Source organism: Sphaerisporangium sp. NPDC051017 (assembly GCF_040683095.1).
Taxonomy (GTDB): domain Bacteria; phylum Actinomycetota; class Actinomycetes; order Streptosporangiales; family Streptosporangiaceae; genus Sphaerisporangium.
Map to the genome: position 1 here is coordinate 1 of NZ_JBFBCI010000029.1, position 55,912 is coordinate 55,912.

General features: G+C 69.8%; 55 protein-coding genes and 1 riboswitch (1 of these 56 cut by a window edge). Of the genes, 10 read left to right on the forward strand and 45 right to left on the reverse strand.

Annotated elements, in window-relative coordinates; translation table 11 throughout:
- Positions 1-169: 169 nt before the first annotated feature.
- The 7 genes from AB0M95_RS22600 to queC all read right to left on the reverse strand — a co-directional run bounded on the left by AB0M95_RS22600 (position 170) and on the right by queC (position 4,539).
- A complete protein-coding gene (locus AB0M95_RS22600) occupies positions 170-667 on the reverse strand; it encodes a galactosyltransferase-related protein (RefSeq protein ID WP_363767806.1) in 498 nt (165 codons plus the stop codon).
- Positions 660-1,442, reverse strand: a complete 783-nt coding sequence (locus AB0M95_RS22605) for a reverse transcriptase domain-containing protein (RefSeq protein ID WP_363767809.1) — start codon at positions 1,440-1,442, stop codon at positions 660-662. The genes AB0M95_RS22600 and AB0M95_RS22605 overlap by 8 nt, the downstream gene beginning before the upstream one ends.
- 151 nt (positions 1,443-1,593) lie before the next feature.
- Positions 1,594-1,764: a hypothetical protein gene (locus AB0M95_RS22610; protein ID WP_363767812.1), complete on the reverse strand. Its 171-nt coding sequence runs from the start codon at positions 1,762-1,764 to the stop codon at positions 1,594-1,596.
- A complete protein-coding gene (gene folE / locus AB0M95_RS22615) occupies positions 1,761-2,375 on the reverse strand; it encodes a GTP cyclohydrolase I FolE (protein ID WP_363767815.1) in 615 nt (204 codons plus the stop codon). The genes AB0M95_RS22610 and folE overlap by 4 nt, the downstream gene beginning before the upstream one ends.
- A gap of 45 nt (positions 2,376-2,420) precedes the next feature.
- A complete protein-coding gene (locus AB0M95_RS22620) occupies positions 2,421-3,146 on the reverse strand; it encodes a 7-carboxy-7-deazaguanine synthase QueE (protein WP_363767818.1) in 726 nt (241 codons plus the stop codon).
- Complete coding sequence (locus tag AB0M95_RS22625; RefSeq protein WP_363767821.1) at positions 3,143-3,835, reverse strand: 6-carboxytetrahydropterin synthase; 693 nt, start codon at positions 3,833-3,835, stop codon at positions 3,143-3,145. The genes AB0M95_RS22620 and AB0M95_RS22625 overlap by 4 nt, the downstream gene beginning before the upstream one ends.
- Positions 3,835-4,539, reverse strand: coding sequence for a 7-cyano-7-deazaguanine synthase QueC (queC, locus tag AB0M95_RS22630; RefSeq protein WP_363767824.1), 705 nt, complete (start codon positions 4,537-4,539; stop codon positions 3,835-3,837). Before queC ends, AB0M95_RS22625 begins: the two co-directional genes overlap by 1 nt.
- 1,074 nt (positions 4,540-5,613) lie before the next feature.
- Here queC and AB0M95_RS22635 point away from each other — a divergent pair.
- Both AB0M95_RS22635 and AB0M95_RS22640 read left to right on the forward strand, forming a co-directional pair.
- Entirely contained in the window at positions 5,614-6,201 is a 588-nt protein-coding gene (locus AB0M95_RS22635; RefSeq protein ID WP_363767827.1) for a hypothetical protein, read from the forward strand.
- Between the two features lie 160 nt (positions 6,202-6,361).
- Complete coding sequence (locus tag AB0M95_RS22640; RefSeq protein ID WP_363767830.1) at positions 6,362-7,150, forward strand: methyltransferase domain-containing protein; 789 nt, start codon at positions 6,362-6,364, stop codon at positions 7,148-7,150.
- Here AB0M95_RS22640 and mftF read toward each other — a convergent pair.
- The 6 genes from mftF to mftA are packed head-to-tail and all read right to left on the reverse strand — an operon-like array spanning position 7,105 to position 12,962.
- On the reverse strand, positions 7,105-8,583 hold the full coding sequence (mftF, locus tag AB0M95_RS22645) for a mycofactocin biosynthesis glycosyltransferase MftF (protein WP_363767833.1): 1,479 nt from the start codon (positions 8,581-8,583) through the stop codon (positions 7,105-7,107). The two genes, AB0M95_RS22640 and mftF, sit on opposite strands and share 46 nt — an antisense overlap.
- Entirely contained in the window at positions 8,580-9,395 is an 816-nt protein-coding gene (locus tag AB0M95_RS22650; RefSeq protein ID WP_363767836.1) for a mycofactocin-coupled SDR family oxidoreductase, read from the reverse strand. The genes mftF and AB0M95_RS22650 overlap by 4 nt, the downstream gene beginning before the upstream one ends.
- Entirely contained in the window at positions 9,392-10,147 is a 756-nt protein-coding gene (gene mftE, locus AB0M95_RS22655) for a mycofactocin biosynthesis peptidyl-dipeptidase MftE (protein WP_363767839.1), read from the reverse strand. The genes AB0M95_RS22650 and mftE overlap by 4 nt, the downstream gene beginning before the upstream one ends.
- Complete coding sequence (mftD, locus tag AB0M95_RS22660; protein WP_358525183.1) at positions 10,140-11,327, reverse strand: pre-mycofactocin synthase MftD; 1,188 nt, start codon at positions 11,325-11,327, stop codon at positions 10,140-10,142. Before mftD ends, mftE begins: the two co-directional genes overlap by 8 nt.
- A gap of 16 nt (positions 11,328-11,343) precedes the next feature.
- Entirely contained in the window at positions 11,344-12,864 is a 1,521-nt protein-coding gene (mftC, locus tag AB0M95_RS22665; protein WP_363767843.1) for a mycofactocin radical SAM maturase, read from the reverse strand.
- A complete protein-coding gene (gene mftA, locus AB0M95_RS22670) occupies positions 12,864-12,962 on the reverse strand; it encodes a mycofactocin precursor MftA (RefSeq protein WP_358525178.1) in 99 nt (32 codons plus the stop codon). The genes mftC and mftA overlap by 1 nt, the downstream gene beginning before the upstream one ends.
- A 111-nt stretch (positions 12,963-13,073) precedes the next feature.
- Between mftA and mftR the strand changes: the two genes are divergently transcribed.
- Complete coding sequence (gene mftR / locus AB0M95_RS22675; RefSeq protein WP_363767848.1) at positions 13,074-13,664, forward strand: mycofactocin system transcriptional regulator; 591 nt, start codon at positions 13,074-13,076, stop codon at positions 13,662-13,664.
- A gap of 66 nt (positions 13,665-13,730) precedes the next feature.
- Here mftR and AB0M95_RS22680 read toward each other — a convergent pair whose 3' ends face one another.
- The 11 genes from AB0M95_RS22680 to AB0M95_RS22730 all read right to left on the reverse strand — a co-directional run bounded on the left by AB0M95_RS22680 (position 13,731) and on the right by AB0M95_RS22730 (position 24,746).
- The gene (locus AB0M95_RS22680; RefSeq protein ID WP_363767851.1) at positions 13,731-14,330 is read right to left on the reverse strand and encodes a cupin domain-containing protein; all 600 of its coding nucleotides are present in this window, start codon (positions 14,328-14,330) and stop codon (positions 13,731-13,733) included.
- 207 nt (positions 14,331-14,537) lie between these two features.
- Entirely contained in the window at positions 14,538-15,743 is a 1,206-nt protein-coding gene (locus AB0M95_RS22685) for an ABC transporter substrate-binding protein (protein WP_363767854.1), read from the reverse strand.
- Positions 15,744-16,116: 373 nt separating this feature from the next.
- Positions 16,117-17,037 carry an ABC transporter permease gene (locus tag AB0M95_RS22690; protein WP_363767857.1) on the reverse strand — a complete coding sequence of 307 codons (921 nt, stop codon included), beginning with the start codon at positions 17,035-17,037 and terminating at the stop codon, positions 16,117-16,119.
- Positions 17,030-17,938, reverse strand: coding sequence for an ABC transporter permease (locus AB0M95_RS22695; RefSeq protein ID WP_358525165.1), 909 nt, complete (start codon positions 17,936-17,938; stop codon positions 17,030-17,032). The genes AB0M95_RS22690 and AB0M95_RS22695 overlap by 8 nt, the downstream gene beginning before the upstream one ends.
- Entirely contained in the window at positions 17,935-19,047 is a 1,113-nt protein-coding gene (locus AB0M95_RS22700) for an ABC transporter ATP-binding protein (RefSeq protein ID WP_358525162.1), read from the reverse strand. The genes AB0M95_RS22695 and AB0M95_RS22700 overlap by 4 nt, the downstream gene beginning before the upstream one ends.
- An 89-nt stretch (positions 19,048-19,136) precedes the next feature.
- On the reverse strand, positions 19,137-19,448 hold the full coding sequence (locus tag AB0M95_RS22705) for a Dabb family protein (protein ID WP_363767861.1): 312 nt from the start codon (positions 19,446-19,448) through the stop codon (positions 19,137-19,139).
- Between the two features lie 10 nt (positions 19,449-19,458).
- A complete protein-coding gene (locus AB0M95_RS22710; protein WP_363767864.1) occupies positions 19,459-20,289 on the reverse strand; it encodes a mycofactocin-coupled SDR family oxidoreductase in 831 nt (276 codons plus the stop codon).
- Between the two features lie 105 nt (positions 20,290-20,394).
- Positions 20,395-21,252 (reverse strand): creatininase family protein, encoded by an 858-nt coding sequence (locus tag AB0M95_RS22715; RefSeq protein WP_358525156.1) that lies wholly within the window; start codon positions 21,250-21,252, stop codon positions 20,395-20,397.
- Between the two features lie 88 nt (positions 21,253-21,340).
- Positions 21,341-22,504, reverse strand: a complete 1,164-nt coding sequence (gene iolM, locus AB0M95_RS22720) for a scyllo-inosose 3-dehydrogenase (protein WP_358525154.1) — start codon at positions 22,502-22,504, stop codon at positions 21,341-21,343.
- 33 nt (positions 22,505-22,537) lie between these two features.
- Positions 22,538-23,392 (reverse strand): hypothetical protein, encoded by an 855-nt coding sequence (locus tag AB0M95_RS22725; protein WP_358525153.1) that lies wholly within the window; start codon positions 23,390-23,392, stop codon positions 22,538-22,540.
- 31 nt (positions 23,393-23,423) lie between these two features.
- Positions 23,424-24,746: a Tm-1-like ATP-binding domain-containing protein gene (locus tag AB0M95_RS22730; protein ID WP_363767868.1), complete on the reverse strand. Its 1,323-nt coding sequence runs from the start codon at positions 24,744-24,746 to the stop codon at positions 23,424-23,426.
- A 516-nt stretch (positions 24,747-25,262) separates the two neighbouring features.
- Positions 25,263-25,371: riboswitch (glycine riboswitch) on the forward strand.
- A gap of 39 nt (positions 25,372-25,410) precedes the next feature.
- On the opposite strand from AB0M95_RS22730, the gene gcvP reads away from it, so the two are divergent.
- The 3 genes from gcvP to glyA all read left to right on the forward strand — a co-directional run bounded on the left by gcvP (position 25,411) and on the right by glyA (position 30,045).
- The gene (gene gcvP / locus AB0M95_RS22735) at positions 25,411-28,275 is read left to right on the forward strand and encodes an aminomethyl-transferring glycine dehydrogenase (protein ID WP_363767871.1); all 2,865 of its coding nucleotides are present in this window, start codon (positions 25,411-25,413) and stop codon (positions 28,273-28,275) included.
- 104 nt (positions 28,276-28,379) lie between these two features.
- Positions 28,380-28,760, forward strand: a complete 381-nt coding sequence (gene gcvH, locus AB0M95_RS22740) for a glycine cleavage system protein GcvH (RefSeq protein ID WP_363767874.1) — start codon at positions 28,380-28,382, stop codon at positions 28,758-28,760.
- Between the two features lies 1 nt (position 28,761).
- Positions 28,762-30,045, forward strand: coding sequence for a serine hydroxymethyltransferase (glyA, locus tag AB0M95_RS22745; RefSeq protein ID WP_363767877.1), 1,284 nt, complete (start codon positions 28,762-28,764; stop codon positions 30,043-30,045).
- A 6-nt stretch (positions 30,046-30,051) separates the two neighbouring features.
- Here glyA and AB0M95_RS22750 read toward each other — a convergent pair whose 3' ends face one another.
- Together AB0M95_RS22750 and tkt are read right to left on the reverse strand one after the other, a co-directional pair.
- On the reverse strand, positions 30,052-30,978 hold the full coding sequence (locus AB0M95_RS22750) for a phosphoribulokinase (RefSeq protein ID WP_358525142.1): 927 nt from the start codon (positions 30,976-30,978) through the stop codon (positions 30,052-30,054).
- Positions 30,979-30,983: 5 nt separating this feature from the next.
- Positions 30,984-33,062 carry a transketolase gene (tkt, locus tag AB0M95_RS22755; protein ID WP_363767880.1) on the reverse strand — a complete coding sequence of 693 codons (2,079 nt, stop codon included), beginning with the start codon at positions 33,060-33,062 and terminating at the stop codon, positions 30,984-30,986.
- Positions 33,063-33,275: 213 nt separating this feature from the next.
- Between tkt and AB0M95_RS22760 the strand changes: the two genes are divergently transcribed.
- Together AB0M95_RS22760 and AB0M95_RS22765 are read left to right on the forward strand one after the other, a co-directional pair.
- The gene (locus AB0M95_RS22760; protein ID WP_363767883.1) at positions 33,276-33,938 is read left to right on the forward strand and encodes a response regulator transcription factor; all 663 of its coding nucleotides are present in this window, start codon (positions 33,276-33,278) and stop codon (positions 33,936-33,938) included.
- On the forward strand, positions 33,935-35,140 hold the full coding sequence (locus AB0M95_RS22765; RefSeq protein ID WP_363767886.1) for a GAF domain-containing sensor histidine kinase: 1,206 nt from the start codon (positions 33,935-33,937) through the stop codon (positions 35,138-35,140). The genes AB0M95_RS22760 and AB0M95_RS22765 overlap by 4 nt, the downstream gene beginning before the upstream one ends.
- Before the next feature lie 3 nt (positions 35,141-35,143).
- Here the strand turns inward: AB0M95_RS22765 and AB0M95_RS22770 are convergent, their stop codons facing one another.
- Genes AB0M95_RS22770 through glpX form a run of 3 tightly spaced genes read right to left on the reverse strand, consistent with a single transcriptional unit; the run spans position 35,144 to position 37,948 of the window.
- Positions 35,144-35,860 carry an HAD-IA family hydrolase gene (locus AB0M95_RS22770; protein ID WP_363767888.1) on the reverse strand — a complete coding sequence of 239 codons (717 nt, stop codon included), beginning with the start codon at positions 35,858-35,860 and terminating at the stop codon, positions 35,144-35,146.
- Positions 35,832-36,857: a class I fructose-bisphosphate aldolase gene (locus AB0M95_RS22775; RefSeq protein ID WP_363767891.1), complete on the reverse strand. Its 1,026-nt coding sequence runs from the start codon at positions 36,855-36,857 to the stop codon at positions 35,832-35,834. Before AB0M95_RS22775 ends, AB0M95_RS22770 begins: the two co-directional genes overlap by 29 nt.
- Positions 36,858-36,895: 38 nt before the next feature.
- A complete protein-coding gene (glpX, locus tag AB0M95_RS22780) occupies positions 36,896-37,948 on the reverse strand; it encodes a class II fructose-bisphosphatase (RefSeq protein ID WP_363767894.1) in 1,053 nt (350 codons plus the stop codon).
- A gap of 395 nt (positions 37,949-38,343) precedes the next feature.
- Between glpX and AB0M95_RS22785 the strand changes: the two genes are divergently transcribed.
- Both AB0M95_RS22785 and AB0M95_RS22790 read left to right on the forward strand, forming a co-directional pair.
- On the forward strand, positions 38,344-40,371 hold the full coding sequence (locus AB0M95_RS22785; protein ID WP_363767897.1) for a phosphocholine-specific phospholipase C: 2,028 nt from the start codon (positions 38,344-38,346) through the stop codon (positions 40,369-40,371).
- A complete protein-coding gene (locus tag AB0M95_RS22790) occupies positions 40,368-40,538 on the forward strand; it encodes a hypothetical protein (RefSeq protein WP_363767900.1) in 171 nt (56 codons plus the stop codon). Before AB0M95_RS22785 ends, AB0M95_RS22790 begins: the two co-directional genes overlap by 4 nt.
- A gap of 255 nt (positions 40,539-40,793) precedes the next feature.
- Here AB0M95_RS22790 and AB0M95_RS22795 read toward each other — a convergent pair whose 3' ends face one another.
- From AB0M95_RS22795 to AB0M95_RS22870, 16 genes are all read right to left on the reverse strand, one after another.
- The gene (locus AB0M95_RS22795) at positions 40,794-41,570 is read right to left on the reverse strand and encodes a DUF6390 family protein (protein WP_363767903.1); all 777 of its coding nucleotides are present in this window, start codon (positions 41,568-41,570) and stop codon (positions 40,794-40,796) included.
- Entirely contained in the window at positions 41,567-42,700 is a 1,134-nt protein-coding gene (gene hypD, locus AB0M95_RS22800) for a hydrogenase formation protein HypD (protein ID WP_363767906.1), read from the reverse strand. The genes AB0M95_RS22795 and hypD overlap by 4 nt, the downstream gene beginning before the upstream one ends.
- 34 nt (positions 42,701-42,734) lie before the next feature.
- On the reverse strand, positions 42,735-43,007 hold the full coding sequence (gene hypC, locus AB0M95_RS22805; RefSeq protein ID WP_363767909.1) for a HypC/HybG/HupF family hydrogenase formation chaperone: 273 nt from the start codon (positions 43,005-43,007) through the stop codon (positions 42,735-42,737).
- Positions 43,008-43,060: 53 nt separating this feature from the next.
- The gene (hypE, locus tag AB0M95_RS22810; RefSeq protein WP_363767912.1) at positions 43,061-44,212 is read right to left on the reverse strand and encodes a hydrogenase expression/formation protein HypE; all 1,152 of its coding nucleotides are present in this window, start codon (positions 44,210-44,212) and stop codon (positions 43,061-43,063) included.
- Positions 44,209-44,871 carry an SIS domain-containing protein gene (locus AB0M95_RS22815; protein WP_363768038.1) on the reverse strand — a complete coding sequence of 221 codons (663 nt, stop codon included), beginning with the start codon at positions 44,869-44,871 and terminating at the stop codon, positions 44,209-44,211. The genes hypE and AB0M95_RS22815 overlap by 4 nt, the downstream gene beginning before the upstream one ends.
- Positions 44,871-45,614 carry a HypC/HybG/HupF family hydrogenase formation chaperone gene (locus AB0M95_RS22820; protein WP_363767915.1) on the reverse strand — a complete coding sequence of 248 codons (744 nt, stop codon included), beginning with the start codon at positions 45,612-45,614 and terminating at the stop codon, positions 44,871-44,873. The genes AB0M95_RS22815 and AB0M95_RS22820 overlap by 1 nt, the downstream gene beginning before the upstream one ends.
- Positions 45,611-45,877 carry a HypC/HybG/HupF family hydrogenase formation chaperone gene (locus AB0M95_RS22825; RefSeq protein WP_358525308.1) on the reverse strand — a complete coding sequence of 89 codons (267 nt, stop codon included), beginning with the start codon at positions 45,875-45,877 and terminating at the stop codon, positions 45,611-45,613. Before AB0M95_RS22825 ends, AB0M95_RS22820 begins: the two co-directional genes overlap by 4 nt.
- 2 nt (positions 45,878-45,879) lie before the next feature.
- Positions 45,880-48,267, reverse strand: coding sequence for a carbamoyltransferase HypF (gene hypF / locus AB0M95_RS22830; protein WP_363767919.1), 2,388 nt, complete (start codon positions 48,265-48,267; stop codon positions 45,880-45,882).
- Entirely contained in the window at positions 48,264-49,403 is a 1,140-nt protein-coding gene (locus AB0M95_RS22835; RefSeq protein ID WP_363767922.1) for an NHL repeat-containing protein, read from the reverse strand. Before AB0M95_RS22835 ends, hypF begins: the two co-directional genes overlap by 4 nt.
- A complete protein-coding gene (locus AB0M95_RS22840) occupies positions 49,400-50,308 on the reverse strand; it encodes a NifU family protein (protein WP_363767924.1) in 909 nt (302 codons plus the stop codon). Before AB0M95_RS22840 ends, AB0M95_RS22835 begins: the two co-directional genes overlap by 4 nt.
- Before the next feature lie 10 nt (positions 50,309-50,318).
- Positions 50,319-50,678, reverse strand: a complete 360-nt coding sequence (locus AB0M95_RS22845; protein ID WP_363767927.1) for a hypothetical protein — start codon at positions 50,676-50,678, stop codon at positions 50,319-50,321.
- A gap of 5 nt (positions 50,679-50,683) precedes the next feature.
- Positions 50,684-51,937, reverse strand: coding sequence for a tetratricopeptide repeat protein (locus tag AB0M95_RS22850; RefSeq protein WP_363767930.1), 1,254 nt, complete (start codon positions 51,935-51,937; stop codon positions 50,684-50,686).
- A 26-nt stretch (positions 51,938-51,963) separates the two neighbouring features.
- Positions 51,964-52,794 carry a hydrogenase maturation protease gene (locus AB0M95_RS22855; protein WP_363767933.1) on the reverse strand — a complete coding sequence of 277 codons (831 nt, stop codon included), beginning with the start codon at positions 52,792-52,794 and terminating at the stop codon, positions 51,964-51,966.
- A gap of 125 nt (positions 52,795-52,919) precedes the next feature.
- Complete coding sequence (locus tag AB0M95_RS22860) at positions 52,920-54,527, reverse strand: nickel-dependent hydrogenase large subunit (RefSeq protein WP_363767936.1); 1,608 nt, start codon at positions 54,525-54,527, stop codon at positions 52,920-52,922.
- Between the two features lie 54 nt (positions 54,528-54,581).
- Positions 54,582-55,553 (reverse strand): hydrogenase, encoded by a 972-nt coding sequence (locus AB0M95_RS22865; protein ID WP_358525089.1) that lies wholly within the window; start codon positions 55,551-55,553, stop codon positions 54,582-54,584.
- 79 nt (positions 55,554-55,632) lie between these two features.
- Positions 55,633-55,912, reverse strand: the 3' portion of a protein-coding gene (locus AB0M95_RS22870; RefSeq protein ID WP_358525087.1) for a DUF1641 domain-containing protein. Its footprint extends 257 nt past the window's final position; 280 of the gene's 537 nt are visible here — the last part of the coding sequence; its start codon lies off the right edge, out of view — the gene reads right to left on this strand; it ends in the stop codon at positions 55,633-55,635.

Genomic DNA, 55,912 nt, shown 5'->3' on the forward strand with positions numbered 1-55,912 from the left:
CACGCACGCCCTGAACAGGGTCAATTACGTGATCGGCATGCTCAATTACGTGATTGCAACCGCCTCACCGCTGCGCAATTCCGTGATCGTCGACAGTGGGTGAGTTCGGTGGCCGGGTCGTATACCAGGGGCGTGTCGCCGAACGTGGCGGAGGCGAAGATCCGTAGCGTCATCGGGTGATCACCTCGGCGTCGGCCAGGAGCCGCTCGGCGTGGGCGTGGAACGCGTCGGCGTGGCCCGACGGGGCGGGGCCATCGAGCAGCATCCGGTAGTAGGCCAGCGTGTCCGGCCAGCCGGCGAGCTTGGTCTGCCACTGAGCGTCGGCGTCCGGGGAGTCGAGATGGAAGCCGATGCACTGCCGCAGCGGGATGACCATGCAGCCGGAGGCGATCAGGGCCGCGCCGAGATGGGTGTCCTCCATGCCCCACCCGATACGGCCGAAGGCCGGGTCGAAGCCGCCGACGTCGACGACCTTCTCGCGCGGCACGGCCAGCAGCGCGGTGACCACCGTGCGCGGCAGGTCCCAGTCCAGATAGGTGGCCCCGTGGCCGAGCTTCTGGAAGTCGTCGGTCTCATCCAGGGGCCGGCCGGTGGTCGGTCCGTCCAGTACGACGCCGGTGTACAGCTGCTTGCCGCCGTGGAATACAGGGACATGAGGCTCACCCACTGATCAGGAACAGGTCCTCGGCGTGCGCCGAGGAACGGATACGGCTCTTGTCCGGGTGCGCCTTCAGGCCCACCGTGGCGAGCGCCGCTGTCAGCGCGTCGTACGCCTCGACGGCCTCATAGCGGCTGGAGGCGAACAGGCAGTAGTTGTCCGCGAAGCGGACCGCGGCGAAGCCCTGGATCTGGGCGTCGACCCGGGACAGGCGCAGATTGATGAGCATCGGGCTCAACCCGCACCCCGGCGCGATCGGGTCGGGCAGGACGTCGAGAGCCGTGCGGACCCGGCCCAGGAACGTGCCGTCGTAGACGTGGTCGGCCAGCCAGCCGATGACCTCTTCCGTTGTGGCACCGGCCGATGCACGCTGAACGTCGACGTCGACGACCCAGGTCCGGCCCTGGTCCAGTTGCGCAGCGGCCTGCCTGACGGAGGTGAGCCGGTTACGGCCTCTCCTGAACCCCGAGACCCACGGCGCCAGTGCACTGGCGTCCAGGACAGGTTCGACGGCCCGGCGCATCGCTCGGTGGACCACGCGGTCGCGGACCGTGGGGATCACCGTGTCGATGCGCTTGCCGGTGTACGCGACGACATGCGATGCCCGCAGCGGCCCGGGCCGCCACGTCCCGTCGCGCAGCTGCCCGCCCAACTCCTCCAGCCGCTCGCGCAGCCCAGCGCGGAACCCCGCCCAGCTGAGCCCGTCGGCGCCCGGAGACGAGGCCCGCCGCATGCACTCTCGGGCCGCGCGCTTGAGATGGATTGGCTGGATCAGGAACGGCATCAGCGAATGCGCCGCCACAAATGGCAAGCCGGGCGCTACAGTGGAACCAGCCTGGGTGGCTGGAACGATCCCGCCCTCCTTCAACGGGCCGCTTCCCAACACGCGCGGTCTTGGAGAGTCGGAACGACGGCCCCACCCAGGCGTCGTCATGTCAGAGGCCATGTTCGTCTCCCGACCGCAGCTCCTGACGCCGTGACGCTTCCAGGCCCGTGGCGCGCGCCGGAGCGGTGAACGTCAGCAGACCTTGCGGCATCGGGCCGACGGGGGTGGCCTGGGGTATCACCCACGCCTCGGCACCGTGTGCGCGTTCAGTACCGGTCACGGAGCGACTCCTTTCAGCGCGACCCGGCGGAACGCATGGGCCAAGGGCTCGCTGATGGTGAAGCGACCGCGAGTGGTGACGGAGGTGGTGACCGCGCCGGCCGCGCGGACACCGCGCATGCTCATGCACGCGTGCGTGCCGGTCGCCGCCACCGCGACGTCCGGGACGCCGGTGGCCTTGGCGAGGTCCTCGGCGATGCCGTTGACGATTCGTTCCTGGAGCTGCAGGCGGTGGCCGTGGGCCTGGGCGATCCTGGCGATCTTCGACAGGCCAAGGACCTGGCCGGCCGGGCGGTAGGCGGCGGTGACGTTGAGCGTCATCGGCAGCAGATGGTGCTCGCACAGCGATGCCACGACAATGCCGGAGACGATCACGATCTCCTCGCCGTCCGCGCTGGCCTGCTCGTGGGTGAAGAGCGTGTCCGTGCTGCCCGGGTCATGTTCAAGGAACTCCGACCACCAGCGGGCCACCCGCCTGGGGGTGTCCTTCAGCCCGTCCCGGTCGGGGTCCTCTCCGAGGGCCCGCAGCAACTGCCGGTACAGGTCGGCGACTTGCTCCTGGTCGATCACGGGTCGGTCGGGCACGGCCTCGGGTGCGAGGTCGGTGGTCATGCCGCGCTCACCGCCGTTCGCTGATCGGCGGCGCGGGATCGGGGCTCACCGGCCACGTTCATCACCCCACAGAAGAACGTGCAGACGGGTCCCGAGCCGCCAGCCCCGCTCGACGACCGGCGTCACCAAGGTCCGCATCCCTTCCAGGACGGCCTCCGGGGTCGTGCCCTCCGGCATGACGGATATGGGGGCGAGCCCGTACGCCGCCTCAAGCGCGGCGATCTCGGCCAACTCGCCGGGATCCTGCACGACGAACTTCCAGCGCGCCCGGCCGCTGGAGGCGAGGGCCCGCAGCGCGGCCGGAACGATACGTTTCTCCTCCCGCATGCCGCAGCCGAAACCGGACAGCTTGGGCGAGACGTTGAACCACGGCCCGGCCGAGACGAGCTCAGGCACCGGGGCTATGGTGCCGTTGGTCTCGATCTCCACATCCCGGCCGGCAGCACGCAGGTCCTGGACCAACGGCAGCACGCCCGGTTGCAGGAGCGGCTCGCCGCCTGTGACGACCACCAGTTTCTCCGGACGCTTCACGGCCCACTCGACAAGGTCGTCGACCTCGCGCCAGGACGACTCGGCACGAAGGTCGAATCTGCCGGTGTCCCAGGTGTAGGGGCTGTCGCAGCCGCCGCAGGTGAGGTTGCAGAGCGAGAAGCGGATGAAGACCGCAGGAACGCCGGTACTGATCCCTTCGCCCTGGACGGTATGGGCGAACGTCTCCGCGATCCTCAGCGTGCGGCGCCCGCGCGGCACACCGACAAGCGCAGCCGTCATTCCGGCCTCCCCTGGTACTCCCCCCAGGTGCTCTCCGTCTCGGACACCCGCACCATGACGGGATGCCCGTCGGAGTCGATGACGTCCCGCTCGTACAGCCAGCGTGCGAAGTACTCGGCCAGGTGCTCGCAGGTGGGGTTGAACCCGAAGAGGTCATTGAGCAGGCGGCCGTCGAGCTCGCCGGCGATGTAGTCCGCGAGGAACGGCGGCATGCTGGCGGGAGCGGGCCACGCCGGCTCCTCGGCCGGGAGGATGACCCGGTAGGAGTGCCCGTGGAGCCGGCCGCACTGATGCCCCGGGGGCAGGCCGTCGAGGCGGTGGGAGGCGTCGAAGTCCACCGCCGTGCGCGCAGCCAGCGATGTCGGCCTGCCCGTCTGAATGCGGACGTGCTGGAGGACCGAGGAGGCCTCAGGCGGAAGATGATCCCGGGCCCATATGGTCAGATGCTGCGCGAGGCCGTCGTCGCTGGGGTCGGGCACGACCTCGTTGAGCAGCTGATGGTCAAGCACGGCGCCGATGTGCTTCTTCACCGGCGCCAGCACACCGAAGTCGACGACGAGCCCTGGGCTGGACAATGTCGCGGAGGCCAGCACGACCTCCGCGGTGAAGGTACGACCGTCGAGCCGACCGGCCACCTCGCGGGTGGCTTCGAAGCGGAACGTCTTCCCGATGCGCCACAGGCCGCTCATCAGCGCTCCCCTACGGCCGCGGTCGCGTAACGGGTGGGGTCCGCAACGCCTGCCATCTGGAACGCCTCCCTGCGTTCCCAGCAGGTCCCGCACGTACCGCAGTGCAGGTCGCCTCCCTTGTAACACGACCACGTCAGCTCGAACGGCACGCCCAGTTCCGCCCCCGCCGCCACGATGTCGGCCTTCGTGACGGTCAGGAACGGCGCCAAGAGCTGGAAGTCTTCAGCGAGGAAGCCCTCGTTGCCGACGCGGATCGTCGCGGCGAGCTGTTCCAGGAACGCCGGCCGGCAGTCGGGGTAGATGGCGTGGTCCCCGGCATGGGCGCCGAACGCGACGACATCCGCCTTCGACGCGACAGCGACTCCCGCCGCCACAGACAGCATGATCGCGTTGCGGTTGGGGACGACCGTGATTCGCATACTCTCATCGCTGTAGTGCCCGTCCGGGACGACCACCGTCGTGTCGGTCAGCGCCGACCCTCCCAGGAGGCGTCCAAGCCCGCTCAACTCGACCACTTCGTGTGGCGCCCCAAGCTGCTCGGCGATAAGGGCGGCGTACTGCAGCTCCTTGCGGTGACGCTGGCCGTAGTCGAAGGACAGCAAGTTCACCCTGGCACCTTGGGACGCCAGCAAGTACGCCACAGCGGAGCTGTCCAACCCGCCGGAAGCGATCACGACCGCATGACGCGGCACATGTCCAGTCATCTCCCGTAAAACCCTTCGAGATCCCCCGGGGCCGCTCGGCACCGGAGCAGTGGAGTGAGTCCGCCCACACGGAAGCGGCGCGCGCTGGGGCGATGCTCCAACGCAGCCGACTGGTGGCGGTCCGTGCCAACGTTGACGCAGGCGAGGATCGGCGGAAAGGCCCTTTGCGTTGCTGTGCGCTGCGCCTGCCCGCAACAGGTAGCAACAGCTCTTGCTCGGCGGCAGGCGAAGCTGCATCGTTACACTGCCAATACCGCACGTGTTCAGTTAGCGCCTACCGGAGGCGTAGATGCACGTCAGCTCTCAGCCGAAAGGTGCCCGTGAAAGCCGCGGCTATCTGCTCGAACGCGCCCGCGAGGTCCGCGGCTGGTCCCAGACGGAGATGGCACGTCGCCTGCGCGAACTCGGCAAGGACCGCCGGCACCCGCTGGGCACCGGACGCGACGGCGTCTGGTACTGGGAGCATGGCCGGACACCGGACCGGCAGACGCAGGTCCTCATCGCCGAGTTGCTCGGTATTCCATCCGCGGCCCTTGATGAGCGACCATGGCCTGAGTGGCTGTCCGAGGACCCCGCCCAGCGGCCCATACAACGGCCCTGGACGACCCTCGGGAGCGCCCAGTCGCTCAACGATGTCGCAGGGGGTGTGGGTGTAGTGGACGCCACACGAAGGGAACTTGGCGTAATTGCCGGTGCAACGCTTACCGCCTCGCTGCTCGCCTGGATGACAGCCGATCCAGCAGCGGCCGGACAGATCACCCGAGGACGTCGCATCGGCGAAACAGCCATCTCGCGCCTGGAGGGGCGAGCACAGGTGCTGCGCAGGATGGACGACGCCGACGGTGGCGGAACCATCCTCGCCGAAACCGCCGCCGCGCTCGCCCTGGCAACAGGGCTCCTCCACGACCGGTCGTACACCCACGAACACGGATCCCGCCTATACGCAGTCGCATCTGACCTCGCCCGGCAGCGGGCCGCAGCCCTTCTCGACGTCCAAGGCAAATCGCCGACAGTCTCTTCGAAACCGCTCTGCGCGCCGCACACAGCTCCGGAGACACCGCGCTGGGCGCGAACGTGCTCGCGTTCTGGACGGTGTCCGCCTACAACACCGGCCGCCTACGCGACGCAGAGGCGATGGCGTCCGCCGGCCTCGCAGCCGCTCGCGGCCGTACCACTCCCCGTGTCGAGGCGATGCTCACCTCCCGACGCGGACGGGCACGCGCCCACCTCGCCGATGCGCGGTGCTGGGCGGACTTCGATCGCGCAGAAGAGCTCCTGGACAAGGCCGGAGATTACAACGACCCCGACTGGGTGTACTGGTTCGACCATGCCGAGATCCTGGGGGCACGGGCATCCAGCCTGCGCGACATGAACCAGCCGGGCCTGGCCGAAGCCGCCTTCGCCCAAGCCCACGCACTTTTCGACCCGTCGTGTGTCCGCACTCGCGCTCCGTACCTGACCCGCCAGGCAGACGTGCAGTTCGAACAGGGACACATCGAGCTGGCCTGCGCGACAGCAGGCGACGCCCTGGACCTGACAGAAGCGATCAGTTCCCATCGCACCACGGCGCCATTGCTCGAACTGGCGACCCGGCTCGCCGACCACTCCGTCCCTGCGGCTCGCGACTTCCGCGAGCGCGCCCGCACCGTTCTGGCGGCGTAGTAGCGTTAAACCGGCCCTGACGGACTGCGACGGTTGCCAAACGGGACCGGCCCCATCCGTACGCCCCCGTCGATCCACGCCGGACGACCGCGTGCCTCAGCACAGAACGGCCGAGGATTGTCGGAGAGTCCGGCCGACACACCATCGAAGGATCCTCCACGTGAACCGCGCCATACCGACCAACCGCTCCATCCGTTCCATGGACGACGTCATGGACCTGATGGACCGGTTCTTCGCCTCCGACGCGGACCGCTGGACGGCCAACGCCTCGACCTGGTGGGACGACTTCTACACCGACCGCTCCAGGCCGGTCCCCTTCTTCGCCACCAAGCCCGACGAGAACCTCGCGTCCTACATGAACCGCGGACTCCTCACCCCCGGACACATGGACGAACGCGGACTCCCCGCCCCCAGGCGCGCGCTGGACCTCGGCTGCGGGCCGGGCCGCAACGCCATCTACCTGGCGTCCGCCGGTTTCGAGGTGGACGCCGTCGACCTCTCCGCCACCGCCGTCGCCTGGGCCGGCCAACGCGCCCGCGAGGCCGGCGCCGACGTCCGCTTCCTCCGCGGCGACGCCTTCACCCCCGGCCTGCTCGCCGGCCCCTACGACCTGGTCTACGACTCCGGCTGCCTGCACCACCTGCCCCCGCACCGCCGGGTCACCTACCGCGCCCTCCTGGACCGCGTACTCGCCCCCGGCGGCCACTTCGCGCTCACCTGCTTCGCCGCCGGAGCGGCCGTGGGCTCCGAACTCCCCGACGACGCCCTCTACCGCGACGGCCACCTGCACGGAGGACTCGCCTTCACCCCGGACGACCTCCGCTGGCTCTTCCACGACCTCACCGAGGTAGAACTCCGCCCCATGACCGAACACCCCGAAACCGCCGACGTCTTCGGCCTCCCCTACCTCCTGACCGCCCTCTTCCACCGCCCGATCACCACCTCATAGCGCGCCAGGTTGAAACGAGCCCCTTGAATGTCGGGGAGCAGGGCTCTTGGTGAGCGGCCGCGGATCGCGCCGTACCACACGCCGCAGCCGTACGCGGCGTCGTCCAGGCGGCGGGCGAGGGCGTACCGGAACGGGTCGAGGTGGGCCCTGGTACGCCGGAGGTCGACCACGGTGTCGAGCACGGTGGCCGCGATCATTGCCCGGCGTAGTCTCCTGGAGAACAGGCAGCCGACGGCGGCGAGTGGCCACCAGTGGCGCAGGAGGAGCGCGGCGGTCTGCCACGCGGCGGCGACGGCTCCGTCGGTGGTCAGGCGCAGGGCGAGCCGAGTCGGGTGGTCGCTGCCCTTGACCTTGGCCGAGATCCGTGCGGTGGCCACAGCGAAGATCATGCCGGCGACCGGGAGTGACCAGCGCCGCTGGGCGAGCAGCGCGAGGGCGAAGCCCGCGCTCCAGGGGGCCAGTACGGCCGGTGCGACGTTGGAACCGTGGCGCTGGGCGAGCAGATGTGCGCCTGTGCCGTAGAAGGCCTTGCGCCGTAGCCAGTCGCGGACGGCCGTGCGGTGCTCGTGCCGGACGACGGAGGAGGGCTCGTAGCGGATGCGCCACCCGTGGTTCGCGAGGAGCCAGACCAGGTCGACGTCCTCGCCGACGCGCATCTCGGCAGTGAACCCGTGGCCCAGCGCGTCCACCCTGGCCAGGAGGCAGGCGCTGGGAACCCAGGAGACCGGCGCGCGAGGGCGGACGATCCCGGGTTCCGTGCCGAGGTCGAGGGAGGAACGCGCGTCCTCGTAGCGGCGGATCCACGGGTCCCGGCCCGGCAGTCGCAGCCCCAGCACGCGCGGGGCGGCCATGGCCACGCGGGGGTCGGTGAAGTGCCGGAGCAGGATCGGCAGCGCGTCGGTTTCGAGGACGACATCGGAGTCGACGAAGGCGACGTAGGGGGTGGTGACCCGGCGCAGGCCCGCATTGCGTGCGGCAGCGGGCCCAGCGTTCTGGGCCAGTGGTACGAGCTCGGCGTGATGCGCGGACGCTACCTCGGCGATGGCAGCGAGGTCCTCCGAGGCGTCGTCGACGACGATCACGCGGTGCCGGTCGGCGATGCAGACCAGCAGCCTGTTCAGCGCGGCGGGGCGGTCGCGAACCGGTACGACGACCGTCACCTGGGACAGATCGAGGTCGGGTAGCTCCTCGACGACGGGGTCGGCCATTCCGGTCTCCAGCAGCCGGTCGGCGAGCGTGGCGGAGGCGTGGTCGCGCACCCGTACCGTGCGGTCGACGATCAGTTCCCTTGCCCGGTCGGCGAGGTGGGCGACACGCGTTGGCGTGCCACCGACCAGGGTGCGACCGCTGTCGCGAACGCGGACGTGACGGTTCAGCCGGACGGCGAAGCCCTTCGGCAGCGAGTGGGACGCGGGGTGATCGGCACCGCTCATGGGGTGAATCCTCCGTCCGCCGACACCACCGACCCGTTGACGACGCCTCCCTCACGAGAGCAGCAGAATGCGATGGTCTCGGCGATCTCAGCAGGGTCGATCAGGCGGCGCAGCAGCTGAGACCGCGCGAAATCGTCCACGCCGTCCAGGCCGTACACCTCGGCGGTGGCGGTGAGCATAGGCGTACGGGTCGAGCCGGGGGATACGGCCGCCGCCGTTACCCCGGTGCCCACCAGGTCGGCCGCGAGCCCGCGCACCAGCCCGACCACAGCGTGCTTCGCCATCGTGTACGCCGCCAGGCGGAACAACCCATGCGAGCCGGCGGCCGAGGCCACCGCGACGAAGCGGCATCCGCCCGGCTCGGGCCCGGCCAGCATATGCGGGACGCACACCGCGGCCGTGTTCCATACTCCCAGCACATCGGTCTCCCAGAGCGTGCTTACATGTGCCGCCGGGGTCTCCCACAGTGGCAGGCCGCCGAGCATGACGGCCGCGGCGGCCACGGCCGCGTCCATTCGGCCGAAGCGGTCCATCGCCATTGCCGCGGCTCCCGCCAAGGCTTCGCGGTCGCGTACGTCCGCGATGTACGGCACTACCGCGTCGGGGTGGTCGCTCACCAGCGACTCCAGGTCGCCCATTGCCGCGAGCGGGTAGGTCACTCCGGCAGGCCGGTCCGGTCCGTCCGCCGCGCAGGAGTCGACCGCGACCACGCGATAGCCCCTGGCGCACAGTGCCCGGACGACGGCGGCTCCGATCCCGCGGGCCGCCCCGGTCACCAGGGCGACTCGGAACCCGGTGCTCTGGTCGCTCACGTCCGGCATGTCGTCGCGTCCAAAGGCTGGAGGCGACCAGTGCGGTCCACCCGCCGGTGTCGGATGCGGGTGGCCACATCGTCGGCCATCTGATCGAGTATGCAGTGGCCCTTTTCGGCGGAGGCGGTGGTGGGATCGCCGAGTATGCCGGAGGGTGATACGGCGGCGACGCCCTTGGTGGTGAGCTCGGGCATGAGCTCGGCGAGCGGGGTGAGGTTGCCCGGCTCGGCCCGGGTCATGTCCACCAGGTGCGGGGCCAGGTGCAGCATGAGCGAGGTCTCGGTGTGGCCGGCGTGGGCATCGGTGTCGCCGGCCGTGCAGGGCGCCCAGACCGCGTCGTGTCCTTCGTGCCGCATCTGTACCACTGCGGCGGCGAGGCCGTCCAGGTTTCCGCCGTGCCCGTTGACGAACACGACCTGCCCGGCCCAACGGGACAGGGACCGGATGAGCTCGACCAGCAGGAGTTGGAGGGCGTCGTGACCGATGGACATCGTGCCGGGGAAGTCCTGGTGCTCGCCGCTGGCACCGTACGCGATGGCGGGCGCCACAAGGACGGGGGCAGGTGGCCTCGCCGTGTGAAGGCGAGCGGCGGCGGCTCGCGCCACCGCCGTCGCGATCGCCGTGTCGGTGTGAAGGGGCAGGTGCGGGCCGTGCTGCTCGGTGGATCCGAGTGGCACCAGAACGGTCGGCGAGGGCGGCAGCGCGGACCACGACAGGTCCGCCAGGCCGCCTTCGTCCCCCCTCTCACTCATCGTGCGGGGAGCCGATCTCACGGGTGAAACCGGGCGGGATCACCACGTCGCCGCGTTCCAGGTCCTGGATGGACGCCCGGCCGAGTCCTAGCAGCGCCGAGTCGATCCCGCCGCGCAGGATGTCCAGCACGTTTTCCACGCCCGCCTGGCCGTTCGCCGCCAAGCCCCACAGGTAGGCGCGTCCGATCATCACGGCCCGCGCGCCGAGCGCGAGGGCCTTGACCACGTCGCCTCCCCGGCGGACACCGCCGTCGAGCAGGACCTCGACCTGGTCGCCGACCGCGTCGGCGATGGCCGGCAGGAGCCGGATGGTGGCGGGTGTGCCGTCCAGGTTGTTCCCGCCATGGTTCGACACCGAGATCGCCGTGACCCCGATGTCCACCGCACGGCGGGCGTCGTCGAGCCGGGATATGCCCTTGAGCATGAACGGGCCGTCCCACTGCTCGCGCATCCAGCGCACGTCCTGCCAGCTCGGTGGGGGCGTCTGCATCCACTCACCGTACGCCCCGAAGAACGTCGGCACCGGTTGGCCGGGCTCGGCCACGTTGGGGACGGTCAGGTCGGGCAGGTGGCCGGTCCTGGCGAAGTCGAGCAGCCACCGTGGCCGCGACAGTACCTGCGGCGCGAAGCGCGCCATCGCCTTGAGGTCGAGTCGTTCCGGGATCCACGGACTGCCCCAGTCCCTGCCATGGGAGAAGGTCCAGTCCAGGGTCACGATGAGTCCCTTGACTCCGGCCGCGCGGGCCCGCTGCATGTGAGCGGTCATGGAGTCCTTGGTGCCCATCCAGTACATCTGGAAGAAGGTCTGCGGGTTGGCGGCCACGACCTCCTCGACCGGCTTGCTGGCGAAGTTGCTCAACCCAATGATCGTTCCGCGTGCCGCCGCCGCGCGCGCCACCGCCACCTCCCCCTCCGGGTGCACGGCCTGCACCCCCGTGGGCGAGATGAGCACCGGTAGTGCGATCTGCTGGCCCATCACGGTGGTGGCCATGTCGCGCTTGGCCGGTAGATCCGCGACGTGCGGCGCGAATCCGAGTTCGGCGAACGCGGCCATGTTGTCGCGGTACGTCCGGCCCCGCTCCGACCCCGCGAGCAGCGCCGAGTGCACCGACTTCGGCAGGCGGCGCCGCGCTCTGCGCTGCGCCTCCGCCACCGTCTCGAACCATGCGTTCGCAGCCATAGGATCTCTTTCTTTGCTACACGTCGTGTGAGGGAGTGAATCCGGCCAGCGGGCTCTCCACGCATGCATGCACGGGTGGGCCGGCGGGGCGGCGTCCGATGCGCACCGGAACCGGCCGGCTCTTAGTGTGGTGTGAGTGGTCCTGGCTGGGCTTGGGCACCGTACGGCCCGCCGCCGCGAGAGCGTCGGTCGCGTGGCCCTGCACGCATTCGGGATCGGGACCGTCCAGCGGCAGCCCGGTGAAGAACTTGGCCGCCATGCACCCGCCACGGCAGGAGTCGAAGAAGCGGCATCCGGTGCAGGTGCCGGAGGTCTGCGGCGATCGCAGCTCCCGGAAGAGCTCCGAGTCGCGCCAGACGGCGGCGAACCCGCCGTCGGAGAGCACGTTGCCGGCGCGGAAGCGGTCATGGATCGCGAACGGGCACGCGTACACGTCGCCGAGGGGGTCGATGAGGCAGACGACCCGGCCCGCCCCGCACAGGTTCAGCCCCGGCAGCGATTCGCCGTAGCCCGCCAGGTGGAAGAACGAGTCGCCGGTGAGCACGTTCTCGCCCGCACGCAGCAGCCACTCGTACAGCTCGCGCTGCTGGGCCGCCGTGGGATGCAGCTCGTGCCACACGTCGGCGCCCCGTCCCGACGGGCGCAGCCGGGTGAGCCGGAGCGTCGCCCCGCGCTCGTCCGCGATGGCCTTGAACTCGTCCAGTTGGCCCACGTTCTCCCGGGTCACCACTACCGACAGCTTCGCGTTGGCGAACCCGGCCGCGGCCAGGTTGTCCAGCGCCCGCATCGCCGTCGCGTACGAGCCTGGCCCGCGCACGCGATCGTTGACCTCGGGCGTGGCACCGTCAAGTGAGACCTGCACGTCGACGTAGTCGGTAGCTGCCAGGTACCGTGCACGCTCAGGTGTCAAGCGCACCCCGTTGGTCGAGAACTTCACCCCGACCTGGTGGCTCACGGCGTACTCCAGCAGGTGCCAGAAGTCGGGCCGCACCGTCGGCTCCCCGCCGCCGATGTTGACGTAGAAGACCTGCATGGCCTGCAACGCGTCGATCACCGCCTCGCACTGCTCGGTGCTGAGCTCACGCGGGTCACGCCGCCCCGAGGACGACAGGCAGTGCACACATGACAGGTTGCAGGCGTACGTGAGCTCCCAGGTCAGGCAGATGGGAGCATCCAGGCCGTGCTCGAACCGCTCGACCAGCGATCCGCTCGCCGCCCCGGACCGCGCCGGAGCGGCCGCCGCCGGCTCTTCCCGCGGCCCCCTTCCCCCCGTGCGCGGTCTGATCATGTCGGCGGACGCCAGGCCCCGCAACGCCTCGGCGTACGCCGGCCACCGATCGGTGGGAACTCCGACGTGGGCCAGCGCTGTACGGGCGTCGGGGTGGCCGGCGAGAGCGCGGACGACCGAGAGGAGTTCGGTGCGCTTGAGGAAGGTCAGACGTCGGTTGCCGAAGTGGTAGGCCAATGCCCCGAACGGCTCTGGCCGCAGGGCCAAACTGGGAGAAAGCTCCCAGGCCTCATCCAGATGATCGGTCATCAGTAGACGCCGCACATGCCGTCGATCGACACCTCTTCGATCAGCGTCTCCGCCGTGAGCTCCTCAGTCGCCTCGGCTGGGGTGACCGTGTCTTCCATGACTGCTCCTTCGTCGGGGGCGCCGCAGTTACGGCACCAAGTGCAACAAATATTTAATGCACCGAGGGCAAAAAAGGAAGACCCCGTGTGAAACTGCTACCTTCAGGGCTTGTGAACAGCCGATCAAGGCAGATGACGCCGGGGCGCCGCCCCGCGACCGACCATGCCGCGATCGAGCGGGTGGCGTTCCGCCTGTTCGCCGAGCGAGGGTTCGAGGAGACGACGGTGGACGCGATCGCCGAGGCCGTCGGCATCGCGCGACGGACACTGTTCAGGTACTACCCGTCCAAGAACGACATCCCGTGGGGGCAGTTCGACGCCGGCCTCGTGCACCTGCGCGAGTTTCTGGAGGCCACGCCCCTCGACGTCCCCGTGTATCAGGCGGTGCACCGGGCCGTACTCGACTTCAATCACCTGGATGAGGCCGCGATCCCGCAGCATCGCCAGCGCATGAGGCTGCTGCTCACCACCCCTGCGCTGCAGGCGCACTCAGTGCTCAAATACGCCGCGTGGCGCCGGGTCATCGCCGAGTACGTCGCCGGCAGGTATGGCCTGTCCGCCAACGACCTGCTGCCGAGGACGGCGGGGTACGTGAGCCTGGGGATGGCGCTGTCGGCGTACGAGCAGTGGCTCGACAGCGAGGACGCCTCCCTCCCCCAACTCCTGGACTCCGCACTCGCCGGCCTTCGCCGGTACCTCTGAGGCAGAGATCCCGCCGGCCTGCGTCAGAACCAAGGCGGCGGCGAAAGGTGATCGCCGTTGGAGCGGTCAGAAGGACTTCGGCGTGTTCATCCAGATGTACTCGCTGACCCCGTCGGCGACGTTGGTGATCCGGTGCGGGATGTTGCTCTTGAACCAGATCGAGTCGCCAGGGTCGAGGAAGTACACCTCGTCGCCGAGAGTGATCTTGAAACGACCGGCGAGCACCATCGCCCACTCCTCGCCATCATGCGTGTACATCTCCTCGCCGGTACTGGCGTCCTTCTCGTAGCGCCCGTACAGCGCCTCGAGCACTTCGGAGGCATCAGGGCTGGCCAACTCGAAACGGATCCCCTTGGCCTCGATCGACGAGCGCCCGTCGCCGGTCGAGGGCTGCGATGCGATGATGGTCTTGCGGTCGTCGGCCCGAATGACGTGCCCGTTGCTCTGCGCCGGCGAGGTGAAGAAGTAGGTGATGCTGGTGCCGAGCGCGGTCGCAAGGTGCTTCAGCGTGGAGATCGACGGCTCGGTCTTGCCCCGCTCGACCTCGCTGATCACCGAGGTCGAGACCTTGGCACGCTCGGACAGGGCGCGGATGGAGAGGCCGTGCGCGGACCGGAGTTCCCGGAGTCGCTCACCGATCGACGGCTCGTTGACCTCGTCGGTCACCTGCGCTCGCTCCCCTCTCTGCCGGTACCGGTCGCACCGGTGTTCCGCCCCGACGAGCCTTGATCGTGAGTTCGGGGGGCGTATAGGTCTATACCTTTGTGACAAGCATACTCGGACACCCTCACCTCCGGGTCGTGGCTGGGGCGCGTCGTTCGGTTCTCTGAATGCCGGCATCTCGCCGCGGCGCGTTCGGGCATCTCTCCTCCATCAGCCGAGACCCAACTTGAACTCGTTCCAGAGGTTGAGCCTGGCCTGCTGGTTCTCCGTCGTCTGGAAGAACTTCATCTTGCTGAAGAAGGCGTCGCCCGCCGCCGTCGCGGGAATCTGGGTGGCGGCAAGTCTCTCCGGCGTGAGGCCGGCCCGCTGCGCCTCGGCCGAGCCGGCCTGTTGGCCGTCCAGCACCCCCGCGTTCCCGCTGGCAGCGACGAAACGGGCCTGCCACGGCACCGTCAAGGTGTAGGCGATGAACTGGTAGACCGCGTCCAGTCGTTCGGCCCCGGCCTTGGTGATGGCGTAGCTGTCGGTCCAGGCGGGCACGCCGGCACCCGGCGTGTTGTTGACGTTGAGCTTCTTGCCCTGGCCGGCGAGCGAGGAGACGCTGGTGATGTTGTTGAGGTATCCCAGCCGGGCCTCACCGTTGGCGAACTGGGTGGTCTGGTCGTTGAACCCGCTGGTCAGCCGCCGGATCTGCGGACGCAGCGCCATCAGCTTGTCCTTCATCCGCGCGAAGTCGGCGTCGGAGAGGTGGTAGGGGTCGGCGATGCCGAGAGAGAGCGGGATCATCGGCAGGACCGAGACGGGGTCGTCGAACACCGAGACCTTTCGAGCGAACGCCGGGTCCCAGAGGATGTTCCAGTCACCGACCACGCCGTCGGAATTCTTGTACTTGGAGGCAGCCGGCGAGTTCGCAACCGAGTCGTCGTATACGAGTGGTTGGTTGCCCCAGTTGTAGAGGATCCCGTACCGCTTGCCGTCGACGGTCGCGGCGCCTCGCCAGTCGAAACTCAGTCGGATCTTGTCGGACAGGCCGGGAACCCGGGCCTCGTCCACCGGCACGAGCAGGTCGGATGCGGTGTAATCGCGGTAGACACCGGCGGTGACCATTACCAGGTCGTACTGGGCGGGAGCGGCTCGGACCTTCGCGACCATCTCCCCCGCCGAGCCGGCGGTGACCGCGTTGACGGTGATGCCGGTGGCCTGCTTGACCTCGGCCAGCCAGGCCGGGTCATGGTAGGTCTCCCACGTCAGGATGTTCAGCGTCCGCTGATCACGCGAACTCGAGGCGCCGCCTCCGCCGCAGGCCGCGAGCGCCGGTGCCGCAGCGACGGCCGCACCCAGCATCACGCCTCCGCGCAGCAGGTTGCGTCGCGTAAGGGGGCGACCCAGCGCCCGGTCGAGCACGTTGCGTTCCATCGTGGCCTCCTAGAACTGCCGCGATCTGCCGCGGAACCCCAGTGGTCCGCCGCTCGTCTCGCCTGACTTCCGGACTCTGTGATCCGCTCTTCCGAACGTCTGGCGTGCTAATGCCGGTGAAACTACGGCTGAACCGAACATCCGGTCAAGTCTGTCGGCATCTATGTTTCACAGCCGTAACCGATCAAAATGGCCGCACATTAGGCCGAAATCGACCGGTACTCCGAGCGCGACCTTGTAGCGACAGGGCGTTGCCGGCGATCCTGGCCAGCACCTGAACAGGCTTCATCGACGTCGACAGCGGCCAGCCGACGTTGAGCGACGACCGGCCGCGAGTTCGCGAGGCCGTCCCCCACGGGACGGCCGTGGTCGATCAGAGCTGTTCGGCGGTCCGATCGGAGGGTGCGCCGGTCGCCTGCTGCCTGCGTGCCCGCCTGGCGCTGACGAGCATCAGAACCCCCGCCAGAGCCAGCAGGAGCAGGGAGCCGCCACCGATCAGGGTGAATGCCGCGTTCACCTCCGGGGTGAAGCCGAAGCGCACCAGGCCCCATACGTATACCGGCAGCGTCGGCTGTGTCCCCGCGAGGAAGTAGGTCACGGCGATTTCGTCCATCGACAGCGTGAACCCCAACAGGCAGGCGGCGAGAAGCGCTACCCGGACGCCCGGCAGCGTGACGTGCCAGAAGGTGCGCAAGGGCCCGGCCCCCAGATCGCGTGAGGCGTCTTCGAGCGAGAGGTCTGCGACCTTCAGCCGCTGCTGAATGACAAAGCTCACGAGCGGAGTCACGAAGGCGGCGTGGCCGACGGCGATCGTCAGGAAGCCCGGCTGGACGCCGATCAGGTTGAACACCACGAGCAGCGAGATGCCAAGGACCATCCCCGGGGCGACCATCGGCGCGGCCGACAACGCTGAGATCACGCCTCCGCCTCTGACCTTGACCCGCTGGGCGAGCAGCGCGAATCCGAGCCCGGCGACGGCGCTGATGGACACGCTGACCACGGCCACGAGCAGGCTGTACCGGATGGCGTCGAGCATCTGCGCGTCGGCGAACAGGGCGCCGTACCAGGACCAGGTGAAGCCCTCGATCGGCAGCGTCTGCACCTTGTTCGAGGCGAACGAGAACAGCATCGTCACCAAGAGCGGCGCGTAGAGGTAGAGGAAGAGCAGGCCGAGGAAGACGACCGCCACCGTGGTGCCGACGCGCCCCCAAAGCTTCGAGCGCGTGGCCGTTGTGCGGTCGGGTCGCGTGATGGACGGGGCCCGGCCCGGTCGGCTCAGGATTCCGCTAGTCAAGGCGGGCCTCCAGTCGGGTGAAGAGCGAGATCACGGCCAACAGCAGCAACCCGGTCGCGATGATGGTGATGCCGACGGCGGATCCGCCCGCCCAGTCGCTGCCCGGCCCGAACTGCTGCAGCACGAGGGTGCCGAGCATGGTGCCGTCGAGCCCGCCGACCATCGCTGGAGTGACGTAGTCGCCGAAGACCAGGACGAAGGCGATGGCGAAGCCGACGGCGGCCCCGGGCCTGGTCAACGGCAGGATCACGGTGCGAAAGCGGGTCCAGGCGCCGGCGCCGCAGTCCGCGGCCGCCTCCAACAGATGTGGGGGGACCCGCTCGAGCGCGGTGTAGGTGGAGAGGAAGGCGTAGGGGATCGCCACGTAGGTCAGCGTGATGATCATCGAGGTCTGCGAGTAGAGGAACAGCGATGTGGCGTCGGGGCCGAACCCCAGCGTCCTCAGGACACCGGCGAGAAAGCCGTTGTCGCCGAGAATGATCTTCCAGGCGAAGACCCGCATGAGGTAGCTGACCCACAGCGGGATGAGGATGAGCAGCGCCGCGAGCAACTTGTAGCGCCCGAACCTGCGGACGATGACGTAGGCCGCGGCGTAGGCGATCACGGTCGCCAGAGCGGCGGACACCAGGGCGATGACGAGAGTGCGCCGCAACAGGATCCAGAACACCTCGGAGCTGAACAGCGCCGTGTAGTTGGCTGTGGTGAGCTCCGGGACCACCACTCCGTAGCTGCTGGTCCAGAAGCTGTACAGAAGCAGGAACAGGTTCGGCACCAGCACCAGCACAGCGATCCACACCAACGCGGGAGCCAGCTGGAAGGTGCGGCCGACCCAGGCGGGCAGTCCGGTCCGCGGGCGGGTCGCGATGCCGGACGTCGCCGGGCTCCCAACGGCCGCGGTCACGGCCCGGCCTCCTCGACCACCACAGTGGCCTCTGCGGACCAGCCGATGTCGATGACGTCTCCGCGCGCTCCGTTGAACTCGTCCACGCGCAGGGTCAGGCGCTGGTCTCCCACCACCGCCTGCAGCTCGTAGACGTGACCGAGGAAGGCGACGTCGTCCACGACCCCCGAGAAGTGGTTGGCGCAGCTACGGGCGTCGTCGCCGACGACGATGGCTTCGGGACGCACGCTCACCGAGAAGGTGCCCTGCGAGCAGGCCGAGGACGTCGCGAACCGCATCGACCCGGAACGCGCCGAGGTCGGTCCCGCTGCCTGGCACCGCAGCAGGTTGGTCTTCCCGATGAAGCCTGCGACGAAGGAGGTGGCCGGAACCCGGTAGATCTCCTGTGGAGTTCCGATCTGCTCCACCCGGCCTTTGCTCATGACGGCGACCTTGTCGCTCATCGCCAGGGCCTCGCCCTGGTCGTGGGTCACGTAGACGAACGTGATGCCGACCTCGCGCTGCAGTCGCTTGAGCAGTCCCAGCATGCTCTCGCGGAGTTTGAAGTCGAGCGCACCGAGAGGCTCGTCGAGCAGCAGCAGTCGTGGGCGCCCGACCAGTGCCCGGGCCAATGCGATTCGCTGCCGCTGCCCGCCGGAGAGCTGGTGTGGGAGCCGGTCGGCATAGGAGGCCATGTCGACGCGCTCGAGCGCCTCCTGGACGCGGGGCCCGATCTCGGCGCGCGACACGCGCTTCATCTTCAGCGGGTACGCGACATTCGCCCGGACTTTCATGTGGGGGAACAGCGCGTAGTTCTGGAAGACGGTGTTGACATCACGATGGTTCGCCGGAACCCCGCTCACGTCGACACCGCTGAGCAGGACCTGGCCGCCCGTGGGCTGTTCGAAGCCGGCGATCATCCGCAGAGTGGTGGTCTTACCGCTCCCGCTCGACCCGAGGATCGAGAAGAACTCGCCCTCGTTGATGATGATCGACACGTCATCCACCGCGGGATGAGCGGTCCCCGGGTAGACCTTGCGCACCTGGCGCAACTCCACCACCGGTGGGGACGCTCCGGCCGCCTCGGGTGTACTCTGAGCCTCGGCAGGCGAGATTGTCTCGGCAGGCATAGCAACTCTCTCATCGACGATGACGCAGGTGCCACTGTCGGCGCCGGGGCGTCACGACCCCCCTGCCGCGACGTCCCCGACGGAATGCCTCAGGTGGCTTCCGTACCCGTCACCCACCACTGGGCGACGGACTTGCTCTTGAGATGGGGAGCGATCTCCTCGCGGAGAATCCGCTGGTGTTCGGGATGGTCGCGGTAGGCCTCGAACGCTTCCCGCGACGCGAAGTCCGCCACGATCGCGAAGTCGGCGTTCGTGTCCGTGACCCCGGCGTCGCCGCCGCAGCGATAGGACACGACGCCCTCCAGGCCGGGGGTGAATTCCCGCAACGCCTTGGCCACGGTCTGGTTGTGCCGTTCAGCCTCGGAGGACCAGGTGAACAGCACGATGTGGGTGAAGCTCACGTCACCGGCGTCACTTCGCGAGCATGCCGGCGTCGACCGGGATCGCGCCGCCGGTCATGTAGCGAGCCTCATCCGAGCACAGGAACAGGATCGCGTTGCTGACGTCCTGCGGCTCCACCCACGGCGTGTCAAGCAGGTGGATGCTGCCGTAGCCGGCCTTGGCGTCCTCGAGAGTCGGGTTCTCGAGGTCGGGCCGGAACATCTTGCGGACGCCGATATTGGTCATCATCGGGGTCCGGCAGTTGCTGGGGTGAATCGAGTTGACCCGGATGTCGTGCGGGGCCAGCTCGTTGGCCAGGGCCTTGGCCAGGCCGGTGACACCATGCTTGGCGGCCACGTAGTGGCCGATCTGGTTGAGGTTACGCAGACCCGCCGTCGAGCTGGTGAGCACGATCGACCCGCCGTTGCCGGCCTCGATCATCGCCTGGACGCCGGCTCGCACGGTCTTCCAGACGCCGGTCAGGTCGATGTCGATCATTTCTTCGAACTTTTCGACGCTCATCGTCGCCAGCTCGCCGTAGGTACACACACCGGCGTTGCCGAGGATGATGTCAAGCCGGCCGAACTCGGCCACCCCGGCCTCAACGGCGGCGGTGAGCGCGTCGAGGTCCCGCACGTCGGCGACGCGGGTGATGATCTTTCCGCCGGCCTCCTCGACGAGTCGCCCGGTCTCGGCGAGCTCGTCGCGACTGCCCATCTCGTAAGGAGCGGACTCCACGGGTGCGCAGATGTCGACTGCGATGATGTCGGCACCCTCCTTGGCCAACGTCACGGCGTGCGAACGCCCCTGGCCCCGAGCCGCGCCGGTGATGAACGCGACCCTGCCGTCCAGCTTGCCCATGATGGTCTCCTCACCCCGGCGGCAGGCTCGATCAGAAGCCCGCCGCCGAATCAGTCTTGGTGTCGTTGGTGCCGTTCCGGCAGGTCCGGCGCTATCCGGAGTGGGTCAGGCCTTGAGCACGAATTCGCGCTGCTTGATGCTAACCTTCACCTGCTTCAGCTCCTCCAGCGCCTCGGCGAGGTACTGGGCGAACCGGTCGAAGATGGCGTGGCCCTTCTCCTCGGTGGCGCGGAAGGGGTTGCCGATGATCCCGTGTTCGGCCATCTCCTGGTGGTCCATCGGGAAGTAGAAGTACTCGTAGCCCTTGAAGGCGGCGTCCGGGCTGGCGTCGTCCTTCTTGAACGACTCGGGCAGCCAGTGCGGGGCGTGCCCGCGGGCGTCGACGGCGCGGTCGAGCTTCACGTTCTCCCGCTTGTAGGCCATCATGATCGAGGTCTCCTGCTCACTGGCGTGCCAGCCCGGAGTCTCCTCGGGGGTGTTCTCCATAAGGTCCTCGATGATGCCGAGGTAGCGCTCGCCGTAGGGCTTGAACATGCCGACCAAGGCGCCGGTCTCGTAGCGCAGGTGCCGGAAGACCGAGTCGGTCACCTTGGTGTTCGAGGTGTGGCCGTTGACGAAGATCAGCCGGTTGAAGCCGTGGTGGATCAGCGATCGGGCCGTGTCGTAGATGACTCGGCGCACCGTCTCACCGCGGAAGGTGATGGTGCCCATCCCGTTCTCGGGCTCGCGCAGGTGCTGGGGGCTGTAGCCGGTCCAGATCGGCGGGGCGTAGAGCACGCCGGCGATGTCGGCAGCGCGCCGACACACCTCCTGGGCGTTGTAGATGTCGGTGCCGATCGGCAGGTGCGGGCCGTGCATCTCGACCGAGCCCAGCGGGATGATGATCGTGTCGTTTGTCTTGAGGTACTCCTGGATGTCCGGCGGCGCCAGGTCGCTGAGCAGTCGCGAATGTAGTTGGATCATGGCAATACACTCCTGATCGGATGGAGCGGGCGGCCGGATGCGGCTCCCGCGCGGCGGCCGAGCCGCGAAGTCGGCCCAGCCGGTGGTCTCAGAGCTGGGGCTTGACGAGGATCTTGCCGTTGGTGCGACGCTTGGTCTCGTCGACGGCGGCGACGAGCTTCTCCAGTGGGAACCGGTGGGTGACCGCGTTCTCCATGCTGATGGCGCCCGAGGCCATCAGCGCGATCACGTTCGGGAAGTCCCAGGACCCGGAGTGGCCGACGGTGCCGTGGATCTGTCCGCCCGTGAGCATCAGGCGGATCGAGTTGAAGGTCGTGGGCCGGGCGTCCATGCCGACGATCACGATCTTGCCGCCGACCGCCAGGGAGTCCTCGACTGCGTTGATCACCGCGTTGAAGTTGCCGGTGGCTTCGACGACCATGGCTGCGCCGACACCCTTGGTCGCCTCGGCGATCACGTCGGCGGCGTTCTCGGCCGCCGGGTCGATGACGCGGGTGGCGCCCAGCGCGGCAGCGAGGTCGCGGCGCTCGGCGATCATGTCGACCGCGAAGACCTGGGAGGCTCCTGCGGCCTTGGCCAGGGCGACCGAGGCGAGGCCGATCGGTCCGCCACCGAAGACGGCGACGACGCCACCGGGCTTGAAGCCGCCGGCCCGGGTGAACATGCCCTCGTAGGCGACGCTGGTGGGCTCGGTGAGCGCGCCGACCTCGAGTGCCTTCTCCTCGCTGCCGTACCGCTGCAGCACGCCGTCGAGCGACCAGCAGTACCGGGAGTCGACCTTGACGTACTGGGCGAAGCCTCCGTCGAGGGTGAAACCGAGGTCTTCGATGTAGCCGCACTGGTTCCAGTAGCCGCCGCGACATTCGCGACAGCGCCCACACCACTGGATCTCCTCGACGGCGACGAGTTCGCCCTCACGCAGGCCGGTCACCTCGCGGCCCACGGCCACCACCTTGCCGGCGAACTCGTGACCGGTGATCACCGGCGCCTTGAGGTGGTACGGGAGCAGCAGGTAGCCCTCGTCGTCGGTCTCGAACATGTGGACGTCCGAGCCGCACAGGCCGCAGGCACCCACCTGGACCACTACCTCGGTCGGCCCGGGCGCGCCCGGGTCGGAGACCTCCCGGAAGTCCACGGCCGGGTTGCGGTACGCCTCGTTGGCGTTCGCCGCCCACTGCCGCTTCGCATCGGCCTCAGAGATCCGCGCACCTGGGCGCGGCGCCCACTCGGCCTCGAGTACCACTGCCTTCATCTCGACTCCTGACTGGTGGTCACGGTCTCTGGCTCAGACGGCGACAAGGATCTCGTCGGCGCTCAGCTCGGGGTTGCCCTCGACGGCCTCCTCCGGGGTCTGGGCCCCGGTGACCACTGCGCGCAGGGCCGCGGTGATCGCGGTCGGGTTCTTGTGCTGGAAGATGTTGCGTCCGACCGACGTGCCGACCGCGCCCACCGAACGGGCGGCCGCGACCTTGCGCAGCAGTTCGAGGTCGGACTCCCGGGAGCCGCCGGCCACGATCACCGGGGTGCCCGGGACGCAGTCGACGATCGGCGCGAACTGCTCGGGCGAGCCCAGCCAGTTGGTCTTGACCACGTCGGCGCCCAGCTCCACACACAGCCGGGCCGTATGCTTGAGGTAAGCGAGGCCCCACTCGCTCTGGTAGTCCTTGCCGTCCGTATAGTAGGCGTTCGGGAATTCCGCCTCGGCGACGAACGGAAGGTCGTACTCGCGACAGGCCTCGCCGATCCGCCCGGCGAGCTCGATCATGTCCGGCTTGTTCTCGGGAGCGAACGGCAGCAGCGCGACGACGCCGTCGACGCCGAGCTTGGCACAGTGCTCGACGGAGGCGATCAGTCGCTCCTGGTGCGGCTTCTCGCCGCGGGTCGCCGTGGAGGTGATCTTCGCGACGATGCCGACCTCGGGCGACTCGGCGATCACCGGCGACATCGTCTGCAGCAGCCCCGCCGACAGGAAGGCGCACGTCGCGCCGCCGTCGCGAACCTTGCGGTACATGCCGATCGGGTCCTCGATGCCCGGCATGACCTCAGGGGTGCTCGTGCCGTGCGAGAAGGCGAACATGACGGTGGAGTTGGTGACGGGGTCGATGATCCGCCGGAGCCGCAGATCCTTGCCGATGCCCATGAATTCCTCTTCCTGGTTCAGTACAGCTGTGTCAGGTGGTGACGGCGTCGCACGGACGGGCCGCGCCGTCGGCCGCCCCGGAGCCGACGAGCAGGTCGTCGACGATCCGGTCGATGAAGCGGGGGTCGTTGATGTGCCATGGCAAGGTGATCAGCTCGACCTGGGGCTGGAGCCCCTCACGCAGATCGTCGAGGAACGCCGTGTCGGCCTCGGGATCCCAAAAGGGGCCGCCCGGTGCATCCGGGATCGACAGGCCCCCGGTCGGGACGTAGACCGTGACGGGACCCGTGGCGAGGTTGGCCTTGCGGGCGAACTCCTTGCCGAGGGTCGCTGCCTCGTCGCGGGTCAGCCGGACGAGCGTCAGCTCGGGGTTGTGGCCGAAGTACACCCGGCCGGGGAACTCCTGCTCGGCGTCCTCCAACCGCCCGCAGGTGATGAAGTCGAGGCAGCCGGGCACGAGGACCTGTCGAACCCCCCGGCGTCCGGCGGTCTCCATGCGCTCCGGCCCCGGATCCATCAGACCGCCGACGAGGTGGCCGGCCAGCTCCGTCGTGGTGAAGTCCAGGACGATGTCGACCTTGCCGGAGGCGACCGCGTCCTCTAGTGCCCGTCCGCCCACTCCGTTCGCGTGGAAGGCGACGAACGAGTAGCCGGCCGCCTCGAGACGCTCCCGGCCACGCATGAGCGCGGGAGTGGTGTTTCCGTTCATCGACGCCGCGATGGTCGGCGAGGTCCGTTCGGCCCATGGCGGTTCCGCGCCGACGTGACGGGCGGCGCCCACGATGTATCCCGCCGCCGACCGGTAGACCCCGCTGGTCACCGAGTTGACCCCGATGATGTCGGCGACCGAGTGGAGAACCGCGACGTCCTTGATGCCAACGTAGGCCTCGAAGGTCCTGCCGCCGGAGGCCAGCGGCGAGATGATCAGTTTCGGGAAGCCGAGCGGGAGCCGTTGGAAGGCAGGACCGGCGATGTGCGTGCCCGCGCCGCCCATGCAGACGGCCCCGTCGACCGAACGCTCGGCGACCATCCGCTCCAGCAGGGCCGTGACGCCGGCTCGGAGCGCGGACACCGCCTCACCACGGGGAAGAGCGCTGATCGCGGCGCTCGTGCTGCCTGCTGCAGCGGCGACCTGTTCCTGGTCGATGAAGGTGCGCCGGGCGATCACATCCGCCGAGGGGCGTTCGGTCAACCGAGCAGACGTGTCCATCAGAACAGCGGTCGCGCCCTGGGCCTCGATCTCGTCGGCGAGCACTCCGAGCTCTTCGGCCTTCGTGTCGAAGGTTCCGATGACGACCACCACTGTGGGGGAACCGGCGCGGCGAACGTCGGGGCGCCGGGAGGGGCTGTTCATGGTCGTGGACAGTAAGCCATCAACACCGAACAACGCAACGGTCTGAGGCGATATTTGTTTGGTTCTCCGAACGGTAGAGGCCATATGAGCGGTTCGCTGAATGCTTTCGGCGATGGCCGACCTCCTCGCCGAACCGGTCCCGGCGAAGCCACCACCGAGTGGGCGTCGAGGCGGCGCGACGGACCCGCCCGCTGGCGCAGGTCACGAGCTTGCGCCCCGCCACACTGTGGATCACCCGTGGCCAATCCTGATAATCGATCGGCAAACCGAACGGGCTACTCGATACCTCGACGACCGGCATTCAGGGCCGAACACCCGCTCACACACGAGTTACGTTCGGAGAGCCGAACGTTCGGGTCTAGACGGGACGGTGCGGCGCCCGTAGAGTCGCCGTCACAAGTTCACATCGGGCCGCACGAGCCCGAGCGGAAGAGACTCGCCCACGACGACGACGTCGGGCGGGCGCCGGAGGAGCAAGAACCCCGCCAATCTCTCAGGCACCTACACCGCTCAAGGCCAGGCCACTCTGGAAAGCAGGCGCCCGACGCGCCTCGCCCACGGTGAAAGCCGGACCGTGCCCTCGGCACGTCGGTGAATCTCTCAGGCCAACGACAGAGGGGGCTCCCGCACCGGCACCCGCCGGGCGCGATTTTTGGGAGCCCTCATGACGTCCTTCGCACGCCGTCACATCGGCCCGTCCGAGTCGGATCAGCGCAAGATGCTCGCCGAGTGCGGCTTCGGCGACGTCGACGAGCTCGTCGACGCCGCAGTCCCTCCGGCGATCCGCACCTCTCAGCCGTTGGCCCTGCCCACCGCGGTGTCCGAGGCCGAGGCCACCCGTGAGCTCCGCGAGATCGCCGCAGCCAACGCCGTGCTCCCCTCGATGATCGGGCTCGGCTACCACGACACCGTGACCCCCGCGGTGATCCGGCGCAACGTGCTGGAGAACCCCGCCTGGTACACCGCGTACACCCCATATCAGCCAGAGATCTCCCAGGGCCGGCTCGAGGCGCTGCTGAACTTCCAGACCGCCGTGGCGGACCTGACCGACCTGGACACCGCGAACGCGTCGATGCTCGACGAGTCGACCGCGGTCGCCGAGGCCGTGCTGCTGATGCGGCGGACGTCGAAGTCCCGGTCGAACCGGCTGCTGCTCGACGCGGAGTGCCTGCCCCAGACGATCGCGCTCGTGCGGATGCGAGCCGAGGCCGTCGGCATCGACATGGACGTGCGCGACCTGGCCGGCGACCTGGCCGGCGACCTGCCCGACGACGTGTTCGGGGTCGTCGTGCAGTACCCCGGCGCGTCCGGAGCGCTGCGCGAGGACTCGTTCTACCGCCGGCTCGGCGAGTACGCGCACGCCCAGGACGCCAAGTACACGATCGCCGCGGATCTCCTCGCCCTCACACTCGTCCGCTCCCCCGGCGACCTGGGTGCCGACATCGCCTGCGGCACCACCCAGCGCTTCGGCGTCCCCCTCGGCTACGGCGGCCCGCACGCGGGCTACCTCGCCGTCCGCAACGGCCTCGAGCGTTCCCTCCCAGGCCGGCTGGTCGGCGTCTCCGTCGACGCCGCCGGGCATCCGGCCTACCGCCTCGCCCTGCAGACCCGCGAACAGCACATCCGCCGCGACCGGGCCACTTCCAACATCTGCACCGCTCAGGTGCTGCCGGCCGTGCTCGCCGCGTCGTACGCGGTCTACCACGGGCCCGAGGGACTGCGAGCGATCGCCGAGCAGGTGCACGGCCACGCCACCGCGTTGGCCACGGCGCTGCGCCGGGCGGGCACCGAGGTCGTGCACGACGGCTTCTTCGACACCGTCCTGGTCCGTGTCCCCGGCCGGGCCGACCAGGTCCTCGCCGCCGCTCGCCGGGCCGGGGTCAACCTCGGTCGCGTGGATGCCGACCACGTCCGCGTCGCCTGCGACGAGACGACCACGACGCCACTGGTCGCCACCGTGATCAGCGTCGTCGGCGAGGGTGCACCCGAGCAGGCCGGCGGCACCACGACCGCGGCGACCGACACGATCGGACTCCCGCCTTCACTCCTGCGCGAGACGGACTACCTGACCCACGAGGTCTTCCACGCGCACCGGTCCGAAACGGCGATGCTGCGCTACCTGCGCCGGCTCTCCGACCAGGACTTCGCCCTCGACCGCGGCATGATCCCGCTGGGCTCATGCACGATGAAGCTCAACGCCGCCGCCGAGATGGAGCCGATCAGCTGGACGGAGTTCGCCCGGCTGCACCCCTTCGCCCCCGCCTCGGACGCGGCCGGCTACCGGCGACTGACCGACGAACTCCGCGCCTGGCTGGCCGAGATCACCGGCTACGACTCGGTGTCGCTGCAGCCCAACGCCGGCAGCCAGGGCGAGCTGGCCGGGCTGCTGGCCATCCGCGCCTACCACCGCTCGCGCGGGGAGACCGGGCGTGACGTGTGCCTGATCCCCTCGTCGGCGCACGGCACGAACGCGGCATCGGCGGTCCTGGCCGGGATGCGGGTCATCGTCGTCGACTGCCAGGACAACGGCGACGTCGACCTCGACGACCTCGCCGCCAAGGTCACCGAGCATGCCGACCGGCTCGCGGCGATCATGGTCACCTACCCCTCCACCCACGGCGTCTACGAAGAGGGCATCGGTCGAATCGCCGAACTCGTCCACGACGCCGGCGGCCAGGTCTACGTCGACGGGGCCAACCTCAACGCGCTGGTCGGGCTGGCCCATCCGGGACGCTTCGGCGGCGACGTCTCCCACTTGAACCTGCACAAGACCTTCTGCATCCCGCACGGCGGCGGTGGCCCGGGAGTCGGCCCGGTCGCCGCGCGTGCCCACCTCGCTCCCTTCCTCCCGAACCACCCCCTGACCGGCGACGCCGGCCCCGACTCCGGCATCGGACCGGTCTCGGCGGCGCCGTTCGGCTCGGCCTCGATCCTGCCGATCTCCTGGGCCTACGTCCGAATGATGGGCGCCGAGGGCCTGACCGCGGCCACCAAGGTCGCGGTGCTCTCGGCCAACTACCTCGCCCGGCGGTTGGGCGGCCACTTCCCGGTGCTCTACACCGGCCGCTCCGGTCTGGTGGCCCACGAGTGCATTCTCGACCTGCGTGAGCTGACCAGGGAGACCGGCGTGACCGTCGAGGACGTGGCCAAGCGCCTGATCGACTACGGATTCCACGCCCCGACGATTTCGTTCCCCGTCACCGGCACCCTCATGATCGAGCCGACCGAGAGCGAGCACCTCGGCGAGCTCGACCGGTTCTGCGCGGCGCTGATCGCCATCCGGCGCGAGATCGACCTGGTCGCCTCCGGAGAGTGGGCGCTCGAGGACAGCCCCCTGCGGAACGCACCGCACACCGCCGAACTGCTGGCCGGTGAGTGGACGCTGCCCTACGACCGCGAGACCGCGGTCTTCCCCGACGGGGTCTCGCCCCGGCACAAGTACTGGCCTCCCGTGCGGCGCATCGACGGTGCCCGCGGGGACCGCAACCTGGTCTGCTCCTGCCCCCCGGTCGAAGCCTTCCAGGGCTGAGCGCGGCCTTCACCGACCCTGATCGTCGACGTGCACGGCCGACCGGAAACGGTCGACGTCGTCGCCCTGCCCTTCTCCAAGCGTTCCTCCTGAAAGGACACGACATGCCAACTCCCGACGACCTGCGCTACACCGAGCAGCACGAGTGGGTCCGCGCCGACGTCGACACGCTCACCATCGGCATCACCGACTTCGCCGCCGAGGCGCTCGGTGACATCGTCTACATCCAGCTCCCCATGGTCGGCGACACCGTCAAGACCGGCGACGCCTGCGGCGAGATCGAGTCGACCAAGTCGGTCAGCGACCTGTTCGCACCGGTCACCGGCACCGTGACCGAGGTCAACACCGCCCTCGGCGACTCCCCCGAGACCGTGGGCACCGATCCCTACGGCGACGGCTGGCTCTTCCGGGTCACCCCGGACGACAGCGGACTCGACGGCCTTCTCGATGCAGCCGCCTACCGCCGGCTCACCCAGGGAGGCTGACGTGATCCCACAACTGCTCGCCCCGCTCAAGCAGATCGATCCCGAGGTCGCGAAGGCCGTCGAGGCCGAGCTCGACCGACAGCGCGACACACTCGAGATGATCGCGTCGGAGAACTTCGCGCCCACGGCGGTACTCGAGGCCCAAGGCTCTGTCCTGACCAACAAGTACGCCGAGGGCTACCCCGGCCGGCGCTACTACGGCGGCTGCGAGCATGTCGACGTCATCGAGCGGCTCGCCATCGACCGGGCCAAGAAGCTGTTCGGCGCGGAGTACGTCAACGTCCAGCCGCACTCCGGTGCCCAGGCCAACGCGGCCGCGATGGCTGCCCTGCTCACGCCGGGCGACCGGATTCTCGGGCTCGACCTCGCGCACGGCGGGCACCTCACTCACGGCATGAAGATCAATTTCTCGGGCCGGCTGTACGCGGTGTCGTCGTACCACGTCGACCGTGAGACCGGACTGATCGACATGGCCGAGGTCGAGAAGGTGGCGCTGGCCGACCGGCCAAACCTGATCATCGCGGGTTGGTCGGCCTACCCGCGGCACCTCGACTTCGCCGAGTTCCGCAGGATCGCCGATGCGGTCGGGGCTCTGTTGCTCGTCGACATGGCCCATTTCGCCGGCCTGGTCGCCGCTGGTCTGCACCCGAACCCGGTCCCCTTCGCCGACGTCGTCACGACCACGACGCACAAGACCCTCGGCGGGCCCCGTGGCGGGTTGATCCTCGCCAAGCAGGGTTTCGCGAAGAAGCTCGACTCCGCGGTGTTCCCCGGGCAGCAAGGGGGACCGCTCGAGCACGTCGTGGCGGCCAAGGCCGTGGCCCTGCGCATCGCCGGCTCTCCCGAGTTCACCGAGCGTCAGCGGCGCACCTTGGACGGCGCTCGAATCCTCGCCGACCGGCTGAACCGCCAGGACTGCGCCGACGCCGGTGTCCGGGTGCTCACCGGTGGGACCGACGTGCACCTCGTGCTCGTCGACCTCGTCGAATCCGAGCTCACCGGCAAGGAAGCCGAGGACAGGCTCCACGAGGTGGGGATCACCGTCAACCGCAACGCCGTGCCGTTCGATCCGCGCCCGCCCATGGTCACGTCCGGGCTACGCATCGGCACTCCGGCCTTGGCGACGCGCGGCTTCGAAGCCGACGACTTCCGCGAGGTCGCCGCCATCATCGCCGAGACCCTGCTTCCCGGTTACGACGCCGCCCACGGCGCGGCCCTGCGTGCCCGGGTCGACGGCCTCACCGCCCGCAGGCCGCTGTACCCCGAGCCCCGGCCGACCAGGTAGCGGGCGTCACCAGGTGGCGGCCATCAGGTGGTAGAGCAGCAGGAGCTGGACGATGGCGAGCGGCCGGCTCCGCTCACCCCCGCCGAGATCGCCCAGACTCTGGGGCGGATCGCCGGCGTCCACGCCGAGCCACGACCAGATGGCCTTCTGCACCACCTGGCTCTCCTCGGCGGCCGCGTACCCGTGGACGTGCAGGGCGTCGACGGGCCGCCCGTCCTCGTCCCTGCTGAGCTTGAGATGGATCGCCCGCCGCTCGTTGTCGGCGAGGACCCCGCTCAGATCCGGGTGCCGGATCGTCGGCCGCAGGACCAGCTCCGCCGACAAGGGCGTACCCGGCGGGTCGTGACGGCCGGCGATCGGCGCGAACCGGACGATGATGTCGGCGAACCTGCGCTGGGGGCGGATGAACTCCGCCGACTCCGGCTCCCGGCGCTCCAGCTCGGCGAGCACCTGCTCAGTGGTGTAGCCTCGCTTGCTCGTGTCACGCTGGACCTTCCATTCCCGGCGGATCTCCTCCGGCGGATCGAGGTAGAGGGTGACGTCGAAGCACGCCCGGCTCAGCTTGGTGTGCAGGGGCAACAGCCCCTCGACGAGGATGAACTCGCGGGGTTCGACCAGTTCGGGCCGGGTGAGCAGGCCGGTGCTGTGGTCGTAGACCGGTTTGAGTATCGGCTGGCCGGTCGCGAGTAGTTGCAGATGCTGCTCCATGATCTCGATGTGGTTGCACTCCGGGTGCAACGCGGTGAACGGCAGCCCCTTGCGTTCCTGGCGGTCGTAGCGGTGGTAGTCGTCGACGCCGATCGTGGTCACCCGATCCGCTCCGAGCACCTTGGCCAGCCCCGCCGTGATCGTGGTCTTGCCGGCCGCGCTGTCACCGGCGACGGCGACCATGACGGGGCGCCGGAGCGGCGACGGCCCGCCGGTCCGCCGCATGCGTATCACCTTGTCCGGCACGTGTTTCCCCATTCCGGCCTCGAACGGACCTGGTCGAGCGCGGTCCGCACCAACGCGGGGACCGAGAATCCAAGTTCGGCGTACACGACCTCGCCGGGCGCGCTGGCGCCGAAGCGCCGCAGCCCGAAGACCGTGTCGCCGGCACGGGCCAGTGCGCGCCACCCGTGCGGCACACCGGCTTCGATCCAGATCACCGGGCAGTCGGGGAGCAGTTCCGAGCCGGCGTCGAGCGCCTCCTCGAACCGCTCTCGCCAGGCCACGGACAGCACGCGTACGGACACCTCGCTGCCGGCCAGTTCGGCCGCCGCGGCAAGCGCGAGGGCCACCTCGGACCCGCTGGCGACGATGGCCACGTCAGGTCGCTCGGAGCCGTCCAGGACGATCCGGGCGCCTTGGCCGGCGATCGCGCCGGCGGGCGCCGGGGGGAGCACGGGCAGGCTCTGCCGGCTGAGCACCAGCACGGTCGGACCGTCGTCCCTCCGCAAGGCGAGCTGCCAGCAGGCGGCGGTCTCGTTGGCGTCGGCGGGGCGCAGCACCGCGAGGCCCGGTACGAGCCGCAGAGATTCCAGTTGCTCGACGGGCTGGTGGGTGGGACCGTCCTCGCCGACCACGATCGAGTCATGGGTGAAGATGAAGATCACGGGTAGTTTCATCAAGGCGGCCAGGCGCACCGCCGGGCGCATGTAGTCGGAGAACACCAGGAACGTGCTCCCGTACGGGCGCAGTCCTCCGTGCAGCGCGATCCCGTTGAGCGCGGCCCCCATGGCATGCTCGCGGATTCCGAAGTGCAACGTACGGCCGCCGTAGACTCCGCGCCGCACGTCCGCCGACCCGGGAATGGTCGTGTTGGTGGACGCCGCCAGGTCCGCCGATCCGCCGACGAGCGCCGGGTAGCCCGCTGCGATCGCGGCGAGCACCGCACCGGAGGCCGCACGCGTCGCCATCGTGCCGCCCGGCTGGAAGACCGGCAGCAGCGTGTCGAGGCCGGCGGGCGTGCCCGGCTTCGCCGAGGGGTCCCACTCGGCGGCGAGCCCGGGGTGGGCCTCCGCCCAGTTCGCGCGTTCCTTCTCCCACGCCAGCCTGACCGCCCGGCCGTGAGCGGCCAGGGACCGGCACCGTTCCGCGACCTCGCCCGGCACGTGGAATCTCTCCTCGGGCCATCCCGCCGCCGCGCGTGCCGCCGCCAGCTCCTCTTCGCCGAGGGGGGCGCCGTGGACACCGCTGGTGCCTGCCATCGTCGGCGCGCCGTAGCCGATCGTCGTGCGTACCGCTATCAGGCTGGGCCTGCTCTCGTCGGCGACGGCCTCGGCGAGCGCGGCCGCGACCGCGTCGGCGTCGTTGCCGTCGCGTACGCGCGACGCCTGCCATCCGTAGGCGGCGAACCGGCCGAGTACGTCGTCCGTGCAGGACAGGCCGGCGGGGCCGTCGATGGTCGTGTCGTTGTCGTCGTAGATCACGATCAGCCGGCCCAGCCCGAGGTGCCCGGCGAGCGAGGCCGCCTCGTGGCTGATGCCCTCCATGAGATCGCCGTCGCCGGCCAGCACCCACGTGCGATGCCCGACCACGGTGTGGTCGTCGATGTTGGCGCGCTCGGCGAGCATGCGCTCGGCGAGGGCCATGCCGACCGCGTTGGCCAGCCCCTGGCCGAGAGGCCCGGTGGTGGTCTCGACACCCGGAGTGTGACCGTACTCGGGGTGCCCGGGTGTCTTCGACTCCCACTGGCGGAACCGGCGCAGCTCGTCCAGCGGCAGGTCGTAGCCGAACAGGTGCAGCAGCGCGTACAGCAACATCGACCCGTGTCCGGCGGAGAGGACGAACCGGTCCCGGTCCGGCCACGCGGGATCGGAGGGATCATGCCGGAGGAACCTCGACCACAGCACCCAAGCCGGGACCGCGGCGCCCATCGGCAACCCGGGGTGACCACTGCGGGCGGCCTGCACGGCGTCCGCGGCGAGCATGCGGACAGTCGTTACCGCCAGGGTGTCGACATCGTCGAAGCCAGGTGTCCGGCCCGTCCCGGCGCCGGCGTGGCCGGCGAGGAGCCCCGTCGCGGACGCGTTCATGCCGACCGAAGCCGGGGGAAGCCGTCGGCCACGACCGAGGGGAGGACGTGGTGCCGCAATTCGGCGATGGACATTCTCAGACCTCCATGTCGTCGAGTAAGCCGACGGTAGGTCTGGGCACCGCCACAAGAATCCCCCGCACGGGGGTACCTTGGGGGGAAATGGGTGATTTGCGATCGCTTTTTCCCTGGTAGGTATGGATACTCTCCATTTATGGAACCCAAGCCGCTTCGCCTTGTGGTGGTCGATGACCATGAGATGGTGATCGAAGGGCTCAAAGCGGTCCTGTCCCGCTTCCAGGAACGGGTACGCATCATCGGACAGGCCGTCAGCGCCGACAGCGCAGAGCCGCTGATCGCCGAGCTCGACCCCGACGTGGTGGTCACCGACGTACGGCTGCGCGGCCTGACCAGCGGCCTCGACCTGTGCAGGCGCCTCATCGAGGCCGATCCGGCACGCAGGGTCGTGCTGCTCAGCGCCTACGACGACGAGCAGTACCTCTTCCAGGCGCTGCGCGCCGGTGCGGCGGGTTACCTGCTCAAGTCGATCGACGGAGAGGGACTGGTACGCCACCTGGAACTGGTGGCGTCGGGAGAGACGGCGGTCGACCCGACCATGGCGGGAAGAGCGGTGGCCTCCGCCGCGCGCCTGCAGGCGGGAGAGTTCTGGCCCGGTGCCCGCCTCAGCCTCACCCAGCGGGAGAGCGAGGTTCTCGGGTTCCTGGTGGCAGGGCTGTCCAACCGCGCCATCGCCGGTCGGCTGGTCCTCGGCGAGGAGACGGTCAAGAGCCACGTTCGGGCGATCTTCCGCAAGCTAGAGGTGAACGACCGGGCCGGCGCGGTCGCGGTCGCGCTGAGGGAAGGCATCTTCCAATGATCCAGAGCCTTGGGCTGGCCGACCCGGAACGGGAGAACGCCCTGCTGATCGGCATCGTCGAAGCGATCTCGGCCGGGCCGGAACTGGCGCTGCTCGCGGCGAAGGTGGTGCCTCTGATCACCGCCGCGACGGCCACCGATGTCTGCTTCCTCCATGTGCTCGACGACTCCGACCGTTCGCTCACCCTGGTCGGCGCGACGCCTCCGTTCGACCGGGAGGTGGGCCAGATCCGGCTCCCGCTCGGTGAGGGGGTCACCGGGTGGGCGGCGAGCCACGGAAGGCCGGTGGTGATCGTCGACCACAAGGAGAACGATCCCCGCTACCGGTACTTTCCCCAGCTGCGCGGTCAGGACTACACGTCCATGGTCTCCGCGCCCATGGCCAGCAGCCCCGGCGGGCTCGTCGGCGTGCTGAACGTGCACACCCGGGCCCGCCGCGATTTCACCGAGCGTGACGTCCGGCTGCTCACCTCGATCGGGAGCCTGATCGCCGGCGCGATCCACCAGGCCCGGCTGCACCGCCGGCTGGCCGCGCGCGAACGCGCGCACGAGCGGTTCACCGAGCAGGTCATCGCGGCGCAGGAGGCGGAGCGGCGCCGTCTGGCCGCCGACATCCATGACGGCATCACGCAGCGGCTGTGCAGCCTGCGCTTCCATCTCAACGCGGCGCACGACGCCCTCTCCGACGCGTCGGAGTTCGCCGCCGCCCAGCTCGTCCACGCCCGCCGGCTGGCCGACCTCACCTTCGACGAGGCCCGCGCGGCGATCAACGGCCTGCGCCCTCCGGTCCTGGACGATCTCGGGCTCGCCGACAGCCTGGCCAGCCTGGCCCGTTCGATCGCCGAGGTCCATGTGATCGTCGACGCCGACGAATGCCCACTGCCCGAGCACGTGGAGATCGCCCTCTACCGCATCGCGCAGGAGGCTCTCCAGAACGTCGTCAAGCACGCCCAGGCCAGCATCGTCTGCCTGAGGCTTCACCGTGTCAGCGATGCGGTGATGCTCCAGGTGACCGACAACGGACGCGGGCTCGCCGCCGGATCGTTGCCGCTTTCATCGGACAGGGCCGGCGGCGAGCCCACCGGCGGTGGGTACGGGATGACCAGCATGACCGAGCGCGCCGAACTCATCGGCGGCCACCTGGAGGTGCGGTCCCACCCCGGCAGGGGCACGACGGTCAGCGCCCGCGTTCCCATCCCGTAGAGATCAACCGATCAGTCCGGCCAGACCGTCGTGGGCGCTGAACTCCGGGTGTACGGCAAGGGCGCCGGTGAAGTCCTGGTTCCTGGTGTAGTCGTTGGTCACCACGACGCAGCGGAGCCCGGCGGCGAGCGCGGCGCGCAGGCCGTTCTCCGAGTCCTCGACGGCCAGAGCCCGGCCCGGCGGCAGGTCGAGCCGGGCGAGCACCTCACGGTAGACGGCCGGGTCCGGTTTGAGTTCCGGCACCTCGGTACCGGTCACCACGACCGCGAACGTCCCCGGGTCGAAGGTCCGGGCCAGCAGCGGCCGGACCCACTCACCCGTACCGGTGGTCGCGACGGCGAGCGTCACACCCGCCGTCGCGAGCTCGCCGATCAGCTCGCGGACTCCCGGGCGCGGGGGAACGCCGCCGCTCTCCACGAGGTCACGGAATCGCGCGGTCTTGTCCGCGTGCAGGGAGGCGGCCAGTTCCGCCGCCTCCCCCACGCCGTGTCCGCGACCCTCCAGGAACATCGTCAGCCGGCGGCGGCCTCCGGTGACGCGCAGCAGCCGGCCGTACTCCTCGGCGTCCCAGCGGTACGGCAGGCCGGCGGCGGCGAAGGCGTCGTTGAAGGCGATCCGGTGACCGTCCCGCTCGCTGTCGACCAGGGTGCCGTCGACGTCGAAGACGACCGCCGAACACCACGCCGGCAGGTCAGACGACCCGCTCGTATTCCAGCTCATCGGTGTACTTCCCCTCCAGAGCGGCGGAGTTGCAACCGACCCGGTGGGCCAGCGCCCGCTGGCCGTCGGCCACCCGGTCGGCGCGCCCTCGCCAGGCGGCGAGCGCGGGATCGACGAGCGCCCGCCCGAAGGAGAACGTCAGCGGCCAGGGCGCCTCTTGACCGTGCATCGCGTTGAGGTTGGCCGTGGCCTGAGCGGCGCCCTGCCCGCCGGACAGGAACGCGATCCCGGCGACAAGGTCGGGGATCACCGTGCGCAGCGTCCCCACCGTCGACCGGGCGACGTGCTCCGGTGTGACCGTCTGGCCCGAGTCCTTGCCGGGCACCACCATGTTGGGCTTGAGCACGATGCCGTCGAGCCGCACCTCGAAGTCGAGCAGCTCGGCGACGACCTCCCCCAGCGTCATCGAGGTGGCGGAGGCGCAGTGGCTCACCTGATGGGTCCCGTCCATGAGCACTTCGGGCTCGACGATCGGCACGATGCCCGCCTCATGGCACAGGGCGGCGTACCGGGCCAGCGCGTGGGCGTTGGCCCGCCGTGCACGATAGCTCGGCCGGCCGTCGCCGATGGCGATGACCGCCCGCCATTTGGCGAAACGGGCGCCGAGGGCGGCGTAGCGGGCCAGCCGCTCGCGCAGCCCGTCCAGGCCCTCGGTCACCGTCTCCCCCGGGGTACCGGCGAGAGGCTTGGCACCGGTGTCCACCTTGATGCCGGGCAGGATGCCGGCTTCGGCGATGCCCACCGGGAACGGGCGCCCGTCGGAGAACGACTGCCCGAAGGTCTCGTCGCAAAGGATCACACCACTGACTCCCACCGCGAGCCCGGGAGTCGTCACGAGCATCTCCCGGTAGGCGCGGCGATTCTCCTCGGTCGGGGCCACGCCGGCCTTCTCCAGCCGGGAGGACATCGTGCCGATGCTCTCGTCCGCGGCGAGGATCCCCTTCCCGGGGGCCACCATCGCCGCGGCGGTACGAACCAGCTCATTCACCTCAGACACTTGCCGATCTCCCTTGACACGAGTACGCGTAATGGTGGTCATCCGACGGCGGCGGCGGGCTCCCGCCGGTGGTAGTCGACGACGCTGTAGGCGGTGAGCCGATCGAGCTTGTGCTCGCTGGACACGAATCGCACGGTCCCGCTGCGGGCACGCATGACCAGCGACTCGGTGCGCACCCGGTCGGGGCCGTAGCGCACGCCGCGCAGCAGTTCCCCGTCGGTGACCCCTGTCGCGGCGAAGAACGCGTCCTCGCCCGCGACGAGGTCGCCGGTGGTGAGCACCCGCTCCAGGTCGTGCCCGGCGTCGAGCGCCCGGGCCTTCTCCCCGTCGTCGAGCGGCCTCAGCCTGGCCTGTATCACCCCGCCGAGACACTTGATCGCGCACGCGGTGATGATCGCCTCCGGCGCGCCGCCGACGCCGAGGAGGAGGTCGACTCCGGAGAACTCCTGGGCCGCCGTGATCGCGCCGGCGACGTCCCCGTCGGAGATGAACTTGATCCGCGCCCCGGCCGCGCGTATCTCACGGGCCAGCCGTTCGTGCCGTGGCCGGTCGAGGACGCATACGGTGACGTCCTCGGGCGCGCCGCCCTTGGCCTTGGCCACCGCGCGCACGTTGTCCGCGACCGGAGCGCGGATGTCGACGACGTCCGCGGCGGCCCGCCCGGTGACGAGTTTGTCCATGTAGAAAACGGCGGACGGGTCGAACATCGACCCGCGCGGACTGACGGCGATCACGGAGATCGCATTGCCCATCCCCTTCGCGGTCAGCGTGGTCCCGTCGATCGGGTCGACGGCCACGTCACAGGCCGGACCACGGCCGTCGCCGATGACCTCGCCGTTGAAGAGCATGGGAGCGTCGTCCTTCTCCCCCTCTCCGATGACCACCACACCGCGTACGGGGAGGGTGCCGGTCATCGCGCGCATGGCGTCGACCGCGACCCGATCCGCGTCGTGCTTGCTGCCCCTGCCGACCCAGCGCCCGGCCGCCATCGCCGCGGATTCGGTGATCCGGACGAGGTCGAGCGCGAGATTACGATCCGGCGCGGCGCGATCGGCGTTCTGGTCCCGGTCGTCCGCACGCCTGTCTTCCACATCCCACCTCCCGGATCCGACACCGTCTCGGTGACGGCGTCTGTTGACCAGGACGATAGGGATGAAACGGCCCAGCCGGCTTCCCCCCGTAGGTGGAACGAGAGGGGGAGCCGCGGTCGACCATACGGGGGATCCGGCTACCGGATTCGTCCGTAGCGCTCCGGCCTTCAGGACTCTGTTGGCTAATACGCGTTGTCATGCGGTGATCGCCTGCCGTAACCCGATGAAGTGTGAGGTGCGAGTCCACCCCAGGGGCGTCCTGGTCAGCCACGTGTCGAGACGGACCAGGTTGATCGCGGAAGCCGTCAGCACGCTTGGCCGAGACGTCAGTCCGGGTTAGCTTCGTAGCCCATGCACTGCCCTACGATCAGGACTCACCACGAAGGAGACGTCGTATGGGACGGTTAAGCCGCAGAAACTTCGTCACGCTGTCCGTAAGCGCCGCCGCAGGCGCGGTGATGGCACCGGGAATCCAAACCGGCACGCCAGCCGAGGCCGCCGCGGCGACCACGGGCACGATCACCGATGTGAAGCACGTGGTCATCCTGATGCAGGAGAACCGCAGCTTCGACCACTACTTCGGGACCCTGAAGGGAGTACGCGGCTTCGGCGACCGCAGCGCCATCACGACCGGCACCGGCAGCTCGATCTTCCGCCAGCCCAACGGCACCGGGTGGCAGTACCCATGGAAGATGAGCAGCACCCTTCCCGCGGGCGGCGCGGACCCCAACAACATGGCTCAGTGCAACGGGCAGTTAGCGCACAGCTGGTCATCGCAGCACGCGGCGTGGAACACGGGCAAACTTGACAACTGGATCTCAGGAGTCGGCAACGTCCGCACGATGGGCTACCTCGACCGAAGCGACATTCCATTTCACTTCGCGCTCGCCGACAACTACACCATCTGCGACGCCTACTTCTGTTCGGCGCTGAGCGCGACCGGACCCAACCGTACCTTCCTGTGGAGCGGCAAGATCGACGCGAACAGCAAGGACGGCGGCGATGAGTCGGGGCTGACCTGGCAGACCTACGCCGAGGCGCTGCAGAACGCCGGGGTGACATGGAAGGTCTACCAGCGGTCCAGCGACAACTTCGGAGACAACGGCTTGGCCTACTTCCGGCAGTTCACGAGCGCTTCGCCGGGCAACCCCCTCTACGATCGCGGCATGGCCTCGGTGCCTGGCACGAAGCCCACGCACGAGGCGATCGCCGACGCCATCAGGGCCGACGTCGTCAACGGCACGCTCCCGCAGGTCTCCTGGGTGGTCGCCAACGAGGCGTTCTCCGAGCACCCCTCCGCCCCTCCCCGCGACGGCGCGCATTTCGTCAACCTCGTGATCCAGGCCCTCAACGCTGACGCAAGCGTCTTCAACTCGACCGTGCTGTTTCTCAACTACGACGAGAACGACGGCTGCTTCGACCACGTGCCGCCTCCGGTTCCCCCGAGCGGCACCACGGACGAGTTCCTCAGCGGCGTACCGATCGGGCTGGGCTTCCGCGTACCCATGCTGGTGATCTCGCCGTGGACCCGTGGCGGCTGGGTGAGCTCGGAGGTCTTCGACCACACCTCCGTCATCCGGTTCCTGGAACGGTGGACCGCGGCGCTCGGCAGGTCGGCAACCTGCCCCAACATCAGCGCGTGGCGCCGAAAGGTGGTCGGCGACCTCACCGGCGTCTTCGACTTCGCCTCGCCCGTGTACGGGCTGCCGCAGCTGCCCGGCACAAGCGTGATCACCCACGCCTACTGCAAGACGCTGCCCAACCCGACCCCGAGCACCAACGCCCTACCCGCACAGGAGCCCGGCACCCGGCCGGCCAGAGCCCTCCCCTACCAGCCCAACGGATACCTCGACCGGCTCGAGTTCGGCGCCAACAACCAGATCCTTGCCTGGTTCCAGATGGTGAACCAGGGCGCCGAGGCGACGCGCGCGGTCCATTTCTCGATCCACCCCAACGCGTACCGCAACCGCGACCCCTGGCAGTACACGGTCAACGCCGGCGGCACCGCAACCGACTACTTCAACATCGGGGCAGGCTACGGCTCAGGCCAATATGACCTGAGCATGGTCGGCCCGAACCGCTTCCTGCGCCGCTTCGTCGGCAACGCCACCACCGCCGGCAAGAACGCCTTCGTCAGCAGCTACTACGCGGTGGCATCCAACACCGGGAAGCAGGCGATCTGGTTCCGGATGAAGAACACATCAGCGTCAGCGATGACCTTCACCATCACGTCGAACCAGTACCGCACGGACGGCCCTTGGACCTACCCGGTGGGTGCCGGGCAGACCGTGGACGACTGGTTCAACGCCGTTGCGTACAACAACGGCTGGTACGACTTCACGATCACCGTCGACGTCGACCCGGCCTGGTCGCAGCGCTTCACCGGCCACATCGAGACCGGCATTCCCAGCCTATCCGGATGACCACCAATCGGGGCTGCCTCGCACGACATGCTCACGCGAGGCAGCCCCGATTGCGCGGCGCCCGCCTCCCGCAGTGGATCGCCGCCGTTCTGGCCAGCGACCTGGCCCAGTTGCACTCCTTCGCCAAGGCCTGCAACGCGATCTCGCCGCCGTTACCGCCGGACTAACACTGCCCTGAAGCTCGGGCGCAGGGACGGTACAAATAACGGCTGATCAAACGATCAAGGGAGCGACGCCAGATGACAACGGTGGGCCCGCCCCGGTTCCGGTCCCGGAAGTTCCTTGACCACCGTCACGCTGGACGGGTCGGCGCCCCGGCGCGGAAAGAAGGGCGCGGTGGAGGAAGCAGGAAGCCACCGAAGTGCCGCCGCGTGAGCATGCGCGGCACAGACGGAACCCCCGGCTTCAGCCCGGGGAGCGCGTCAAGGCCCACCGTTCATTCCCGGCCCCGGGTGACGCGCGAGCCTCCGGTTGGTGGCCTCGATCTGCGCCAGCGTGGTCCGGCGCAACCGCTCCACCTGCTCGGCGGTCAGCCGGTCGCAGGCACGGTCCCAGTGCAGCGCCACCCGCTCTCCCGGCTCCACGCCGGGCAGGAAAGTGCGCCCCTCGGCGGCGACGGCCGCCCGGTCCACCCGGGGTTCCGACAGGCCCAGCCTTCCGCCGTCCCAGGTGAGCCTCCGGTTGCGGACCACGACGTGGTCGCCGTCACGCTCCAGAACCGTCCCCCATCGGATGCGACAGTTGTCCAGCACGTGCAGCGGCTGCTCGAAGTGCAGCGGCCCGAGCAGCCGCGACCAGGGGTAGACGCCGAACACATGGAAGCAGTGGTTGGGTGCGGCCTCACCGACGAGCTCGGGGGTGAGGTGCTTCCAGTAGTGGCCGGCCTGCGGCTTGATGTGCGCCAGCAACGCATCGCCGAACTCCCCGGCGCCGACCGTGTCCCCCACGCCACCGCCCAGCCAGTACGCCTCGACGACACGGCGGTCGAGGGGATCGGCGACGCCCGCGAGCCTGGCCAGGATCTCGAGGTACGGCCAGGCGCCGTGGAAGCCGCGCGCGATCGCTCGGATCGCGCCCGCGTCGGCGCCGGTCGTCACGCAGTCCAGCAACGTCTCCGGACGCGCCGGGCCGCAGTAGCCGAGCTGGTTGGGCGCGTAGGCGTAGCGGGCGAAGAACAGCGCACCGGATCCAGCGGTCACCGCGCGCCCGCTCGGCCCACCAGCCGGGCCGCGTCGCGGTGCATGCGGCCGAAGTTGTAGTACGCCGCGCACGCCCCCTCCGGAGACACCATGCACGTCCCGATCGGGGTCTCCGGAGTGCAGGCGGTGCCGAACACCTTGCATTCCCACGGCTTGATGACGCCCTTGAGCACCTCCCCGCACTGGCAGGCCTTGGGGTCGGCGACGCGGATCCCCGGCATGTCGAACCGCAGCTCGGCGTCGTACTCCGCGAAGTCGCCATTGAGCTTGAGCGCGCTCTGCGAGATGAAACCCAGCCCACGCCACTCGAAGTGCGGCCGCAGCTCGAACACCCGGCCCATCAGGGCCAGCGCCTGCGGGTTGCCCTCCTCCTTGACCACGCGTCCGTACTGGTTCTCCACCTCGCAGCGGCCCTCGCGGATCTGCTTGAGCAGCATGGCGACCGCGGCGAGGATGTCCAGCGGCTCGAAGCCGGCCACCACGATCGGCTTGCCGTAGACCTCGGGGACGAACCTGTAGGGCCTGTTGCCGACCACCGTCGAGACATGGCCAGGACCGAGGAAGCCGGACAACCGCAGGTCGGGTGACTCCAGGATCGCCTTGAGCGGCGGGACGATCGTCACATGGTTGCAGAAGACGCTGAAGTTCTTCAGCCCCAGCTCGCGGGCGCGCACCAGGGTGACGGCGGTGGACGGCGCGGTGGTCTCGAAGCCGACGGCGAAGAACACGACCTGCTTGCCGGGGTTGTCGACCGCGATCCGCAGGGCGTCCAGAGGCGAGTACACGAACCGGACGTCCGCGCCTCGCGCCTTGGCCTCCAGCAGGCTGCCGCGGCTGCCCGGCACCCGCATCATGTCGCCGAAGGAGGTGAATATGACGTCGGGCCGCTCGGCCAGCCACATGGCGTCGTCCACCCGGCCCATCGGGATCACGCACACCGGGCAACCCGGCCCGTGCACCAGTTCCACCGACTCCGGTAGCAGGTGCTCGATGCCATGGCGGTAGATGGTGTGCGTGTGGCCGCCGCACACCTCCATGAACTTGTAGTGCTCCGATCCCGCCATGTCCGTGATGGCGGCCACCAGTGCGCGCGCGGCCGCGGGGTCACGGAACTCGTCGACGAAGCGCATCGGAACTTCCTCTCCGTAGTGCTCTTTGGTGGGGTCAGGCGATCGCCGAGGAATCGAACGCCTCGATCTCGTCGAGGTACGCCTGCCCAAGCTTTTCCATGGCGGCGAGGGTGAGCCGGGCCTCGGTCTCGTCGATCTTCGCCATGGCGAATCCCACGTGCACCAGCACCCAGTCACCCGCCCCGAGGCTCTGGCCGGCGACCAGTCGCACGCTGATGACGCGCCGCAGGCCGCTGACGTCGACCTTCGCGAGGTGCTGCCCGGCGTCGACGATCTCGACGACCTGGCCGGGGATCCCCAGACACATGTGACTGCCTCCTTCACACCGCGAGCGGAGCCCGCGGCGTCGTCCTCGTCTGATCAGCAGATGCGGGGCAGCGGATCGCCGACCAGCATGTCCACGATCCGGGTGCCGCCGAGACCGGTGCGCAGCGCGACGGTCGCGGCCAGCTGGTCGGTGATCTCCCCGACGGCCACGGCCCCGAGGCCGAGCGGGTGCTCCCGCATGGCCGCCAGCGCGGCGTCGGCCTCCTCGGGCGCCACGACCGCCACGAGCTTGCCCTCGTTGGCGACGTAGATCGGATCGATGCCGAGCATCTCGCAGGCGCCCAGCACCACCGGGGCCACCGGCAGGGCGAGCTCGTCGAGCACCACGCCGAGCCCGGTGTCCTGGGCAAGCTCGTTGCAGACCGTCCCGATACCGCCCCGCGTGGGGTCTCGCAGCCAGCGGGTGGAGGGCGCCGCCTCCAGCAGAGCCTCTGCCAAGCCGTTGAGCGGCGCGGTGTCCGACCGGATGTCGCCCTCGATTCCCAGATCACCGCGGGCGAGCATGACGGCCATCCCGTGGTCGCCGATCGACCCCGACAGGAGAACCCGGTCGCCCGCCCGTACCGCGCCGGCGGAGAGTGCCCGTCCAGGGGGGATGAGGCCCACGCCGGACGTGGTGATGAACAGGCCGTCGGCGGCGCCGGAGGCGACGACCTTGGTGTCGCCGGTCACCACCTCGACCCCCGCCGCCTGCGCCGCCTCGGCCATGTCCGCCGCGATCCGGCGCAGCTCGGCGATCGGGAAGCCCTCCTCGATCACGAACGCCGCCGAGATCCAGGACGGCCGGGCGCCCATCATCGACAGATCGTTGACGGTGCCGTGTACGGCCAGATGGCCGATCGAGCCGCCGGGAAAGCGCAGCGGGTGCACCACGAAGGAGTCGGTGCTGAAGGCCAGCTTCTCCCCGGACGGCAATGACAGCACCGCGCCGTCGCCGCGCTCCTCCAGCTCCCGGTTGCGGAAGGCCTCCACGAAGACGGCGTCGACGAGCGCGGCGGAGGCCTTGCCTCCCGCTCCGTGCGCCAGCGTCACGACCTCGTCGAGCAGCCGTGGCCGGCGGCGGCGGAACTCGTCGATCCGTTCCAGGACCTGATCCTCGCGGAACACCGGCCCGGTCCGCTGCCCGCCGGTCCTGTCGACCGTCCTGTCGACCGTCCTGTCGACCGTGGTGTCACCGATGCTCATCCGGGTCCCTCCCCTCCGGCCAGGCGGTGCTGCACCGCGGCCCATATCCGGTAGCCGAGCAGCGCCTGGGACTCCTGGATCCGGTGAACGCTCTGGGAGCGCACCACGAAGCAGAAGTCGACGCGGTCGTCGGTGGCGAACCGGCCGCCGTCGTAGCCGGCGAAGCCGATCGTGAGCAGCCCCCGGCGTTTCGCCTCGGCCAGCGCGAGCGTGAGATCGGCCGAGTTCCCGCTGGTGGACAGGGCCACCGCCATATCGTGCCCGCCCGAGTGCGCGATGATCTGCCGGGAGAACACCAGGTCGAAGCCGACGTCGTTGCCCAGCGCGGTGACCACCGCCTGGTCGGCGGCCAGCGACCACGCGGGCAGCGGCCTGCCGTGCGGGGGGCGTGAGAACAGGTCGGCCAGCGTGGCCGCGTCGGTCGAGCTGCCGCCGTTGCCGAACGTGTACATCCGCCCGCCGGCGGCGAACCGTTCGGCGATCATGTCGGCGGCGTCCGCGATCTGCCCGGCGCACTCCTGCAAGGTCGAGTGTTGCAGGGCGGCGCTCTCGGCGGCCTTCGCCCGCGCCGAGGCGGCGAGGTCGGCCAGCAATGACGTCGCGTCGTGCTCTTCGGCTTCGAGGAACGGGTAGAGGAAGCCGGTGCTCTCAGGGGTCATCACGCACCGTCCCCGTCGAGCCGGGTGATCGCCGAGCCGGCGTGCACGAGGATCAGGTCTCCCGCCTCCACCGGCTCCACGAGCAGGGTGTCCACGAGTTCCCGCCCCGTCGCGGTGCGCACCAGCGCCCTGCCGTCATCCGGCATCCGCGGTGAGATCACCTCACCGATCCTTCCTTCGTCGCCACAGGTGACGCACGTCTCCCCCTCGCACTCGGGGTCGGCCGGGGTGAGCAGCCCGGGATGCTCGAAGCAGACGTGGGTCAGCTCCCAGAGCAGGTGGTACAGCAGGACGAACCGGCCGGTCACCGGCAGCGCGGGGTCCGGGTCCTCCAGCCACAGCACGTGGTCGGCCGCGCCGGCCGGCGGCCGGGGGCCGTTGCCGATCCACACCGTGGCCGCCCCCCAGGCCTGCGCGCGGCGCATCATCGAGCACACCTCGGGGTCGGAGGCGGCGGCCACGGCCAGGATCACGTCTCCGGGCCGTACCGACACCCGGGCCATGGCGACCGGGTCGGGGCCGGTCACGGCGACCGCGGGCAGCGCTCGCTTTCCGACGACGACCGGGTGGACGAACTCCACCGCGACGTGGTGGGCGTGCGGCGCCCAGGACGGCGACACGCACCACAGCGTGGCGCCGGCGGCGAAGCGGCGGGCCAGGGCGAGCGCGGCGGCGGCGAGGTCGGCGGCCGACTCCTCGTCCAGTCCACCGGCGGCGATGACCGGGGCGGTGGGGGCGCTCATCGCGGTGCCGCCGAGGTCTCGGCGGGGCCCGGAGCCTCGATCAGTTCGTACTGCCGCATCAGGTCGAGCGTGGCCAGTGCGGACTCCTCGTCCAGCCGGGTCAGCGCGAATCCCGCGTGCACCAGGGTGTAATCGCCGACGCGGAGATCGGGAAGGTAGGCGAGGCACGCCTTCTTCGTCTCACCGGCGAAGTCGACACGCGCCATCGTCGTCCCGTTCTCCTCCCAGACCTCGACGATCCTGCCTGGAATGCCCAGACACATGGTCACCCCTCCTTCTCACTCGCCCGCAGCGCCGCGACGACCGCCTGCCCAAGCGCGAGGCCACCGTCGTTGGGCGGTACGACACGATGGGTCAGCACCTCGAACCCCGCCGACCGCAGGCGGTCCCGGCAGGCGCGGAGCAGCAGCACATTCTGGAACACGCCTCCCGTGAGGCCTGCCAGCCGGACATCCCGCTCCCGGCCGACCTGTGTCACGAGCTCGGCGACGGCCACCGCCACCGCCTCGTGGAAGGCCGCCGCCAGGTCCGCGACCGGCGTGCCACCGCGCATCCCGTCCACCAGGCCGTGCAGCAGCGGGGCCGCGTCGAGCGTACCGTCGGCGCCGACGGCGAGCCGCAGCGGTGGCAGGGGACCGTATCGGGCCGACGGGGCCGCCGTGGCCGCGAGCCCCTCCAGTTCGATCGCCGCCTGCCCTTCGTAGCCGACGCGGTGGCGGACCCCGAGCAGCGAGGAGACCGCGTCGAACAGCCGTCCCATGCTGGTGCAGTCGACGCAGCCCGTGCCACTGGCAAGCTGGGCGCGCACGACGCGGAGCTCCGCGGCCTCACACGCGGCCACCGGAGGCAGGTCGGGCGACCAGGGGATGCCGGCGGAGGTGAGGTGGGAGAGCGCCATCCGGCAGGGGTTGCGGACCCCGGCGTCGCCTCCGGGGAGCGGTACGGCACGCAGGTGGCCTGCCCGGGTGAAGCGGTGGCCGTCCGCGCCGAGCAGCAGCACCTCGCCGCCCCAGATCGTGCCGTCGGTGCCGTAGCCGGTGCCGTCGAAGGCGACCCCGACGATCGGCTCGCCCAGGCGGCCGTGCTCGGCGAGCAGCGAGGCGACGTGCGCGTGGTGATGCTGCACGAGCTCCACCGGCCGGTCGCCGGCATGGCGCTCGGCCCAGCTCCGGGTGAGGTAGCCGGGGTGGGCGTCGGCGGCCAGCCGGACCGGCCGCACGTCGTACAAGGTCGTGAGCTGGGTGGCCGAGCGTTCGAAGGCCCGCAGCGTGGCGAGGCTTCCCATGTCGCCGATGTGCGCCGAGGAGAACGCGTGCCGCCCGCCTGTGACGCACAAGGTGTTCTTCAGCTCCCCGCCGACCGCCAAGATCGCCTCAGCCGGGCGGCCCAGCCTGACCGGCAGTGGCGCGTACCCGCGCGAGCGGCGGATGGGGAGTTCGTGATCGTCGACGATGCGGACGACCGAGTCGTCGCACGGCACGTGTATCGGCCTGTCGTGGGTGAGCAGCGCGTCGGCCAGCGGCCGCAGCCGGGTGCGGGCGTCCTCGTCGTCGAAGCAGATCGGCTCGTCGGACAGGTTTGCGCTGGTCAGCACGAGCATTTCGGGAATCGGGCCGGAGAAGCCGGGAACCGGGGCGAACAGCAGGTGGTGCAGCGGCGAGTAGGGCAGCATCACCCCGATCAGCGGGTTGTCCGGCGCCACGCCTTCGGCGATGGGCGCGTCCGGCCGGCGGCGCAGCAGCACGATCGGGCGTGCCGGGCCGGTGAGCGCCGCGGCCTCGGCCGGGTCGATCTCGGCCAGCCGCCGTGCCACATCGAGGTCCCTGGCCATCACCGCGAACGGTTTCCCGGCTCGTGCCTTCCGGTCCCGCAGGAGCCGTACGGCGTTCGCACTGCCGGCCAGGCACGCCAGGTGGTATCCGCCGACCCCCTTCACCGCCACCACGAGCTCGGACGCCAGCGCTTGCTGGGCCGCGGCCAGCGCCATGTCGGAGCCGATGACGGTCCACTCCGGGGTCTCGAAGGACAGCCGGGGCCCGCAATCGGGGCAGCACAGCGGCTGCGCGTGGAAACGCCGGTCGGCGGGATCGTGATACTCGGCCGAACACGCGTCGCACATGGGGAAGTCCGCCATGGTCGTCGCGGGCCGGTCGTAGGGCAGCGAACGGATGATCGAGAACCGGGGGCCGCAGTTGGTGCAGGTGATGAAGGGATGGCGATGACGGCGATCACCCGGGTCGAAAAGCTCGCGCACGCAGTCGTCGCACAGCGCCACGTCCGGCGGGACGAGCGTGCGGGCACCGCCTGCGCCGCGGCTCGCCACGATACGGAAGCCCGGGTCCGAGGCGGAGGGCGCCATCGGGTCGGCGCGCACGGCCGCGATGTCGGCCAGCGGTGGCGCGTCGGTCCTCAACCGCCTGAGGAACTCCTCCACCGTGATGCCTGGGCCCTGGACCTCGATGAACACCGAGCGGGAATCGTTGCCGACGAAGCCGACGACGCCGAGTTCGGTGGCCAGCCGGTAGACGAAGGGCCGGAATCCGACCCCTTGCACGACCCCTTCGACCGTGACCCGGCAGCGCCGGACGGCATCCGGGGTGGAGTGGACGTCCGGGGGCGCTGACGGTTTCGACGGGGCCTGCGCCGGGGTCATGTCCGCCGCCAGATCACGACGCGGTTGTTGCCCGAGTCGGCGACCGCCAGCCGGTCGCCGTGCAGCCACAACCCGTACGGCCAGCACAGGGTGTCGCGTTCGACGCCGGACCAGCGGTTCTCGCCGCCGGCCTCGAAGGAGGTCTGCCCGAGCACCGCGTCGGCCGGGCGCCCGCCCCCGGGCAGGCCGTCCCACAGCAGGATCCGGTTGTTCGCCGTGTCGGCCACCGCCAGGCGGCCGTCGTCCAGCGACACGGCGTACGGGAAGCGGAAGCCGTCGGCGCGCTGCGGCGCGTACGGGAACTCGGTGGCGCTGTGGAAGTCGGGCTGACCGAGCACGAGGTCGGCGCCGCGGTCCGCCTCCGGCCGGGGACGCCAGCCGAGGACGCGGTGGTTGCCCGCGTCGGCGACGAGCAGCAGGCCGGCGGCTCCGGTGACGGCGTGCGGCCATCGGAAGCTGGCCGGTCCGACCCCTTCGCCGCGGTTCTCCTCCCGGTGCCTCGGATCGGCCTGGCCGAGCACCAGGTCGGCCGGCCGGTCGGCGGACCCCGGGATGCCGTCCGCCCAGGCCAGGACCCGGCGATTGCCCGTGTCGGCCACGTAGAACCAGCCGTCCACGACGCCGATCCCGAAGGGCCAGTACATCGAGTTCGCCGAGCACTCCCCGCCGCGATTCGGCTCGGCCGAGGAGAGATCGCGCTGGCCCAGCACGAGGTCGGGCCGCCGGCCGGTACGTCGCGGCACCTCGTCCCACACCAGCACGCGGTGGTGCCAGGCGTCGGCGACGACCAGCCGTCCTTCGTGGACAAGGACCCCGGTGGGCAGGTGCAGCCCGTGCTCGGGTCCGCGCCCACCCGCCCCCGGGCCTTCGGTCACGCCGTCGGGCTGGCCGATGACCACGTCGGCGGGTTGCTCGTCCTGGTCCGGCACGCCATGCCAGATGAGCACCCGATGGTTGCCGGAGTCCGCCACCACCAGGTGACGGTCGTCGAGGAACACCCCGCGCGGGGAGTACAGCCAGGCCATCGTCGGGTTCGCCGGAGGCAGCGCCAGGCCGCCGGGCGCCGGGGCTCCGATCCAGGTCTGCGGTGTCCAGCCCGCGGCCAGGCTCACGTCCTGTACTCGCACCCCGCTCACGCGTCACCCCTGATCCAGACGTATCCGTCGTCGACCCGCAGGGGAAGCTGCTCAAGCTGCGCGCCCGGCATGCTCATGCACTCGCCCGACATGGCGTCGTAGCAGAATCCGTGCCACGGGCAGGTGAGGGTGCCGGCGTCGCCGTCCAGCAGCGCCGCGTCCAGCGGCATGCCCTGGTGCGCGCAGGCGTTGACGTAGGCGTTGAGCCGGCCGCCGAGCCGCACCACGATCACCTCGACCTCCTTGCCGGCGGTCGTGACCAGGCGCATCGGGGTGACCTTGCCGTCCGGGACGTCCTCGACCGGCGTGGTGCGCACCCATCCCTCCTCCCGGGGATCCCTGCCGACCCGCACGGCGCTCAGCGGGATGAGCGTCGGCGACGGCTCGTCGGGCACCACCTCGACCTTGGTAATGCCGGCGACACCGTTGACGAGCGCCTCCTCGACGCCGTCGCGCAACGTCACCGACGACATCGAGCAACCGTTGCAGGCGCCCTTCAGCCGCACGTAGGCCACGCCGTCCTCGACACGGACCAGCTCGGCGTCGCCGCCGTGAGACTGGAGCGACGGGCGGACGGTTTCCAGCACGCGCTTCGCCTCGGTGAGCGGGTCCGGCCGGATGATCCCGTGCAGCGTGAGCAGCAGGCGCACCTCGGGCTCGTCGACCAGCTCGAACAGCAGCTCACGTGCCCGCTCGTCCGCACGCATCCGGCGTACGATCGTGACCAGCCCTGCGCGGTGGACGGCCTCCACGGCCGCCTTGAGCTCCTCCGCGGTGCGCCGCGCCTCGCCGTCCAGCTCCGCCACCCGGCGCACGGCGTCGTCCACCCGCCCGGCGAGCTCGGTGAAGGCCGGTTCCGTCTGGGCCCGTTCCGTTTGGGGCTGTTCTGCCGCGGTCGTGCTCATCTCTCGTCCCTCATCCGTACCGTTCGGCCCGGTCCATGGCCTCGATCACCTTGGCCGCCAGGAGCTCGGCGAAGGCCTTCCTGGCGAGCCGGGCGAGCACGTCCGACACGGTCCCGGTGTCGTCCACGGTCACCTGCCGCTTGTGCAGGGCCTGCAACACGAACGCGGAACCGGCGGCGTCGTCGAGACAGAAGTCGGCGAACACCGCGTCGACGTACTCGTCCAGCCACACCCCCTCGCCCTGCGGGTCGGTACGCAGGCGGCGCAGCGCGTTGTCCTGGCCTTCGCAGCGCTGGACGATCCGCTCGGCGAACCGTTCCGCGGCGGTGAGCAGCATGACGTCGAACTGCTGCCGTAGGTAGGCGTCCATGGCACCTATCCCTGGGTCCTGGTCAATGTCGTCTGACGGGCGATCTCGTCCAGCACGGTGCGCACCGTGCGGACCGACTCCCCGTCCTGGAACTCCTCGAAGATGAACCGCGCCTCGTAGAGCTTGGCCTTGGCGTGGTCGAACATGCCCAGGTGCGCCAGGGCGTTGCCCTGATTGGCCAGCACCCGGGCGCGCCCGAGGGGGTCGTGCTCACGGTCGCGCACCTCGAGCACCGCCTCGTACAGCTCGACCGCCTCGACGAGGTTGTCGCCCTGGCGCCGGGAAGGCAAGTAGACCAACGCGTTGGCGAGGTTGAGCTGGGCGCTCGCCCACCGTTCCGGATGGGTCTCGGGCGTGTACACCTTCAGCGCGGAGCGCAGCGACCGTACCGCGACCCCTTGGCGTAGCTGGTCGGACGCCTCCGTCATCGGCATGGTGAGGTAGGCGATGGCCAGGTTGGCGTGGGCCGCCGCCCACAGCTCGGGCGCCTCGCCGGAGGTCACGAGCCGCAGCGCCGCGTGGTAGTGCTTCACGGCCCTGACCAGCAGGTCGCGGCGCTCGCCCGCCTCCTCGTGCAGCGTCAGCGCCAGCGTCAGGTGCATCTCGGCCTGCGCGACCCGCAGGTCGGTGCCGTCCAGCAGTTCCAGTGCCCGCTCCAGGGTGTCCACCACCTCCCGGGCCGGCCCGGACGTTCCGGGCACGTGCGCGTCCTTGCGGATCACGGCCGCGGCGCCGAGCAGCACGCCCGCCAGAGGGCGGGACACGCCGAGAGCCGGCGTCACGGCCTCGTCGAGCAGCCGCAGTGCCCGCTCGGGCTCGCCACGGTCCACGGCCTGGGTGGCCTGTGCCGACAGGACCAGTGCGGCCAGTTCGCCGTCGGCCGTGCCGAGCTCTGGAGGACCGTCGGCGCGTCCGAGGACGAAGGACACCAGGTCCACCAGTACGGCGAACGGTTCGCCGAGGTCCTCGCGCAGCCGGGCGGGATCCTCGCCGTCCGGATCGACGACGAACCGGTTGTACCTGGTGACGGGGTCGTCGCCGCGCAATTCGGCGCGTGCCCCGTCGATGTCCCCCGCCAGCGCGAGTTCGTGTGCGCGCAGCGCGGGCGGCCAGCTCTGAGGTACCCGGCCCGCCACGAGGTCGGCCCGGCACGCCTCGGTGTCCTCTCCACCGGGGACGAGGAAGAACCCCGCGGGCAGCGGGAACACCCCGAGCGGCTGCGGGCGGGCGGCGGGCTCCGCACGGACCTCGTCGATCATGTACTCACCGCTTCCACACGAGCCGTTCACGGCGACCACCGCTCCGCCTGGAGCGGCACACGGAGCGCGCCGTTCGTGTCGTCCCAGATCGCGGGGTGCGTCCCCACCGGGAACCGGTCGTCCAGCACCTCGCGGACCAGGACGCAGCGGTCGCCCTCGGGAGTGCGCTGCTTCAGCAGCAGGCCACCGCCCTGCGGTCCGCGCAACGGGATCAGCCAGAGCTCGCCGTCGCGGCGGACGGCCACCGCGGCGTCGCCGGGAAAGCGGCGCGCGGCCAGGTCTGCGCCGAGCCGCAGATATCCGTCCTCGGTGAACTCCACCCTCGGCCGCTCGGATCCGGGGGGTCTGAGCCCGGCCAGAAAGTCGTCTTCGATCAGGACGATCACCTTCTCCATGGCCTGCCGCACCGCCAGGGAGAGCTCCGCGCCCGGGTCGACGCGCTCGGCCTCGATCAGGAACACCGTGACGTCGTCGGGATAGGCGTCCTTGAGCAGCCAGTGGGCGAAGGCCAGCGCGTGGTCCCAGCGGAAGGAGTGCGTGTGCAGGCCGCCCAGCGGGGGCAGGTCGGCCACGGCGGGGCCCGGCACGCGGTAGATCGTCCCGGGCGTCGCGCCGGTCCGCGCGGCGTCGACCAGGACGACCCTGCGGGCTCCGCGCATGCGGAAGGCCACCTCCATGCCCGCGGTCCCTCCGTCCACGATCCGCGCGCCGTCGGGCACACCGTGCTCCCACAGGTGCCGGACCAGGACGGGACCCACTCCGTCGTCGCCGCGGAGCAGGTTGCCGCAGCCCACGACGAGAACCTGGCACGCGTGGACCTCCGTGCCCTCGATCGGTTCCTCATGGAGCCGCGTCATCGGATCACTTCCTCACATCGCCGTGAAAAACGAGCCGCTTCGGCGGGGTGGTCCCCCGCACGCCGGAGGCCCTCCGGCCGGTCGCCGCCGGCCGGAGGGCGCCGGAGAATCCCGGCCGACGGGTGTCAGACCGTTCCATTGATCACGAACTTGCTCAGCTCGCGTCCGGTCCTGCCGTCGTAGGCGTGCACTGTACACACCAGGCACGAATCGAAGCTACGGGCGACGTGCCCCAGCTCGACGGGGTCCTCCTGATCGACGATGCGCGAACCGACCATGGCGCTCTCGATCGGGCCGAGCACCTGGTCCCCGTCGCGAGGCCCGATGTTCCAGGCGGTCGGCGTGACCACCTGGTAGTTCGCGATCTTGCCGTCCTCGATGACGATCCAGTCCGAGAGCGAGCCGCGGGCCGCCTCGGTAGACCCGAAGCCTTTACCTTCCGCATACTCGGTCGGCTTGGTGTAGAAGCTGTCATGCAGGTCGATCTGGTCGAGCCAGGCCCGCGTCCACTTGTAGTACTTCGCCGCCTCGTGCATCCGTGCGAGCTGGCGTACCAGCACCGACGGGCCCATGGTGTTCACGATGTCCACGAAGAGGGGGTCGTTGTCCTGGTGCAGGGCGGCGTTCGGGCCGCCCGCCGCCATCCGCCGGGCCAGCGGACCCGCTTCCAGCGGCACGTAGCCCAGGCCGGGAACCTCGTAGCGCGGCGACTTCGCCCAGCTGTACTTGCCCTGGGCCCGGCCGACCTCGGGGTCGATGGGCCTGGTCTCCCCCTCGAACGGGTGCAGCGCCTTGGTGCCCTCGTAGAAGGAGTGGGTGACGTCCTCCCTGACCCGGGCCTGGTCGAAGTCGTGCCACTGCCCGTTGGCGTAGATCCCGGAGCGTCCGATCAGCGCGCCGTTGCGCCCTTCGATGGTGGGGTTCTCGTACATCGAGGGCTCGAAGTAGGTGCCGCTGGCGATGTAGTTGCCGACGCCGCCGCCGTACTTGTGCAGGCCGATGTCCAGACCGTAGCGGATGAAGAACCCGCAGTCGCTCTCGTAGTGCGAGGGCTTCTCGTCCACCCAGGCGAGCACGTCCTCCCAGGTGCGGTTCTCCAGCCAGCGGTCGACGGAGCAGCCCAGCCACTGCTTCTCGAGCCACTGGTCCTTCCAGTTCTCGAGAATGGCGATGGAGCGGGTGACGTCCGACAGCGTGGGCGCGCACATGACACCGCCGGGGACCATGAAGCTGGAGTGCGGCCACTGCCCGCCGAAGATGGCGTACACCTCGACCGGCTTGCCGGAGTACACCACCCCGGGGCCGTAGCTGGTGCCGACGTACGGCGTGAAGCGACGCACGGCCTCGTCGTACCACTTGGACTTCGCGTAGTTCTTGTTGGTCAGGTCGATGGCGAACAGAGCGTAGAAGTAGCGAGGGATGCTTTGGAGGGTCTCGCAGGCCTGGCAGATGTTGCGGATGAGCGTTGCGTTGGGCGGCATGTGGGTCCGCCAGGCGACGTCGAGCGCATAGGCGGATTTGTAGAGGTGGCTGCCGCCGCAGATGCCGCAGATGCGCGGGCAGACGATCAGCCCGGCCTGCGGGTCCTTGCCCTGCAGGATGATCTCGAAGCCCCGGAACATCGCGGCCTCGGTCCAGGCCGAGGTGACCACGCCGTCTTCAATCGTCACCCGCACGTCGAGGTCGCCCTCGACGCGGCCCAGGGGGCTGACGAACAGGTCGATCGCTGTCATTGACGGGTCAGTCCTTTCTCACGTCCGGCGCGGGCGATGGGGAACGCGGCCGGGTCACACGACGAACATGTCTTCTTTGGACCACTGCGGCGCGGCGATCTGGGCCGCGGCGGCGTGCGCCATGTACGTGAGGTGGTCGCTGCCCTCCGGGATCTCCTTGGGGATCAGCCCGCTCACCTTCTGGGTCTTGAACACCGTGCCGGGCGCGAGGTCGAAGAACGGGAACTCCGGCTCGGTGCACCCGGTGCAGGGCATGCCGGCCCGGGTTTTGGACGACTGGCGGTTCCACAGGATCCGGTTGCACGGAGAGTGGGTCATCGGGCCGCGGCACCCGAACTCGTAGAAGAGGCATCCGCTGCGTGTCCCCTCGCCGAAGGATGTGGTCGACTGCTTGTACTCGAAGAACTGGACGCGGGTGCATCCGGTCTGGGTGAACGTCTTGAAGAAGGTCTGCGGCCGGTGCAGCTCGTCGAGCGCGATGTCACCGGCCCGTCCCGTGGCGAGCGCCACGATGATCTGCGTGATCCAGTCGGGATGCGCGGGACAGCCGGGGATGTTGATCACGGGCAGGCCCATCCCTGAGCGGAAGTCAGGGCCGAGGAAGCCGCCCCGCTCGCGCTTGTGGAACTGCAGGCCGGTCGAGCCCGAAGGGTTCGGCTCCATGGCGGGGATCCCGCCCCAGCACGCGCAGTCCCCGATCGCCACGACGATCTGGGCGGCCGCCGCGAGATCGGTCACCCAGTCTTTCATCGGCCGGCCGGCGAAGATGTCGTAGCGGCCGGTGCCGTCAGGCCCCTCGATGACGGTGCCCTCGAAGACGAAGATGTCCAGCGGTTTCGTGCCCTGGGCGCAGTCCCAGAACAGCTTCTGCGCGTGCTCGCCCAGTTCGAGACCGAGCGAGGGGTGCCAGAGCAGGTCCAGCCCGAAGTCCGTGACCAGGTCGACGACGTTCGGTTCCTCGGCGTTCAGGAACGACATGGTGTTGCCGCTGCAGGCACCGCCCTGGAGCCACAGCACTGATGACATGGGATCCCCTTCCGGAACTTCTCCGTACCACGGCTCCGCGGGACGGACATGAAAGGCGGCGGCGCGTGCCGCGCCGTGGTCAGGTTTCGCTGATCTCGCGCCCGAGCGCTCTCGCCACCTGGATCAGGAAGCCGAGCCCGCGTGCGACGTCGTCGTCCTTGAGGGTTCGCATCAGCGAGAAGACACCGATCGGCCCCATGGGCTCGAGCCTGGCCTGCTCGGCGCCCTTCCGCAGGGATCGGGCGGCCAGCGAGACCAACTCGACGACCTCCGGATCGGTGAGCTCCGACTTCAGCAGCAGCTCCAAGCCGGGCGTCGCCTCGGAGACCGCGCCCGAAAGGGTGCGCAGGCTCGTTGCC

Excerpts from the sequence above, each read along its gene's own strand:
- AB0M95_RS22605 (WP_363767809.1), bottom strand. The coding sequence starts at position 1,442 with ATGCCGTTCCTGATCCAGCCAATCCATCTCAAGCGCGCGGCCCGAGAG.
- folE (WP_363767815.1), bottom strand. The coding sequence starts at position 2,375 with ATGACCACCGACCTCGCACCCGAGGCCGTGCCCGACCGACCCGTGATC.
- AB0M95_RS22620 (WP_363767818.1), bottom strand. The coding sequence starts at position 3,146 with ATGACGGCTGCGCTTGTCGGTGTGCCGCGCGGGCGCCGCACGCTGAGG.
- AB0M95_RS22625 (WP_363767821.1), bottom strand. The coding sequence starts at position 3,835 with ATGAGCGGCCTGTGGCGCATCGGGAAGACGTTCCGCTTCGAAGCCACC.
- queC (WP_363767824.1), bottom strand. The coding sequence starts at position 4,539 with ATGACTGGACATGTGCCGCGTCATGCGGTCGTGATCGCTTCCGGCGGG.
- mftF (WP_363767833.1), bottom strand. The coding sequence starts at position 8,583 with ATGAGCGGTGCCGATCACCCCGCGTCCCACTCGCTGCCGAAGGGCTTC.
- mftE (WP_363767839.1), bottom strand. The coding sequence starts at position 10,147 with ATGAGTGAGAGGGGGGACGAAGGCGGCCTGGCGGACCTGTCGTGGTCC.
- mftD (WP_358525183.1), bottom strand. The coding sequence starts at position 11,327 with ATGGCTGCGAACGCATGGTTCGAGACGGTGGCGGAGGCGCAGCGCAGA.
- mftC (WP_363767843.1), bottom strand. The coding sequence starts at position 12,864 with ATGACCGATCATCTGGATGAGGCCTGGGAGCTTTCTCCCAGTTTGGCC.
- mftA (WP_358525178.1), bottom strand. The coding sequence starts at position 12,962 with ATGGAAGACACGGTCACCCCAGCCGAGGCGACTGAGGAGCTCACGGCG.
- AB0M95_RS22685 (WP_363767854.1), bottom strand. The coding sequence starts at position 15,743 with ATGGAACGCAACGTGCTCGACCGGGCGCTGGGTCGCCCCCTTACGCGA.
- AB0M95_RS22700 (WP_358525162.1), bottom strand. The coding sequence starts at position 19,047 with ATGCCTGCCGAGACAATCTCGCCTGCCGAGGCTCAGAGTACACCCGAG.
- AB0M95_RS22710 (WP_363767864.1), bottom strand. The coding sequence starts at position 20,289 with ATGGGCAAGCTGGACGGCAGGGTCGCGTTCATCACCGGCGCGGCTCGG.
- AB0M95_RS22715 (WP_358525156.1), bottom strand. The coding sequence starts at position 21,252 with ATGATCCAACTACATTCGCGACTGCTCAGCGACCTGGCGCCGCCGGAC.
- iolM (WP_358525154.1), bottom strand. The coding sequence starts at position 22,504 with ATGAAGGCAGTGGTACTCGAGGCCGAGTGGGCGCCGCGCCCAGGTGCG.
- AB0M95_RS22725 (WP_358525153.1), bottom strand. The coding sequence starts at position 23,392 with ATGGGCATCGGCAAGGATCTGCGGCTCCGGCGGATCATCGACCCCGTC.
- AB0M95_RS22730 (WP_363767868.1), bottom strand. The coding sequence starts at position 24,746 with ATGAACAGCCCCTCCCGGCGCCCCGACGTTCGCCGCGCCGGTTCCCCC.
- gcvP (WP_363767871.1), top strand. The coding sequence starts at position 25,411 with ATGACGTCCTTCGCACGCCGTCACATCGGCCCGTCCGAGTCGGATCAG.
- gcvH (WP_363767874.1), top strand. The coding sequence starts at position 28,380 with ATGCCAACTCCCGACGACCTGCGCTACACCGAGCAGCACGAGTGGGTC.
- AB0M95_RS22750 (WP_358525142.1), bottom strand. The coding sequence starts at position 30,978 with ATGCGGCGGACCGGCGGGCCGTCGCCGCTCCGGCGCCCCGTCATGGTC.
- tkt (WP_363767880.1), bottom strand. The coding sequence starts at position 33,062 with ATGAACGCGTCCGCGACGGGGCTCCTCGCCGGCCACGCCGGCGCCGGG.
- AB0M95_RS22760 (WP_363767883.1), top strand. The coding sequence starts at position 33,276 with ATGGAACCCAAGCCGCTTCGCCTTGTGGTGGTCGATGACCATGAGATG.
- AB0M95_RS22765 (WP_363767886.1), top strand. The coding sequence starts at position 33,935 with ATGATCCAGAGCCTTGGGCTGGCCGACCCGGAACGGGAGAACGCCCTG.
- AB0M95_RS22770 (WP_363767888.1), bottom strand. The coding sequence starts at position 35,860 with ATGAGCTGGAATACGAGCGGGTCGTCTGACCTGCCGGCGTGGTGTTCG.
- AB0M95_RS22785 (WP_363767897.1), top strand. The coding sequence starts at position 38,344 with ATGGGACGGTTAAGCCGCAGAAACTTCGTCACGCTGTCCGTAAGCGCC.
- AB0M95_RS22790 (WP_363767900.1), top strand. The coding sequence starts at position 40,368 with ATGACCACCAATCGGGGCTGCCTCGCACGACATGCTCACGCGAGGCAG.
- hypD (WP_363767906.1), bottom strand. The coding sequence starts at position 42,700 with ATGCGCTTCGTCGACGAGTTCCGTGACCCCGCGGCCGCGCGCGCACTG.
- hypC (WP_363767909.1), bottom strand. The coding sequence starts at position 43,007 with ATGTGTCTGGGGATCCCCGGCCAGGTCGTCGAGATCGTCGACGCCGGG.
- hypE (WP_363767912.1), bottom strand. The coding sequence starts at position 44,212 with ATGAGCATCGGTGACACCACGGTCGACAGGACGGTCGACAGGACGGTC.
- AB0M95_RS22815 (WP_363768038.1), bottom strand. The coding sequence starts at position 44,871 with ATGACCCCTGAGAGCACCGGCTTCCTCTACCCGTTCCTCGAAGCCGAA.
- AB0M95_RS22820 (WP_363767915.1), bottom strand. The coding sequence starts at position 45,614 with ATGAGCGCCCCCACCGCCCCGGTCATCGCCGCCGGTGGACTGGACGAG.
- AB0M95_RS22825 (WP_358525308.1), bottom strand. The coding sequence starts at position 45,877 with ATGTGTCTGGGCATTCCAGGCAGGATCGTCGAGGTCTGGGAGGAGAAC.
- hypF (WP_363767919.1), bottom strand. The coding sequence starts at position 48,267 with ATGACCCCGGCGCAGGCCCCGTCGAAACCGTCAGCGCCCCCGGACGTC.
- AB0M95_RS22840 (WP_363767924.1), bottom strand. The coding sequence starts at position 50,308 with ATGAGCACGACCGCGGCAGAACAGCCCCAAACGGAACGGGCCCAGACG.
- AB0M95_RS22845 (WP_363767927.1), bottom strand. The coding sequence starts at position 50,678 with ATGGACGCCTACCTACGGCAGCAGTTCGACGTCATGCTGCTCACCGCC.
- AB0M95_RS22850 (WP_363767930.1), bottom strand. The coding sequence starts at position 51,937 with ATGATCGACGAGGTCCGTGCGGAGCCCGCCGCCCGCCCGCAGCCGCTC.
- AB0M95_RS22855 (WP_363767933.1), bottom strand. The coding sequence starts at position 52,794 with ATGACGCGGCTCCATGAGGAACCGATCGAGGGCACGGAGGTCCACGCG.
- AB0M95_RS22860 (WP_363767936.1), bottom strand. The coding sequence starts at position 54,527 with ATGACAGCGATCGACCTGTTCGTCAGCCCCCTGGGCCGCGTCGAGGGC.
- AB0M95_RS22865 (WP_358525089.1), bottom strand. The coding sequence starts at position 55,553 with ATGTCATCAGTGCTGTGGCTCCAGGGCGGTGCCTGCAGCGGCAACACC.